Source organism: Thiocapsa sp. C2-2m (assembly GCF_041903745.1).
Taxonomy (GTDB): Bacteria; Pseudomonadota; Gammaproteobacteria; order Chromatiales; family Chromatiaceae; genus Thiocapsa; species Thiocapsa roseilacustris.
In genome coordinates this window covers 1-46888 of the sequence record NZ_JBBWVD010000041.1, presented here as the reverse complement: position 1 = coordinate 46888, position 46888 = coordinate 1, and the positions used below count along the sequence as shown (strand labels likewise).

At 64.5% G+C, this 46888-nt stretch carries 41 protein-coding genes and 1 pseudogene; 19 read left to right on the top strand and 23 right to left on the bottom strand.

The window, feature by feature from the left end; all coding sequences use genetic code 11:
* Positions 1 to 523: 523 nt before the first annotated feature.
* From rnk to AADX97_RS24335, 3 genes are all read right to left on the bottom strand, one after another.
* Positions 524 to 937: a nucleoside diphosphate kinase regulator gene (rnk, locus tag AADX97_RS24345; protein ID WP_374235220.1), complete on the bottom strand. Its 414-nt coding sequence runs from the start codon at positions 935 to 937 to the stop codon at positions 524 to 526.
* 12 nt (positions 938 to 949) lie between these two features.
* Complete coding sequence (locus AADX97_RS24340) at positions 950 to 2077, bottom strand: NAD(P)/FAD-dependent oxidoreductase (RefSeq protein ID WP_374235219.1); 1128 nt, start codon at positions 2075 to 2077, stop codon at positions 950 to 952.
* Positions 2078 to 2457: 380 nt separating this feature from the next.
* Positions 2458 to 3096, bottom strand: a complete 639-nt coding sequence (locus tag AADX97_RS24335; protein WP_374235218.1) for an arylesterase — start codon at positions 3094 to 3096, stop codon at positions 2458 to 2460.
* On the opposite strand from AADX97_RS24335, the gene AADX97_RS24330 reads away from it, so the two are divergent.
* Positions 3095 to 3784: an ABC transporter ATP-binding protein gene (locus AADX97_RS24330; protein ID WP_374235215.1), complete on the top strand. Its 690-nt coding sequence runs from the start codon at positions 3095 to 3097 to the stop codon at positions 3782 to 3784. The genes AADX97_RS24335 and AADX97_RS24330 overlap by 2 nt on opposite strands.
* The gene (locus tag AADX97_RS24325) at positions 3781 to 6270 is read left to right on the top strand and encodes an ABC transporter permease (protein ID WP_374235214.1); all 2490 of its coding nucleotides are present in this window, start codon (positions 3781 to 3783) and stop codon (positions 6268 to 6270) included. Before AADX97_RS24330 ends, AADX97_RS24325 begins: the two co-directional genes overlap by 4 nt.
* Before the next feature lie 263 nt (positions 6271 to 6533).
* Here AADX97_RS24325 and AADX97_RS24320 read toward each other — a convergent pair whose 3' ends face one another.
* The gene (locus AADX97_RS24320) at positions 6534 to 6731 is read right to left on the bottom strand and encodes a hypothetical protein (RefSeq protein WP_093031698.1); all 198 of its coding nucleotides are present in this window, start codon (positions 6729 to 6731) and stop codon (positions 6534 to 6536) included.
* 413 nt (positions 6732 to 7144) lie between these two features.
* Between AADX97_RS24320 and AADX97_RS24315 the strand changes: the two genes are divergently transcribed.
* From AADX97_RS24315 to soxZ, 5 genes are all read left to right on the top strand, one after another.
* Positions 7145 to 8188, top strand: coding sequence for an AAA family ATPase (locus AADX97_RS24315; RefSeq protein WP_374235213.1), 1044 nt, complete (start codon positions 7145 to 7147; stop codon positions 8186 to 8188).
* Entirely contained in the window at positions 8181 to 9497 is a 1317-nt protein-coding gene (locus AADX97_RS24310; RefSeq protein WP_374235212.1) for a VWA-like domain-containing protein, read from the top strand. Before AADX97_RS24315 ends, AADX97_RS24310 begins: the two co-directional genes overlap by 8 nt.
* Before the next feature lie 319 nt (positions 9498 to 9816).
* Entirely contained in the window at positions 9817 to 11367 is a 1551-nt protein-coding gene (locus AADX97_RS24305; RefSeq protein ID WP_374238749.1) for a M48 family metalloprotease, read from the top strand.
* Positions 11368 to 11773: 406 nt separating this feature from the next.
* Positions 11774 to 12247, top strand: a complete 474-nt coding sequence (gene soxY / locus AADX97_RS24300; protein ID WP_374235210.1) for a thiosulfate oxidation carrier protein SoxY — start codon at positions 11774 to 11776, stop codon at positions 12245 to 12247.
* A gap of 54 nt (positions 12248 to 12301) precedes the next feature.
* Positions 12302 to 12613, top strand: a complete 312-nt coding sequence (gene soxZ, locus AADX97_RS24295) for a thiosulfate oxidation carrier complex protein SoxZ (RefSeq protein ID WP_374235208.1) — start codon at positions 12302 to 12304, stop codon at positions 12611 to 12613.
* 34 nt (positions 12614 to 12647) lie between these two features.
* Here soxZ and AADX97_RS24290 read toward each other — a convergent pair whose 3' ends face one another.
* The gene (locus AADX97_RS24290) at positions 12648 to 13640 is read right to left on the bottom strand and encodes a lysophospholipid acyltransferase family protein (RefSeq protein WP_374235207.1); all 993 of its coding nucleotides are present in this window, start codon (positions 13638 to 13640) and stop codon (positions 12648 to 12650) included.
* 148 nt (positions 13641 to 13788) lie between these two features.
* On the opposite strand from AADX97_RS24290, the gene AADX97_RS24285 reads away from it, so the two are divergent.
* Positions 13789 to 14217 carry a rhodanese-like domain-containing protein gene (locus AADX97_RS24285; RefSeq protein ID WP_374235206.1) on the top strand — a complete coding sequence of 143 codons (429 nt, stop codon included), beginning with the start codon at positions 13789 to 13791 and terminating at the stop codon, positions 14215 to 14217.
* An 81-nt stretch (positions 14218 to 14298) separates the two neighbouring features.
* Here the strand turns inward: AADX97_RS24285 and AADX97_RS24280 are convergent, their stop codons facing one another.
* The 4 genes from AADX97_RS24280 to AADX97_RS24265 all read right to left on the bottom strand — a co-directional run bounded on the left by AADX97_RS24280 (position 14299) and on the right by AADX97_RS24265 (position 17325).
* Positions 14299 to 14874: an iron-sulfur cluster co-chaperone HscB C-terminal domain-containing protein gene (locus tag AADX97_RS24280; RefSeq protein WP_374235205.1), complete on the bottom strand. Its 576-nt coding sequence runs from the start codon at positions 14872 to 14874 to the stop codon at positions 14299 to 14301.
* Between the two features lie 162 nt (positions 14875 to 15036).
* On the bottom strand, positions 15037 to 15519 hold the full coding sequence (iscR, locus tag AADX97_RS24275) for a Fe-S cluster assembly transcriptional regulator IscR (RefSeq protein WP_374235204.1): 483 nt from the start codon (positions 15517 to 15519) through the stop codon (positions 15037 to 15039).
* 85 nt (positions 15520 to 15604) lie between these two features.
* The gene (cysE, locus tag AADX97_RS24270; RefSeq protein WP_374235202.1) at positions 15605 to 16372 is read right to left on the bottom strand and encodes a serine O-acetyltransferase; all 768 of its coding nucleotides are present in this window, start codon (positions 16370 to 16372) and stop codon (positions 15605 to 15607) included.
* A gap of 161 nt (positions 16373 to 16533) precedes the next feature.
* Positions 16534 to 17325, bottom strand: a complete 792-nt coding sequence (locus tag AADX97_RS24265; RefSeq protein WP_374235273.1) for an RNA methyltransferase — start codon at positions 17323 to 17325, stop codon at positions 16534 to 16536.
* 76 nt (positions 17326 to 17401) lie between these two features.
* On the opposite strand from AADX97_RS24265, the gene AADX97_RS24260 reads away from it, so the two are divergent.
* From AADX97_RS24260 to AADX97_RS24245, 4 genes are all read left to right on the top strand, one after another.
* Entirely contained in the window at positions 17402 to 18202 is an 801-nt protein-coding gene (locus AADX97_RS24260) for an inositol monophosphatase family protein (protein ID WP_374235201.1), read from the top strand.
* Positions 18203 to 18266: 64 nt separating this feature from the next.
* Positions 18267 to 18737: an aminoacyl-tRNA deacylase gene (locus AADX97_RS24255; protein ID WP_374235200.1), complete on the top strand. Its 471-nt coding sequence runs from the start codon at positions 18267 to 18269 to the stop codon at positions 18735 to 18737.
* A 72-nt stretch (positions 18738 to 18809) separates the two neighbouring features.
* Positions 18810 to 19301 (top strand): CDP-archaeol synthase, encoded by a 492-nt coding sequence (locus tag AADX97_RS24250; RefSeq protein ID WP_374235198.1) that lies wholly within the window; start codon positions 18810 to 18812, stop codon positions 19299 to 19301.
* Between the two features lie 4 nt (positions 19302 to 19305).
* On the top strand, positions 19306 to 19545 hold the full coding sequence (locus tag AADX97_RS24245; RefSeq protein ID WP_374235197.1) for a GGDEF domain-containing protein: 240 nt from the start codon (positions 19306 to 19308) through the stop codon (positions 19543 to 19545).
* A 132-nt stretch (positions 19546 to 19677) separates the two neighbouring features.
* Here AADX97_RS24245 and AADX97_RS24240 read toward each other — a convergent pair whose 3' ends face one another.
* A complete protein-coding gene (locus AADX97_RS24240; RefSeq protein WP_374235195.1) occupies positions 19678 to 20652 on the bottom strand; it encodes a metallophosphoesterase in 975 nt (324 codons plus the stop codon).
* 342 nt (positions 20653 to 20994) lie between these two features.
* On the opposite strand from AADX97_RS24240, the gene AADX97_RS24235 reads away from it, so the two are divergent.
* Entirely contained in the window at positions 20995 to 22422 is a 1428-nt protein-coding gene (locus AADX97_RS24235) for a GH1 family beta-glucosidase (protein WP_374235193.1), read from the top strand.
* Positions 22419 to 23312 carry a glycosyltransferase gene (locus tag AADX97_RS24230; protein ID WP_374235192.1) on the top strand — a complete coding sequence of 298 codons (894 nt, stop codon included), beginning with the start codon at positions 22419 to 22421 and terminating at the stop codon, positions 23310 to 23312. The genes AADX97_RS24235 and AADX97_RS24230 overlap by 4 nt, the downstream gene beginning before the upstream one ends.
* Before the next feature lie 7 nt (positions 23313 to 23319).
* On the opposite strand, the gene AADX97_RS24225 is transcribed toward AADX97_RS24230, so the two are convergent.
* The gene (locus AADX97_RS24225; protein ID WP_374235190.1) at positions 23320 to 23505 is read right to left on the bottom strand and encodes a hypothetical protein; all 186 of its coding nucleotides are present in this window, start codon (positions 23503 to 23505) and stop codon (positions 23320 to 23322) included.
* Between the two features lie 305 nt (positions 23506 to 23810).
* On the opposite strand from AADX97_RS24225, the pseudogene AADX97_RS24220 reads away from it, so the two are divergent.
* A pseudogene (locus tag AADX97_RS24220) lies at positions 23811 to 24011 on the top strand (fasciclin domain-containing protein); the annotation flags it as partial.
* 167 nt (positions 24012 to 24178) lie between these two features.
* Here the strand turns inward: AADX97_RS24220 and AADX97_RS24215 are convergent.
* From AADX97_RS24215 to AADX97_RS24170, 10 genes are all read right to left on the bottom strand, one after another.
* The gene (locus AADX97_RS24215) at positions 24179 to 28153 is read right to left on the bottom strand and encodes an EAL domain-containing protein (RefSeq protein WP_374235188.1); all 3975 of its coding nucleotides are present in this window, start codon (positions 28151 to 28153) and stop codon (positions 24179 to 24181) included.
* A 130-nt stretch (positions 28154 to 28283) separates the two neighbouring features.
* Positions 28284 to 28847, bottom strand: a complete 564-nt coding sequence (locus AADX97_RS24210) for an EAL domain-containing protein (RefSeq protein WP_374235272.1) — start codon at positions 28845 to 28847, stop codon at positions 28284 to 28286.
* A gap of 21 nt (positions 28848 to 28868) precedes the next feature.
* Positions 28869 to 29378 carry a hypothetical protein gene (locus AADX97_RS24205; RefSeq protein WP_374235186.1) on the bottom strand — a complete coding sequence of 170 codons (510 nt, stop codon included), beginning with the start codon at positions 29376 to 29378 and terminating at the stop codon, positions 28869 to 28871.
* Positions 29379 to 29383: 5 nt separating this feature from the next.
* Positions 29384 to 29932 (bottom strand): chemotaxis protein CheW, encoded by a 549-nt coding sequence (locus AADX97_RS24200; protein WP_374235184.1) that lies wholly within the window; start codon positions 29930 to 29932, stop codon positions 29384 to 29386.
* Complete coding sequence (locus tag AADX97_RS24195; protein ID WP_374235182.1) at positions 29922 to 31721, bottom strand: diguanylate cyclase; 1800 nt, start codon at positions 31719 to 31721, stop codon at positions 29922 to 29924. The genes AADX97_RS24200 and AADX97_RS24195 overlap by 11 nt, the downstream gene beginning before the upstream one ends.
* 10 nt (positions 31722 to 31731) lie before the next feature.
* The gene (locus tag AADX97_RS24190) at positions 31732 to 32082 is read right to left on the bottom strand and encodes a response regulator (RefSeq protein WP_374235180.1); all 351 of its coding nucleotides are present in this window, start codon (positions 32080 to 32082) and stop codon (positions 31732 to 31734) included.
* Positions 32083 to 32448: 366 nt separating this feature from the next.
* On the bottom strand, positions 32449 to 34773 hold the full coding sequence (locus AADX97_RS24185) for a response regulator (RefSeq protein ID WP_374235179.1): 2325 nt from the start codon (positions 34771 to 34773) through the stop codon (positions 32449 to 32451).
* A gap of 10 nt (positions 34774 to 34783) precedes the next feature.
* Positions 34784 to 36271: a CheR family methyltransferase gene (locus AADX97_RS24180; protein ID WP_374235178.1), complete on the bottom strand. Its 1488-nt coding sequence runs from the start codon at positions 36269 to 36271 to the stop codon at positions 34784 to 34786.
* Positions 36271 to 37362 (bottom strand): chemotaxis-specific protein-glutamate methyltransferase CheB, encoded by a 1092-nt coding sequence (gene cheB, locus AADX97_RS24175; protein WP_374235177.1) that lies wholly within the window; start codon positions 37360 to 37362, stop codon positions 36271 to 36273. Before cheB ends, AADX97_RS24180 begins: the two co-directional genes overlap by 1 nt.
* Positions 37359 to 39317 (bottom strand): cache domain-containing protein, encoded by a 1959-nt coding sequence (locus tag AADX97_RS24170; RefSeq protein WP_374235175.1) that lies wholly within the window; start codon positions 39315 to 39317, stop codon positions 37359 to 37361. Before AADX97_RS24170 ends, cheB begins: the two co-directional genes overlap by 4 nt.
* Positions 39318 to 39501: 184 nt before the next feature.
* Between AADX97_RS24170 and malQ the strand changes: the two genes are divergently transcribed.
* A complete protein-coding gene (malQ, locus tag AADX97_RS24165; protein WP_374235174.1) occupies positions 39502 to 41010 on the top strand; it encodes a 4-alpha-glucanotransferase in 1509 nt (502 codons plus the stop codon).
* A 309-nt stretch (positions 41011 to 41319) separates the two neighbouring features.
* Here the strand turns inward: malQ and AADX97_RS24160 are convergent, their stop codons facing one another.
* The gene (locus tag AADX97_RS24160) at positions 41320 to 41661 is read right to left on the bottom strand and encodes a TusE/DsrC/DsvC family sulfur relay protein (protein ID WP_374235172.1); all 342 of its coding nucleotides are present in this window, start codon (positions 41659 to 41661) and stop codon (positions 41320 to 41322) included.
* Between the two features lie 594 nt (positions 41662 to 42255).
* Complete coding sequence (locus AADX97_RS24155) at positions 42256 to 42729, bottom strand: Hsp20 family protein (protein ID WP_374235171.1); 474 nt, start codon at positions 42727 to 42729, stop codon at positions 42256 to 42258.
* Positions 42730 to 43284: 555 nt separating this feature from the next.
* Here AADX97_RS24155 and AADX97_RS24150 point away from each other — a divergent pair.
* The 3 genes from AADX97_RS24150 to AADX97_RS24140 are packed head-to-tail and all read left to right on the top strand — an operon-like array spanning position 43285 to position 46396.
* Positions 43285 to 45141: an NADH-ubiquinone oxidoreductase-F iron-sulfur binding region domain-containing protein gene (locus AADX97_RS24150; protein WP_374235169.1), complete on the top strand. Its 1857-nt coding sequence runs from the start codon at positions 43285 to 43287 to the stop codon at positions 45139 to 45141.
* Complete coding sequence (locus tag AADX97_RS24145; protein WP_374235167.1) at positions 45138 to 45857, top strand: 2Fe-2S iron-sulfur cluster-binding protein; 720 nt, start codon at positions 45138 to 45140, stop codon at positions 45855 to 45857. The genes AADX97_RS24150 and AADX97_RS24145 overlap by 4 nt, the downstream gene beginning before the upstream one ends.
* Positions 45857 to 46396: an NADP oxidoreductase gene (locus tag AADX97_RS24140; RefSeq protein WP_374235166.1), complete on the top strand. Its 540-nt coding sequence runs from the start codon at positions 45857 to 45859 to the stop codon at positions 46394 to 46396. Before AADX97_RS24145 ends, AADX97_RS24140 begins: the two co-directional genes overlap by 1 nt.
* Positions 46397 to 46888: the final 492 nt, after the last annotated feature.

The following is a 46888-nucleotide window of genomic DNA, read 5'->3' as shown; positions in this document are numbered from 1 at the left end:
GGATCTTCGCGAGGTCCGGCGGAAAACGCAGATCCGACTTGACCAGGCGAGCGATGAAGCCGAGCGCAAAGAACAGCACGGCCGGGATCAGCAGGTTCGAGAGCGCGGACATCAAGCCTCCCTGGGCCCGGTTGAGGGCTTGAGTGAGCGGGACAGGGCCTTAACCATAGCATCGACAAGGTTTTGATAAAAATCGATTGTTCTGATTCTATGGATCACTAAACGCCTATGGGTCTCGCCGGCAGTCGCTGTGAGTTGTCGGCGCGCTGATCGTTGGGGACTTGTGCAGTAATGAGGACGGTGCAACGAACGGGATTGGCGTCGGACAGCACGAAAAAGCCCGGACCCTCCTGGAGTTTCGTGCGGTTTAAGGCGATTTCTGCAAACCTCCATACCCGTAGGTTGTGCTGACGATAGGAAGCACAACTTGCGCCGACGGTTGGTTGTGCCTCGCACGGCTCGGCACAACCTACGCCCTTGGCACGAAGGTTTCCGGAATTCACCTAACCGCCTGTCATCGGCCTCACCGATGGTATTTGCCCGCGCGCTCGGGTTGGTATGTGACCTCGTCAAGGCGTACCCGCAGCGTTCCACCGCCCGGTTTGGGCCAATCGATCTCGTCGCCCTCCGACAGGCCCAGTAGGGCGCTGCCGACGGGCGCGAGGATCGAGATGGTTTGTCCGCTCTCGTCGACCTCGTTCGGGTAGACGAGCGTCAGACAGCGCTCTTCCGTGGATGGCCCGATTCTGAACTTCACCGTCGATCGCATGGTGACGACCTTGGGTGGAATCGCCTTCACGTCGACCACGTCGGCGCGCGCAAGCTCGGCATCCAGGTCGGACTTGCCGGGAAACTCGGCGTCGTCAAGCGACGCGAGAAGCCGTTCCAGGCGCTCGGCGTCCAGCGTCGACAGGATGATTTTGGGTCGCTCGCTCATGGCTTGACCTGCTTAACGGTAAGGACGCAGATACCACCACTCAAAACCGAGCTTCATCCAATGGAAGAGGCGCGACGAGGGCAGTACCCAATTGTTCTTTTCGGTGCGCGCGACCAGCATCCCCGTGTCGTTGGCGTCCACGATGCAGACCAGCTCGACCTTGAAGGTCTCGCTCGGGGCGCGACCCTGTAGCTCGCCGAGCATATTTTTGACGGCCGCTCGGGCCTGCAGATCCGCCATGTGGGCCTGTTTGGGCATCCAGTCCGGACCCGGAAAGCTGCCTGAATCGCCGGCGACATAGACCCGCTCGTATCCAGGGACACGGCAGTGCGCATCGGCCTGCAGCAGTCCGCCCGGCGAGCGCGGCAGAGCCGTATTGTCGAACCAGGTGTTGCCGGTCATGCCGGGCATGAAGAGGATGAGGTCGGCGTCGAATTCACCGCCTTCGGTGGTGATCTTCGATTCGGAGAACGATTTGAGCTTGTGGCCCAGATGGGTCTCGATGCCCCGGCGTTTCATCTCGGAGAGGATGCCGTCCACGGCCTTGGGACCGAGCCGGTTGCCCGGACGTTCGGCCGGCGTGAAGAACGTCAGCTTGAAGCGATCGCGACGCCCTTCCTTGCGCAATTGGCTGTCCATCCCGAAGATGAACTCGAAGATGGGCCCGCCGCGCATCGAGCTGGGCTCGTTGGGGTTGCCCGCGAAGCCCATGGCGATGCTGCCGCCATCCATCGCCTTGACGCGATCGCGGATCGCTTCGGCGGCGGCGATGCCCTCGCAGGGCGTGATGGCGTGCTCGATGCCGGGGAGCTTTTTGATAAAACGCCCGCCGCTACCGATGACCAGGCCGTCGTTCTCCACCGGTCCGGCCGTGGTTTCGAGCGTCCGTCCGTCCGCGCTCAGCCCCGTGGCCTCCCCGGCGAGATGGCGCACCCGCATCCGCTTAAAGAAGGGGCGCAGATCGATGCGCAGATCCTCGCCGCTGCGGATGCCGCAGGGTACCCAGATCAGGCCGGGATAGTAAATGAACTCGGGCTTTGCACTGACCAGCGTGATCTCGGCGTCGGGGGCCGTCTTGCGAATGGTCTGAACGGCCGTGAGGCCGGCGAAACCGGAACCGACGATGGTGATGCGATGCATGGATGACTCCGGTGGTCTTTGAAGATAGGACATTGCGATGTGTGAGATTCTATCCCGATCCGAGTGTGAGACTTGTACGAGTGGACACGGATAGGGTCAGTGTGTCACGTGCCAGAAATAAGTTGAGCACCAAATCGTTGTCGTTGTCGTTGTCGATCTCGATTACGACAACGACAACGACAACGAGAGTCGTGGCAAAGGCATTCTCTCGCCGAGTCGTCTCACTTAGTGTTTGAATCGAGCCTTGGCCGCAACGGTGCGATCTGTCTGCCGAGGTCGATGCGCGCCTTAACCCGCCGCTTGCGACCTGCTGCGAGGTCGTGTGGCGGATGATGCGATCGCTCATCCAAACTTCCGGCCAAGAGAGGCGGCGCCGTGACCTAACGGCTCGCCTCCAGCAGCGGCTCCAAGACCGGCCAGACGTTGTCCAGGATGCGCGGCTGCGCCTCGGCAGTCGGGTGCAGTCCGTCGGCCTGCATCAGATCCCAATTCTCGGCGACTCCGGCGAGCAGATCTTGCACCAAGGGGACGGATTCGGCCTCGGCGACCTCCCGGAACACCGCTTGAAAGCCGTCGGTGTAAGCCGCACCGTAATTTGGTGGGAGGCGAAGACCGGCCATCACGACTTGGCTGCCGACCGCGCGGCTAAGCTCCACCAGCGTCGTCAGGTTGTTGCGGATGACGTCGAATCCCAGCCCGCGCAGACCGTCGTTCGCGCCGAGCTCGATCACAACCACAGCGGGCGCCTGGTCGTCGAGCAGTACACCGAGCCGCGTCAGTCCGCCGGCCGTGGTATCGCCCGAGACACTCGCATTGACGACTCGGTAGTCCAGTCCACGCTCGCGCAGACGCTCCTCGAGGAGCGACACCCAGCCGCTCTCGCGATCCAAACCATAGCTCGCACTCAGGCTGTCGCCGAGCACCAAGATCACCGGCGGGACGACCGGCGTGTCGGTCGGGGTTCTCCCGAGCGTCAGGGCGGGCAACAACATACAGGTCAGCAGGAGTAGACGGATCATGTCAGGGCAAAGACCTCGGGCCGTGTCGAAAGCGGTCGCAGTGGGGAAGTATGTTACGGGGCCGGCCGGCGGCTTGACCATCCTGGAGCGTCTCGACCTGGAAATCCAGGCCGGCGAGGCGGTGGCCATCCTCGGTGCATCCGGCTCCGGCAAGTCCACACTCTTGGGGCTCTTGGCCGGTCTCGACAGTGCGACCTCGGGCGAGGTGTGGCTGTGCGGTGAGCGCATCGACGATCTCGACGAGGACGGGCGCGCGGCCCTGCGCAGCGGGCGTGTCGGCTTTGTCTTCCAGAATTTCCAGCTCCTGCCGACTCTGACCGCGCGCGAGAACGTGCTGCTTCCGCTCGAGCTGACCGGGACGCGCGACGCCGCGCGCCGTGCCGACGAGGCGCTGGATCGGGTCGGCCTGACCCCGCGCGCCCGGCACTATCCACGCCAGCTCTCGGGCGGTGAGCAGCAGCGTGTCGCGATCGCTCGGGCCTACGCCCCGCGCCCCGAGGTCCTGTTCGCCGATGAGCCGACCGGGAACCTGGACCAGGTCACCGGCGAGCACATCATCGACCTTCTTCTCGATCTGCGCAGCGATGCCGGTGCCGCGCTGGTGCTGGTTACCCATGATCCGCGTCTGGCCGAGCGCTGCGATCGGCGTCTGCACATGACCGCCGGCCACTTGGAGCAAGGCGCGTGAAGACCTGGCGAATCACCCTGCGCTTGCTTGGCCAGGATTGGCGCAGCGGCGAGCTCTATCTGCTCGCCTCGGCCCTGATCCTGACGGTCGCCGCCATCACGGCGGTGGGCTTCTTCACCGATCGCGTCGAAAGCACCATGGCCCGTCAGGGCGGTGAGTTGATCGCGGCGGATCTCGCCTTGGAGTCGTCCACCCCGCTGCCGGCCGAATATCGGGATCAGGCGGCTCGCATGGGCTTGGTTACCGCTCGGATCGTCGAGTTCAGCAGTGTGGTGGTGAGTGAGGGCGGGCCGCAGCTCGTCCAGGTGAAGGCCGTCGATACCGCCTATCCGCTGCGCGGACGATTGAGCGTTCGCGACGCGTTCGACGCGCCAGATCGCGAGGTCGCAACCGGACCGCCGTCCGGCGAGGTTTGGGTCGAGTCGCGTCTCCTGCCCTTGCTCGATGCGGCGCTCGGCGACGAGGTCGGTCTCGGCGAGGCGCGTCTGCGTATGGGCGCCATCCTGAGCAACGAGCCGGACCGCGGCGGCGCGGTCTTTGCCTTGGCCCCCCGGGTGATGCTGAGCGCGTCGGATCTCGCGGCGACTGGACTGATCACGGAGGCGAGCCGGGCCGAGCATCGCCTCTTGGTCGCCGGCGAGGCGGCGGCAGTCGAGCGGTTCAAAAGGGCCATCGAGCCGGGTCTGCCGGTCAATATCGACCTGATCGACGGCAGCACCGCCCGACCGGAGCTCGAGTCCGCGGTGGATCGCGCCTCGCGCTTCCTGCATCTCGCCACGCTCGTCACCTTGCTGGTCGCCGGTGCGGCCATCGCCCTGGCCAGTCGTCGTTTCGTCGAGCGCCAGACCGACGCCGTCGCGGTCATGCGCTGTCTGGGTGCGCCCAATCACCTGCTGATGCGGGTCTTCATGATGCGGCTGGTGCTCTTCGGTCTGATCGCCAGTCTGGTCGGCTGTCTGCTCGGCTGGCTGGGTCAGCTCGGGCTCATGAGTCTGCTGGCGGATTGGTTCGCGACGGATCTCCCGACACCCTCGCTCACACCCGTCGTCGTCGGCGTGGCGACGGGTCTGGTCGCGCTCTTGGGCTTTGCGCTCCCGCCCCTGTTGCAACTCGCGCAGGTTTCGCCCCTGCGTGCGCTGCGTCGCGATCTGGGTGCTCCGCGCGGCTCGGCCATCCTGACGGTGGTCGGTGCAGTATCAGCCTTGGGCCTCTTGATCATCTGGCAGGCGGATGATTTCCAGCTCGCCTGGAAGCTAATGGCCGGCGTGCTCGGGGCGGTCGCGAGCCTGGTCGTCACGGTCCTCGTCTTGGTGCGTCTCGCCGGCGGGCTCGCCGCTCGCGCCCGTGGCGTCTGGCGGCTCGGTCTGGCGGCCTTGGCGCGACGTCCCTCCGCAGCCGTCCTGCAGATCTCCGGCCTTGGGCTCGGTATCCTGGCCTTGCTGCTGCTCGCCGTGGTGCGCGTCGATCTGCTCGATGCCTGGCAGGAGACCTTGCCCGAAGGTGCGCCGAATCACTTTTTGATCAATATTCAGCCGCCAGATGTCGAGCCGCTCGGCCTGTTCCTGGGCGAGTCGGGTTTGGGGGAGTCGGCCATCTACCCGATGATTCGCGGCAGGTTGGTGCGGATCAACGACCGCGAGATCGTCCCCTCCGGCTTCGAGGATCCGCGGGCCGAGCAGCTTGCCTCGCGCGAGTTCAATCTGAGTCATGGCGCGGTTCTGCAGTCGGACAACCGCATTGTTGCCGGCGCCTGGTGGCCGGCCGCGGATGCGCCCCCGGAGTTCTCGGTGGAGGAGGACATCGCCGCGACGCTCGGCATCGCCTTGGGCGACGAGATCGCCTTCCTGGTCTCAGGTCGCGAGGTGAGTGCGCCAGTGACTAGCCTGCGCGAGGTCCAGTGGGACAGCTTCAACGTCAATTTCTTCGTCATCTCCTCCCCGGCGCTTTTGGGGACCGAGCCCGCGACCTACATCACCAGCTTCTACCTGCCCAGGGAGCTCGTGACGCTGACCCCGGAGCTGGTCAAGCGCTTCCCGAGCGTGACCTTGCTCGACGTCGACGCCTTGCTGACGCAGGTCCGTCAGGTCGTCGACCGCGGCGTCATGGCGGTGGAATACGTCTTTCTCTTTACGCTCGCAGCCGGGATCCTGGTCATGTACGCCGGCATCCAGGCCAGCCTGGAAGAGCGCCGGCTCGAGCATGGCATCCTGCGCACCCTAGGCACCGGGCGCCGGGCGCTGCTGACCAGTCTGGCCGTGGAGTTCACCGCCGCCGGCATCCTCGCGGGCGCGCTCGCATCCGTGTTCGCGCAGTTGACCGGCTGGCTGCTGGCCGAGCAGCTCTTTGGTCTGACCTTCAGCTTCAATCCGATACTCTGGCTGATCGGCGTCTTCGGCTCCGGGGCACTCATCGGAATCGCCGGGACCTTGGCGACCTATCCGCTGCTGATTCGCCCGCCGCTGCAGACGCTGCGGCAGGCGGGGTAGGTATGGACTCGGCGTCGAGGCTACTCGCGCCCGTGAGGATGTGTCCTTCCAGGGGCGCGAGCAGGCACTATGGCGAATCCCGGTAACCGGTATACCGACGGCGTAGGTTGTGTCGAGCTGTGCGAGGCACAACCAACGGACGGCGCTAGTTGTGCCTCCTATCGTCGGCGCAACCTACGGTCTGGAGTTTTGCGCGAGTCGCCTTAAAAGATAGGCACAAAAAAGGCGGGTCTCCCCGCCTTTCTTGTTCGTCCGAACCGGGATCAGGCCTTGACCCAATCTCCGAAGTTGTCGGTATTCTTCTCTTCGCCGTCACCGTATCCGGCCTCGTAGGCCTCCGTGAGGCGCTGCTCCTCGCGCTTCGGGTTCTGGAGGAAACCGCACTGCCAGCCTTGGATGTACTCGTCGTCGACACCGAGTTGTTCCATCTTGGTTACAGCGTCGTAATAGAACTGGTTCATGTCCGCTCTCCGGGCTCTTGTCGTTGACGAAGGGTCGGCTTGGGAGCGCCTCGCCTTCAGAAACCTTAATCTTATTGGCGACGTGGATTCGGGTGCGTCGACCCGGACCCTCGGGTCCTCTCTCGAGTCTCGTATGGAGCCTTGCCCGCACGGTCCGCATGGTCATGAGGGGGCGAGAAGGGCGATAAGAATACAGCGTTTTTCTTATGTGTGACAAGGCGATCGCGCGCCCGGCCGAGCACGGTTTGTACCCTGTCATCGTGTCGCCTTGTGAAGCCGAGCGCTAAAACCCACTCTATCCCCAACCCAATTGCGACAGCCACCTTTACCGGGCGGCCTTCGCCCTAGCCCGCGGGTGAGGATCCTTCGCACCAAACCCCTTCGTATCGGAACAAAGAGGAAGACGACCCGCTATGCGTCCAGCCCAGTTGCTCCGCGTCCTCGAACGCGAGTTCTCGAGTACCGCTGAAGGTCACCATACCCCCGTCATGCTCTGGGGCCCTCCGGGAGTCGGAAAGTCGCAGATGGTCGCGCAGATCGCCGAGCGGCACCGTGTGCCCATGATCGATATCCGCCTCTCGCAGATGGAGCCGAGCGATCTGCGCGGGATCCCGTTCCGCGCCGGGGAGCGGGTGGAGTGGGCGATCCCCGCTATCCTGCCGGATGCCGAGCGTCATGCGCCGGCCGGGATCCTCTTTCTCGACGAGATCACCTCGGCGCCCCCGGCGGTGTCTGCAGCGGCCTATCAACTGATCCTGGATCGGCGACTCGGCGAGTATCGCGTTCCCGACCGATGGGCGATCTTCGCGGCCGGCAATCGCCAAGGCGATCGTGGCGTGACCTACAGCATGCCCGCGCCGCTGGCCAATCGCTTCTCGCATTTCGAGGTCGAGACCCATCTCGACGACTGGGTCGCCTGGGCCTATGCCAAGGGCATCGACGAGCGCGTGATCGGCTTTCTGCGGTTCCGCCCCGAGCTGCTGTTCGATTTCGACCCGGCCCACAACCCGGTCGCCTTCCCCTCGCCGCGCTCCTGGGAGTTCGCGCACCGCTGTCTGAAGAAGTTCGAGGACATCCCCGAGCTGCTGCAGGGCACCCTGCAGGGTTGTGTCGGGCCGGCGGCGGGGATCGAGGTCGCCGCCTTCGTCGACAGCCTGGACCAAATGCCCGATCTGGATGCCATCCTGGCGGGCGAGGTCGTGCCCGTGCCGCGCGAGATCGATCTTCAATACGCCGTCGCCGCAGCCTTGGTCGGCCGAGCCATCCGTGCGCAGGCGGAGCCGGACAAAGACCGGGTGATCGGCAACATTCTCGCCTATGCGGGTCGATTTCCGCAGCGTGAGATGGGTGTCATGCTGGTATCGGATCTACACCGCGCGGTCGGCAACAGCCTCTTCGAGGTGCCGGCTTTCGCCGATTGGGCCGCGGTCGTCGCCGACGTGATGCTCTATGAATAGCGCCGTCGGCAGTTCGGGCAGTGCAGGCGCATCCGATGCGGAGCGGCGTGCGATCGAGACCAAGCTCGCGGCGGCCCGCACGCGCTTGATCCTGGACAAACCTTTTCTCGGTGCCTTGGTGCTGCGCCTGCCGATGCAGGCGTCGAACCCCGAATGGTGCCCGACGACGGCCACCGATGCGCGCGCCTTTTACTACAACCCCGATTATATCGCGAGCCTGAGCCTCGATCAGACCCAGTTCATGCTCGCGCACGAGGCCCTGCACTGCGCCTTGTCGCATTTCGCGCGGCGACAGCATCGTGTGAGGCACAAGTGGGATCTCGCCTGCGATTACGCCATCAACCCGCTCTTGGTCGGCGAGGGTCTGAAGCCCCCGCCGAACGCCTTGGTGATGCCGACCTACAAGGGCATGACCGCCGAGGAGATCTATCCGCTCATCGACGACAACGATGAGTCGGAGACCCTGGACACGCATGCCTACGATCGCGACAACCAGCAGGGCGGCAGCCGATCCGGCACGAGCGAGAAGGATCTCGATCGCCGGTCCGAGCAGCCGCAGTCGCAGCAGGGCGAGTCCGACGCAGGTCAGGGGGCGACACGCTCGGCGCAACCGAACGCAGCCGACGGCGGCCCCGAGGAAGCCCAGCCCGAACCCCAGCCCGAGCCCCTGACCCCGGACGAGCAGGAAACCCTCTCGGTGCAGTGGCAGCAGCGTCTCGCCGGGGCTGCTCAACAGGCGCAGCAGGCCGGCAAGCTCGGCGGCGAGTTGGCGCGGATGATCGATCATCTCCTGCAGCCGCGCCTGCCTTGGCGGATGCTGTTGGCCCGCTACATGACGGCCGTCTCGCGAGAGGACTATAGCTACGCGCGTCCCTCGCGTCGCGCCGGCGACTTCATCAGGCCGAGCCTGCGCAGTCATCAGACGGATCTCGTCGTGGCCGTCGATACCTCGGGCTCGATCAAGGCGGAGGAGCTGGAGGAATTTATCGGCGAGATCGACGCGCTCAAGGGCCAGGTGCGCGCTCGCGTGACCCTCTTGCCCTGCGATGCGGCCTTATGTGAAGGTGCTCCCTTTCGGTTCGAGCCATGGGAGAGCTTGCGGCTGCCCGAGGCGATCAAAGGTGGCGGGGGTACGAGCTTCCGACCGGTCTTTCAGTGGATCGACCGCGAGGGGATCCGACCGGATTTGGTGGTCTACTTCACCGATGCTCAAGGCGAGTTTCCTCCGGTTGAGCCGTCGTTTCCGGTGATCTGGCTGGTCAAGGGGCGGGGAAAGGTGCCCTGGGGGCAGCGGATTCAGCTCAACTAAAACTGAATCGCGTCCGGAGGGCTCGGGGTTGTTTCGATGGAGACCGGGCGATGGCGGGATCAATGGCTAGTGGAGCGGTGCAGAGATTCCGAGACCGTCCGAGATCATTTTCGTTGTCGTTGTCGTATCGATGGTCGATTACGACAACGACAACGACCGGTCTCGACCGATCTGCCGCGCAGCACTGGGCACTACGGGGTTTAGATGATTTGTGGTATTCGGAAGGCGTGCCCGAAATGCCCGTTGCGGATCGCGATAACGTCTTGGCCGTCGAAGCCGGAAAGGGGCGCGTAAGGCGCGCGCTTTCAGGAACTAGCAGGTGCGCATTGCGTCTCACCAAACCATGATGATCCGGATGTTTATCGATTGGTGTCGGCCGTTGGCGCTGGGCGTGCTTGCGTTCTCGGCGGTGGTGTCCACGTCGGTATCCACACCGGTGTCGGCCGATGCCTACAGTCTTCCCGATATGGGCAGCTCCTCGGACAGCATGATGACCCGGTCCGCCGAGGAGCGGCTGGGCCGGCTCTTCATGCGCAGCGTGCGCAAAGCCCTCCCCGTGATGGAGGATCCGCTCGCCACCAGCTATATCGAGTCCTTGGGTACTGCCTTGGTCGAGGCCGATCGGACAGCCGGGGGCGACTTCACCTTCTTCCTGATCGACGAGCCCGTCGTGAATGCCTTCGCAGGTCCGGGCGGCTACATCGGCATCTACGGTGGCCTGGTCTTGGCGGCGGAGACCGAGAGCGAGCTTGCCGCCGTCATGGCGCACGAGATCGCTCATGTTACCCAGCGCCATCTGATGCGCTCGTTCGAGGACCAGAGCAAGCTCAGTCTGCCGACCATGGCCTTGCTCATTGCTGCAGCCGTTCTCGGCGCCCAGGTCTCGCCGGATGCCGGGGCTGCGGCCATCGCAGGCGTGCAGGCCGCCGCGCTCCAGCGCCGGATCAACTTTACCCGCGACAACGAGAAGGAGGCGGATCGGATCGGGATCCAGACGCTGGCCGGCGCCGGACACGACCCCTTTGCGATGGCCGGCTTCTTCGAGCGACTCGCCAAGGCCACGCGGGTCTACGAGTCCAGCGCCCCGGAGTTTCTGCGCACGCATCCGGTGACGGCCGATCGCATCTCGGATTCACTTGGGCGTGCCGAGGGCTTCGGCGTGCGTCAGCGCCCGGATAGCCTGCGGTTTCAGCTGACCCGCGCCAAGCTGCGCGAGCGCTCCTATCGGCGTGCCGAGCAGTCCGTTGCCCATTTCGAGGGCACCTTGCGGGGTGGGCGTTTTCGCGAAGAGATTGCCGAACGTTACGGCTATGCCCTCGCGCTGCAGCGCGCGCGACGGTTCGCCGATGCGAAGCGCGAAAGCGACAAGCTGATCGCAGCCCATCCGAGCCAGGCCGAATTCGTCGTCCTGGACGCCGAGCTCGATCTCGCGCTCGGCAACAGCGCCGATGCCTTGACGCATCTGAAACAGGCGGTGAGTCTCTTCCCTGGGCAGTGGTCCTTACGGGTCGCCTACGCGGAGGCCCTCATGTCCGCGGGTCAGCCGGCGCGAGCGGTGGACGAGCTCAAGGCCGTCGCTCGGGTGCGGCCGGCCAACGCCATGCTGTACGAGGCGCTCGTGCAGGCGGCGACCAAGGCGGGCGATCGGACGACTGTGGACCGGTATCGCGCGGAGAAGCTCTACGTCGAAGGTGATCTCGAGCCCGCCATTCGGCATCTCGAGCTGGCCTTGCGCCGGCCCGACGTTCCTTATCACGAGGCGGCACAGATTCAAGTGCGCCTAGACGCGTGGCGTGAAGAGGAGCGCGACGAGAAGCGGCGGGGCGGAAACCCCCTGCGCGCGGCGACCTCGAACGCGAACGTGCGATAAAGTGCGTTCCAAGTCCGGTAGGACTGAGGTAACATTGTCCGGGTGTCGACGTCGGGAAAACACTCGAACGAGCGGGTTTCAAGCCGGTTGGATTGGGCGGCCGGGTCGAAGAATACGCCCGTCGGCCGACCCTATAATAAGATCGAAAAAATTGGAGGATTTCACCGTTCACACCCCACGCCGGTCGGATCGGGCCGCGAGGACTCGGGCGTCCGCGCAGTCCAAGCCGAAACTCGGACGAGCGCCGGCGCCCGGGTCGATCGAGACCGACAAGGATCCGAGGGCCTGCGTGCGTGTCGAACCGGCCTATCGGGGGCATCGTTGAGGTTTCGGCCGAACCCTGTCCCGACGCGCGCGATGCTCGATGAATCCCAGAACACCCACCCATGCTCCATAGGAGATGTCCATGATCGATGCAAAACGTCGAATCCTGCTGAAGGGTTCACTCGCCGCCGGTACCGTCGGAGTCGCTGTCGGCGCCGGTCTGCTGTCCCCCAGTTTGGTCCTTGCGAGCTGGAACGAGGCGGCCTTCCATGCGAAGGATCTGCCGGCAGCTCTGACGAGCCTGATGGGATCGGATGCCACCGAGACCAACGAGGCGATCAAGATCAAGGCCCCGGATATTGCCGAAAACGGCGCGGTCGTGCCGGTCACCGTCGAGACGGACATGGAAGGCGTCAAGTCGATCGCGATCGTTGCCGATCAGAACCAGACACCGCTCATTGCGTCGTTCGATCTGGGCGAGTCCGCGGTCCCCTTCGTCTCGACCCGCATCAAGATGGCGAAGACCTCCAACGTCCTTGCCGTGGTCCAGGCCGGCGATAAGCTCTACAGCAATGCCAAGGAAGTGAAGGTCACGATCGGCGGCTGTGGCGGCTGATCGCGTCGCTCTCCGCGGGACACGGCATAGACACCAAATTCGAGGTATACAGAGATGTCAGACATCAAGATCCGCGCCAAGCTCAAAGACGGCGAGACCGAAGTCAAGTGCTTGATGACTCACCCGATGGAAACCGGGCTGCGTAAGGACAGCAAGACCGGCGAGCTGGTTCCTGCACACTTCATCCAGGAAGTCGTCTGCAAATCCAAGGACCAGGTCGTGATGACCGCCAACTGGAGCGGCGGCGTGTCCAAGAACCCCTATTTGGCGTTCAAGTTCAAGGGCGGCGAGGTCGGTGATCCGATCGAGATCACCTGGACGGACAACATGGGCGAGACTCAGAACGCGGCCGACAAGATCGCCTGATCTCGGTGCCGTCCGACCGAGCACAGGGATGTGCTCACGTCACATCACGCATTCCCCGGCGTAACCGCGACACCTGCTCAAGTGCGAGCCGATCTGAAAGTGGCCCGTCGTAGATTCCCGGGACGCCGTTCGGGCGCCGTCTAAAGCGCTTATACGGCCACACGTATTGCTCCGGGCAGACCGAGACACACTGCTCGATCCCTCTGTTCAGCGCGGTCGCCGCCTCGCTGTCGTCCTCGCTGTCGATCCCGGTCGGAGCCGGGATGCAGTGCATCCTGAAGCCTTTCGCTCCCTTCAAACGTTCCGCGAACATGAAGATCACGGGTGCGCCCGTGCGGCGCGACAGTCGATTGACCAAGAGCATGGTAAAGGCCGGAATCCCGAAGAAGGGCGCGAAGACAGCACCTTTGTCGGCTTTGGGTTCCTGATCGGGTAGGATGCCGACGTAGTCGCCGCGCTCCAGCGCCTGGACCAAGACACGGATGCCCTTAGTCGTGATCGGGGCCAGCTCGGCGCCGCTGCGGGCGCGCGAGGCGAGGATCATGTCGTCGAGGTATTTCTGCGGTTTGTAGAAGATCGCCGTCGGGCCCTGTGCCGCCAGGTGCAACCCGGCTAGCTCCCAGGCGCCCAGGTGCGGGGAGAGTACGATCAAGCCCTTGCCGTCGCGCCGCTCCAGCAGCTCGCCCCCTCTGACCTCGCGGACCAGCGCGAGCACCTCATCCGCCGGGCGCAACCACAGATGAGCGATCTCGACATAGGTCTTGCCGAACTCCCGCAGATTCCGGTTGCGCAAGCGGATCAGCTCCTTCCCGTCGAGCTCGGGGAAGCAGAGTGCGATATTGACGAGGGCGTTGCGCCGTTGCTTGTTCGGCCATGACCCGATCAGCAGCCCGATGGTCGAGCCGAGGCGGTGCAGCACGCCGAGCGGCAATCGGGCCAGCAGATGCATGAGGTTGCGCACCAAGGCATCCTTCACGCCTGCGCTGTTCGGTCGTTCGACGGATTGCGCCTTGTGTCCCAAACCCATCTCCTTTCAATCTTCGCGGCCGGCCGATCTCGGTCGGGTGCGACACTGTGTCGCATCTCGGATTCAGATGACAGATCCGAGTCGCTTGATAAACTGCTGACCGCTACCGCGCTGGGCGCGGTTTAACCACCAAACGAGGTATTCCCGCGTGAACGATGATCATCCGAGACCACTGACGCCCCAAGAGGCCTTCGAGATGCTCGGAGAGCATCCCCAGGCGGTCCTGGTGGATATCCGCTCCTCGATGGAGTTTCTGTTCGTGGGCCATCCCAAGGGTGCCGTGCATGTCCCCTGGATCGACGAGCCGGATTGGGTGGTCAACCCCCACTTCGTGACCGAGATCCGCAAGCTGCTGCTCGGCGGCGCCGTCTGCGAGCCGGGCGGGTCATGCGCGCCGGTCATCCTGATCTGTCGCAGCGGCAAGCGCTCGCTCGAAGCCGGTAAAGCGCTGCTCCAGGACGGGCTCAAGGCCGTCTATCATGTCGACGAGGGCTTCGAGGGCGATCTCGACGAGCAGCACCACAGAAGCACCCAAGGCGGTTGGCGCTTTCGCGGCTTTCCGTGGGAGCAGTGCTGAGTGCTGAATGCGATAGGCGATGCGCATCGCTCGGCCCGATCTGTCCTGGGCCGGGCGATCGGCCGAGCGCTGCGGCATGGATCATGCCCGCATCGACAAGGCCGCGCGACGTTCCTCCGCGTCACGCCGACAGGTTCCGACGAGCTCAAGCCGGCGCAGGATCTCGCGTGCGGCGGCTAGATTCTGCGGCGACGGATCGGCGAGCACGCGCTGCAGATCCTTCTCCAAAGAAGCGCCCTGCTCGGCGAGCTGGGTCAGGATACCGGCCACCGCAGCAGCCGAATCGGGCCGACTGCTCGCCTCGTCGAGACTTTCACGCAGCTCGATCTCGGCCATCAGGAAGCCCCCGAGCGCGCCGTATTCGCCGGTGCTCGAGCCGTGGCCTTCGCTTCGGCAATCCAGTAGATCGAGAAGGTAGGCGGCGCGCGCCAAGGGATCGAGCAAGGTCCGGTACGCCAGCTCGATCTCGATCGGCGACTGCCCCGGCGCCGAGCCCTCCGGCGACCGCGAATCGCCGTAGGACGTCGCGACATCCCCGTCGAGCAGTGCGCGATAGCGCTCGGAGAGGCGGGATTGATCGACGATAAATCCGATCGGCAGATCGAAGAGATCGAAATAGTTCTTAGAGCCGTCCACAACGGCGTAGATCGTTGCCACCTGCGGCGCGCCTCGACCCGGAATCCGACAACCGAACTCGAATCCTAGTGCGTGCGGGTGACCGAAGGCAAGGGGAGAGCATCGTTTCGGCGAGGTCGCGACGCGCCTTCGTCTCCCGGGACGCCGGTCTCGCGCAACGAGACCGCGATGCAAAACCCCGATTCAGGCGTTCGCGACGATGCGCTGAACGCCGAGCTTGACATCGATGGCCGTGCAAGTGGCGCCGGGGCGGTTGCCGGTTTCGTCGCGGCGGTCAACGAGCTGCTGCAGGCTGATGTGGTTGAGATAATCGTAGATGCGGTCGCTCAAGTCATGCCAGAGATCGTGGGTCAGACAGGGGCCGTTGTTCTGGCAGTTGTGCGCGCCACCGCAGCGGGTCGTGTCGACATTCTCGTCCACCGCCGCGATCACCTCGGCGATATGAATGTCGGCGGCTTGGCGCGCCAAATTGTATCCGCCGCCGGGTCCGCGGACGCTGGTCACGAGCGCGCGTCGTCGCAGCTTCGCGAAGAGTTGTTCGAGGTAAGACAGTGAAATGCCTTGGCGTTGGGCGATGTCGGCCAACGCGATGGGGCCTTGGCCTTGATGCATGGCCAGGTCGAGCATTGCCGTGACCGCGTAGCGGCCCTTCGTGGTCAGTCTCACGTGCGCCTCGCTCTGTTAATCGATATCCCGCAATATGATACGGTACCCGACCACGGCGATCAATTAATCCATACCGAAATTACGATTAAATCGAGGTCCGGTCGGTTGCGGGCGGGATCTCGACCTCGTCGAGCGTCGGGTCGTGCTCGAAATGCTGCATGATGCCGCGGCTCTCGAGCGCTCGGGACATCTGCTCGACGCGCTGGTCCATGTGGTGGATGTGGTCGAGCATGCGGTTGATGGCGTTGGCGATTGGGTCCGGCGCATCGCGCGTGGCGCCGTAGGCATCGAAGCCGATGCGCTTGGCGGTATCGGCACGCCGGCGGGTGGTCGCGTCTTTCGCCGGCTCGATGATGCGGCCCGGGACGCCGACCACCGTCGCGCCTGCCGGAACCGATTTCACGACCACGGCATTGGAGCCGATACGCACGCCGTCGCCGATCAGGAGCGGACCCAGGACCTTGGCCCCGGCGCCGACGACCACGTCGCGCCCCAAGGTCGGATGGCGTTTGCCCTTTTGCCAGGTGGTGCCGCCCAAGGTCACCCCGTGATAGAGGGTGCAGTCGTCGCCGATCACCGCCGTTTCCCCGATCACCACGCCCATGCCGTGATCGATGAAGAAGCGGCGGCCGATCACGGCGCCCGGATGGATCTCGATCCCGGTAAAAAGTCGTGCCACATTGGAGAGCACGCGGGCGAGCCACTTGAGGTTGCGTTTCCAAAGCCGGTGGGTCAGCCGATGGATCAGCACGGCGTGCACGCCCGGATAGGTGGTGAAGACCTCGAAGCCGGTGCGCGCTGCCGGGTCGCGCTCGAAGACGCAGGCAATGTCTTCCTTCAATCGTTCGAACATAGATGCAAGCCTTTGAGACGTCTAGTGGAGCAGTGCAGAGATTCCGAGACCGTCCGAGATCATTTTCGTTGTCGTTGTCGCAGTCGTATCGATAGTCGATTACGACAACGACAACGACAACGACAACGAACGGTTTCGACATATCGGACGTGCTGCACTCGTCAGTCGGCCGGAGGTGTCGGCCGTTTGCCGCTCTTGCGTCCTTGCGCGGCGCTCAGGATGCCGCGCAGGATGTTGATCTCGACGCGATCCGGGCGCGCGCGATTGAAGAGGTGGCGCAGGCGCAGCAGCAGCTTCTTGGAGCTGTCCGGGTCGCCGAAGCCGATGTCGCGGAGGGTGTCGGCGAGGTGAGCGTGCAGACCCTCGAGCTCTTGCGCCGTGGCGAGATCACGCGGGCTCTCGGCCGACAGGGCGCTCGACGGCCCGTCCGTCTGCTCGGGTAGGCCCTCGCGCCAACAGCGGCGGATCTCGTAGGCGAAGACCTGTGCCGCTGCCGCCAGGTTGAGCGAGCTGAAGTCCGGGTTCGTCGGGATTTGGACCAGAAACTGGCAGCGCGCCAGCTCCGCATTGGTCAGGCCGGAGCTCTCGCGGCCGAGCAGCAGCGCGACCTCGCCCACGGCCGCCTCGGCGAGGAGTTGCCGGGCCGTTTCGGGCGGCTCCAGGGTCTCCCAATCGAGCGTGCGCCGGCGCGCACTCGTGCCGATCACGAGTCGGCAGCCGGCGATGGCCGCGGGTAGGTCCGCATGTATCCCAGCGCGTTGCAGCAGGTCGTCCGCACCGCAGGCACGGGCCAATGCCTCCGCATCCGGAAGCAGCTTGGGGGCGACCAGCTCCAGGCGCGAGAGGCCCATGGTCTTCATGGCCCTGGCGACGGCCCCGATGTTCCCGCCGAGGGTGGGTTCGACCAGGACGAAACGGATGCGCGCGAGCCTGTTGTCGGGGTTCTCTGTCATCATGATGCAAGTTCTTCAGAACATCAGTCGATTGTCAATCTTTGATCGGTGACGCGCATCGGTTATCTTGCACACTATGCAACACCCAAGCCTCAATATCGCCATTCGCGCCGCACGCAGTGCCGGCAAGCTCCTTCTGCGCTACATGGATCGCGTCGACTCGTTGAAGATCGAGTCCAAGAGCCGCAACGATTTCGTGAGCGACATCGATCGCGGTGCGGAGGCGCTGATCATCCAGGAGCTGCGGGCACGCTTCCCGGATCATGCGATCCTCGCCGAGGAAAGCGGCGCACAGGGTCGAGGCGATTTCCAGTGGATCATCGATCCGCTCGACGGCACGACCAACTATTTGCACGGCTTCCCGCAGTTCTCGGTCTCGATCGCGCTCAAACACAAGGGCCAGCTCGAGTGCGGCGTGGTCTATGATCCGCTGCGCGAGGAGATGTTCAGTGCCGCCCGCGGTCAGGGCGCGCAACTGAACGACCGCAAGATTCGCGTCGCCAATCGTCCCTCGCTCGAAGGTGCCCTGATCGGGACCGGCTTCCCTTTTCGCGACCAGCGCCACATCGACGTCTATCTGCGCATGTTCAAGGACATGACCCTGGCCACCGCGGGTCTGCGCCGGCCGGGCTCGGCCGCGCTCGATCTCGCCTATGTCGCGGCAGGGCGGACCGACGGATTCTGGGAGATCGGTCTTGCCGAATGGGATTGCGCGGCCGGCGCGCTCCTCATCGCGGAGGCCGGCGGCACCGTCACGGATCTCGCCGGCGGGAAGACCTTTCTCGAGACCGGCAATCTGATTGCCGGGAACCTCAAGGTGCATCGCGCGATGCTGGATCTCCTGACACCGCATCTCACCGAGCAGCTGAAGGCGTAAACCGACGAACCCCGTCTGGAGGGTCTAGACTTCTCTGTGGGTCAATCCAGCAGAGGAGGTCATCATGTCCATTCCGTGCACGCTCGAGTCTTACCTCAAGGAGCAATGCATCGACTTCACCTTGGTGCGTCATCCGCACACCGGTGCGAGCATGAATACGGCGCAGGCGGCGCATGTTCCTGGCGATCATCTGGCGAAGGGGGTCGTGGTCAACCAAGACGGGCGCTATCTCCTGGTTGTCGTCCCGGCTGACTATCATGTCCACCTTGGACGACTTCACGAGCACCTCGGCGAGCCGGTGGGGCTGGCGACCGAGGCCGAGTTGGCGGGGCTGTTCCCGGATTGCGAGCCCGGCGCCGTGCCTCCGATCGGTGCGGCCTACGAGCTGAGGACGCTCGTCGATCGCCATCTCATGGGCCTTCCGGAGGTCTACTTCGAATCCGGCGATCATGAGCACCTGATCAAGATCTCGGGGGCCGGCTTCGCTGACCTGATGCGTGCTGCAGAGGTCGTCGACGTCGGTCGACATCTTTGAGGAGTCAGGGGATGCCGCTCGGACGCGAGTGGCTCTAGTGCGGGGCGAGCGTTCGGGAATCATGCCGCGCCGATGACTCTAACCCTACAGATATTAGCGTTGGTCGTCTGGGCGAACGGCGTGCCGGTCTTGTTGCGTCTGCTCATCGGGCATCGCTGCGGGCACCCGCTCGATGGCGGACGCCTCTTTCGCGACGGACGCCCTTGGCTGGGCGCCTCCAAGACTTGGCGCGGTCTCGGCGCCGCGCTGCTGACGACGCCGCTGCTCGCCGTTCTCATCGGCCTACCCTGGCTTATCGGCCTGATCGCCGCTCTGGGCGCCATGTCGGGGGATCTCCTCGCGAGCTTCATCAAGCGGCGTCTGGGGCGGCGGCCGAGTGAATCCATCCTCTTGTTGGATCAGATCCCGGAGGCGCTCATCCCGGCGATCATGCTCATGCCTGTCTTGGATCTCTCGGCATCCCGGGTCGCGATCGTCGTGATCGGCTTCACGTTGATCGATCTGTTGCTGACGCCGGTTGCGGCGCGGCTGCGTCGCCGCCAGTTCCCGTCATCCGATTGCTGAGTTGATGCTGATCTTGCCCGGCACGACCCCGGAGGATGTTTGCCGTCGTTTGGATGAGCTGCGATCCGCCGTCACGAGCCTGCGGTTGCACTGCAACGGCATCGAATTACCCACGATCTCGATCGGATCGGCGGCGGCTGATCCGCATGCGTTGGAGGCGACCGATCTGATCCGCCGTGCCGATCTGGCCCTGTCCCGTGCGAAGGCTCAGGGGCGCAACTGCGTCCTGGACTTAGGCGGCTAAGGCGAAGTCCGGAAACCTTCATGCCAAGGGCGTAGGTTGTGCCGAGCCGTGCGAGGCACAACCAACCGTAGGAGCAAGTTGTGCTTCCTATCGTCAGCACAACCTACGGGTATGGAAGTTTGCAGAAATCGCCTAAAGGGGTGCGCGCCGCAACTCATGCAGGGTGACCTCGGGAAGGCAGTTGAGTCGGGCGTTGACCACCGAGGTGCCGGCACCGACCGAGGTGTAGCCGATCAGCGCGCCGTAGCGCCAGGGGCCTGCGGCCATGGCGCGTGGGCAACGGGCGTCCCAGACGACGGGGATGCCGCCGGGCAGACAGATCTGGCCGCCATGGGTGTGACCGCTCAGCATCAGGCTGAAGCCCGCATGGGCGGCTAGCCGATAGATCTCGGGGGTGTGCGAGAGGAGGATGGAGACGGCATCGTCCGGGATATCGGCGGTGGCGCGGTCGATGTTGTGGACTTGATAGTAGTGGGCATCGTCGACACCGGCGAGGTGGAGCAGCTGGCCGTCGCGCTCGATGACGACGGCCTCGTTCAGCAACAGTCGAATCCCGAGCTCTTCGAGTCCCGGTACCAAGCGCAGGGTGTCGTGATTGCCGAGCACCCCGTAGACCGGCCCCTTGAGCTGGAGTCGGATCGTCGCCATGCCCGCAAGTACGCGATCGATCGGCCCGAAGGTGCGGGCGCGATAGTCGCCGGTCAGCACGCAGAGGTCATAGTTCAGGCTGCGCACGCACTCACTAATGGCGTGGGTGTTGCGGTCCTCCATGTCCACGTGCAGATCGGTCAGATGCAGGATGCGAAAGCCCTCGAAGGCCGAGGGCAGGCCCGCGACGGCGACGCGGTGATGTTTCACTTGGATGCTGCAGGCGTTGCGCTGGGCGCGGGCGTAGAGTCCGCTGAGACGCAAACAGGTGCGAATCACGCCGTGAACCGAGTACCAATTCTCGGGGTAGAAGAAGTGGGCGCCGGGGCGGCGCAGCACGAAGACCTCGTGGTCGCCTTCCAGCCCCAAGCGTTGGCGCAGATGGGTGCGGCCGATGCGTGCGGCTAGGCCGGTGAGGTCGATCCCGTGGTGGTCGTTTGTCGTGTCTTCGGTGTTCATGCCCTGCTCGATGCCTTGGCGGTCGTGGAAAGACGAGGTTGCGATCTGTCCTGTCCGGATCTCGATTCAACCCGCCCGAGCTTATACGGAGCGCACGTCGTTTTTCGCAAAGCAGGGTGCGTCCCGCGCGCGTCGGGACAAGGCGCGCCGACGAGGCATAGCGACCCCTAAGGCGAGGAGGCGCAACGCCGGCCCGGCGTGCGCGGGGCCGGCGATGCGGCGAAAAACCCACGTCCGCTCGGTATATCATACGGCAGTGCTCGAAAATGTGACCTGCATCCTGCGCGTGGGCGCTGTCTTTTACCGTCCGGCAATGGGTTTGGGTGGAGAGGCTCCAGGACGATGCGAATCCAATTTCCCGAGGATCTGACCTGGGGTGCCGCCACAGCAGCCTTTCAGATCGAAGGCGCCCCCGATCTCGACGGCAAAGCGCCCTCGATCTGGGATCGCTTCACGGCGCGCCCGGGGCGTGTGCAGGACGGCAGCCACGCGGCTGTCGCCTGCGATCATTATCGCCGTTACGCCGACGATCTGGATCTAATGGCGACGCTTGGCCTGGGCGCCTATCGCTTCTCGATCTCTTGGCCGCGGGTGGTGAGCGGCCCGGACGGCCGGGTCAACCGGCGTGGCCTGGATTTCTACGATCGGCTGGTCGACGGGCTGCACGAGCGCGGCATTCGGCCCTTTGCGACCCTGTATCACTGGGATCTCCCCGGGTTCGAGCAGCGGCGCGGCGGCTGGGAGGTGCGCGCGTCGGCCTGGCGTTTCGCCGATTACGCCGAGGTCGTCGCGCGTCGCCTCGGGGATCGGGTCAAGCATTGGGTCACTATCAACGAGCCACTGACGGTCGTCGTCGCGGGTTACGTCTCCGGCGATCATGCGCCGGGCCGGCGTAATCCCTTGCTGGCGTTTCGTGTCGCCCATCATCTGCTGCTGGCCCACGGTGCGGCATTGCAGCGTCTGCGCGGTGTGGTGCCGGATGCTCAGGTCGGACCTGCGCTCAATCTTTTTCCGGTGATCCCACGGCGGCGCGGCGATGTCCGGATCGCCGAGCGGATCGATGCGCTGGCGAATCGGCTCTTCGCCGATCCTATTCTGGCCGGCAGGTATCCGAACCCGGTTCGGCGTCTCCTCTCGGCCTTCAATTGGACCTTGCGCCCGGGCGACCTGGACCTGATCGGCCAGCCGGTCGACTTCGTCGGCGTGAACCATTATTCGCGCATCATCATCGAGCGTAGCCGGCTGCCCTGGCTCGGCTTTCGACTGGCGCGCAGTCCGAATCCGAATGCGGCGCATACCGACATGGACTGGGAGATTTACCCGCGCAGTTTTCTCGACACGCTCACTTGGCTGCGCGAGCGTTACGACAATCCGCCGGTCTATATTACGGAGAACGGTGCGGCCTTCGCCGACCGGGTGGAGGCCGACGGCAGCGTGCAGGACGCGGCGCGGCGCGATTATCTGGAGGCCTATCTCTTCATGCTGCGCAAGGCGCTGGATGCCGGCAGCGATATTCGCGGCTATTTCGTGTGGAGTCTGCTGGACAATTTCGAATGGGCCTTGGGCCTGTCCAAGCGCTTCGGGCTCGTCCACGTCGACTACGACACACTGAAACGTACACCCAAGTCGAGTGCCTACTGGTATGCATCGGTCTGCCGTACGGGCGGGTTCGATCTCCCCGAGCCCAGGTACCGATCCTTGCTCGCCACGGCGCTCGACGACTCGCTCGATCTGATCGAAGAGCATGACCTCGCGAGGGCAACATCATGAAGGTAAGCGTTATTATTCCTGCGTTGAACGAGTCCGGTCTGCTGCCCAAGCTGCTCGATCGGCTCGACCGACAGACCTTTCGCGACTTCGAGATCATCGTCGCCGACGCCGGCTCGACCGACGGCACGCGCGAGATCTGTCGCTCGCGCGGCGTCACCGTCGTCGACGGGGGGATGCCGGCGGTCGGACGCAACCGGGGCGCGGCCGTCGCAAAGGGTGCGCGTCTGTTCTTTTTCGACGCCGATGTCCTTCCGCCGGATGACTTTCTGGAGAAGGCCCTCGCGGAGATGGACGCCGAAGGCATGCGGCTTGCCACCTGTTGGTTCGAGCCGGACTCGGAGAATCCGCTCGACGAGCTGCTCTTCGAGCTCGCCAACACCTTTGTCAAGCTCAGCCTCAAGACGGATCCACATGCCGGCGGATTTGCGATCTTCGTCGATCGTGAGCTGTTCGACCGCGTCGGGGGATTCGACGAGTCGCTGCGTCTCGCCGAGGACCATGACTTCGTCAAGCGCGCGGCCAGCCATGCGCCCTTGCACATGCTCGAGTCCACCCGGATCCGCATGAGCGTGCGGCGCCTGGAGAAGGACGGGCGGTTCAGCTACAGCGCCAAGTGTATTCAAGTCGAGCTGTACCGCCTTTTCAAGGGCGAGGTCACCGAGGATATTGTCGAATACGGATTCGAATACGAGGAGAAGGACAAGGCCGATGGAATGGACGAAACGCTGAAACGTTTACGCGAGCGGATGGAGCAGTGGCGCGCCGAGCACGCTGCAATGATCCGCCGGATCTCCAAGGAGGTGACCCCGGAGGTCCAGGATGCTATGACCGAGATCAGACGGAATTTCGACTCCCTGAAGGAGTCCGTCCGGGCCTATCTCTCGCGCTGAGGCGCGATCAACGCTTGTCGCGGGACGGCTCCTCGGCAGCGCTCTGCGCTGCCGACTCGCCTTCGTGCTCGGCCTCCGGCTTCTCGGCGCCGTGGGTCGGCTGCTTCAACGCCTTCATCTGGGAGTAGGCGAACCAGAAGAGGCCACCCGCGATCAACAAGACTTCGATTCCCTTAACGGCTCCGGCTGACATGCATGCGTCTCCTGTCGGTTTAAGTCTGGTGTACAAACGATGGGCAAGACCGGCTTCGGTCTTCTCAACCATATTTGCGGATACCGAATAAAATCAATGGCAGTGGGCGAGATAAAGGATCCGAGGCGCTTCTGGAACGGTTTCAATCCCAGGTAGTCAAGCCCGCAAGGGTGAAATGACCATGTTCTGAAAAGAGTATTTATTGTCTCTGTTCATGTCGACCTAATGCTTGAGCGCTTGGTTAGGTAAATGCGGTAGCAGCGCGGCCCTGACGTCGCGTTCGCTACCGAAGCAATCCTTCAACTCGTTCACAGATCTCGGCACACATCGCCCCCGGTCGCCTGAGCGCGACTCAGATGATGCAGGGTCTAACCGCCACCAATATGGCCGGAGAGCCGGTGCCGGTGGGCGTTCAAGGCAATCTGAAGGTAGGTGATGCGACAGTATCGCAGTCGATCGTCGCCAAGAACGGCATCGTCCATGTCATCGATCGCGTCATGCTTTAATCGGATCGGGCGGATCACCCGCCCTTGTGACATCAAAGGGCGTGCCGCGGCGGTCTGGACCCTGCGGTGCGCCCTTTTCGATGGTTCGTCCGCCATTCCACAGCGCGGCTCGATCACCAAAGCCGCCGCTTCGCGCTATACGGCGTGCGCTTTGGCCCCTTGGCGGCTCAGTCGATCGGCTCGGCCCCCGGCTCGATGATCAATCCTCGAAGCACCCCCTCGATGCGGTCGGCTGGTTTCGGTCGGCAGAACAGGTAGCCTTGCGCCTCCCCGCAGCCGTGCTCGATCAGGAAGTTTCTCTGAGCCGTTGTCTCGACCCCTTCCGCGATGACCTGAAGTCCGAGATTCGCACCCAGCCCGATGATCGCCCTGACGATGGTTTCCGCCTGGGACTCTCCGGCATGTCCGCTGCCGATCTCGGCGAGGAACGAGCGGTCGATCTTCAGCGTCTGCACCGGGAGTCGGTTGAGGTAGCTCAAGGACGCGTAACCGGTCCCGAAATCATCGATCGCGAGTGTGAAGCCGGTGTCGTGCAGATCCGACAAGACCTCGACCGCCAGGTCGATCGAGCGCATGGCCGCGCTCTCCGTGACCTCGATCTCCAAGAGCCCGGGATCGATTCCGACCTCGGCTGCGATTTCCGAGATCCGCCCGGCAAGCCCGGCCTGATAAAGCTCGGCAGCGCTGAGGTTGAACGCCACCGGCACCGAAGGAACCCCGGCCCTGCGCCAAGCGGCGATCTGCTCACAGACGAGTCGCACGACCATGGGTCCGATGAGCAGGATCAATCCGCTGGACTCGGCGATCGGGATGAAGCGATCCGGCGGGATCAACCCGAGCTCCGGGTGATTCCACCGCAACAATGCCTCCAAACCCCGAATGCGGCCGCTGATGATGTCGACACGCGGCTGGTAATGAAGCAGCAGCTCATGACGCTCGATCGCGCGGCGCAGGGCCTGCTCGAGCCGAAACTGCTCCTGCAGAGCATCATTCAAGGCCGAGGTAAAGAATCGATGCAGCCCGCGGCCTTCCCTTTTTGCGCCGTGCAGCGCGGTGTCCGCATGACTGATTAGCTCCTCGGCCGTACTCGCATCCTCCGGATAGAGCGCGATGCCGATGCTGCAGCTCACCACGACGCCATGCTCGCCGAGGGCGATCGGTTTGGCCAGCGCGTCGCAGATCCGATCGGCAAGCACAGAGGCATCCTCGACCCGCCGCAGCCCGGTGGCCATGGCGATGAAGTTGTCGCCGCTGAATCGGGCCAGGGTATCCTCGTCCCGCAGGAGCGGCAGCCAGCGTTCGGCCACCGAGCGCAACAGCTCATCGCCCGCCGGGTGACCGAGCGAGTCGTTCACGGACCTCAGATCGTCTAGGTCGATCGAGAAGAGCGCGAGAATTCTGTCGGACTGACGGGCGGCGATCAGTGCCTGCTCGACGTGCTCACGCATCAATGTCCGATTGGGCAGGCCGGTGAGCGGATCGTACCGGGCCAGGTAACTCACCTGCTGCGCGAGTGCCTTGCGGTCGGTGATATCTTCGGCCAGCTTGACGTAATGGGTGACCAAGCCCTGCTCGTTGCGTAACGGCGTGATGTGGGCATACTCCCAATAGGGGTCGCCCGACTTTTTGCGATTCTGAAATTCCCCGGTCCAGACCTCGCCGTGTTGCAGCTCGCTCCAAATCTCCGAATTCTCGTCCGCGGTGCGGGTCGCGAATCGCAGGATATCGACCGGTTGACCCAGAACCTCCTGCGGCCGATACCCGGTGCTCGCGCAGAAGCGTGCATTGACGTACTCGATGGTCCCCGCGATGTCGGTAATCAGCACGATGCTCGGGCTTTGCTCGACCACCAGCGCGAGCCTTTCGATCTCGGCCTCCCGAGCCTTGTGCTCGGTGCCATCCAAGAGGCCGCCGTAGAGTCGACGCAGGGTCGGGTCGGCGTCGTCGGCGACGCATTCGGTCGTGGCGCGGAGCCAGCGTACCGCCCCGTCCTTGCGGCGCAGACGCAGCTCGCAATCGGCCCTGGTCCCCGGGACGAGTCCTGCGACCTTGTGGTTGAAGACCCCGATATCCTCCTCGATGACTAAACGGCGCCAGCATCCCATCTCCAACACCTCGGCCAAGGTGTAGCCTGACAGTGCCTCGATCGAGTCAGTCATCCAGTCGATTCGGAAACCATCGCCGGGATGCTCCACACAGGAGTAGGCGACGTCGCTCATGATGGCGGTGACGCGCCGATAAAGCTTCTCGCTGGCCGCCAGACCGACCTCGAACGCGGTCCTGAGCAAGGCCCCGGCGACCACCTCGCCGATCACTTGCAGCATCCGGATCTCGTCGTTGCTCCAGGAACGCGTTCGAGTGACCGCATCGAGCCCGAGCGCGCCCCAGACGCGGCCGCGTCTGGTCATGGGGATGGTCAAGAACGAGCGCACGCCCTGGCGCTCGAGCTCGGCACGCTCGGCTGCGGCCTCCGCCGGGAGCGCCGAGACATCCGGGATCAGAACAGGATCGCGTCCCGTCAGGCGCTCGCCCCACCAGCGATACTCGAGCAGCGAAAGCGCCTGGCATTCGTCGATGAAGGGCGGTATGCCGGCGGCGCACCATTCATGCGTCATGTCGAGGCGCTCATCGTTGTTCGAGAGTCGAAGCAGATAGCTGCGCTCGCACCCGAATGCGCCGCCGATGCGCTCGAGCGACCAGTCAATGGCATGCTCGAGCGTCTCGCCCGTGGCATCGATCAGTCGTGACGAGATCTGCGCGACCAGCGCCTGCAGATCCAACTGGCGTTTCAGTCCCTGATCTGCCTGCTCGCGCTCGGTGACATCGGTCACGATCCCGTGAAAATAGAGAAGTTGCCCGTCCGGGCCAAAGACGCTGCGTGTCTCCTCCTCGACCCAATGCTCGGAGCCATCCGCCCAACAGACCCGATAGGTCTGCCGGAAGACGTCGCGCTGCTCTTGAACAAAGGTCTGGAAGGCAGCGACCAAGGGGTCGCGGTCTTGCGCATGAACGAGGTCCAGGTAGGTCAAACGACGCGCGAGGAGTTGCTCGAGCGAATAGCCCCAGCGGCGAACGTTCGGCGAGGCATAGATGACCGGCCAACCTGGCTCCGGCGCCCAATGAAACGCGATCGTGGAGCTGGCATCGATGACCTCGGAGGCCATGCCGAGTGCCGTTTCGAGCGCCACCTTGTCGGTCACGTCCAGATTCGAGCCGCGGTGTCCGAGCGCACGTCCGCCGTCGCCGCTGACCGGGGTGCACAGATGCTCAATGCAGCGCAGCTCGCCCGTGCGGGTGTAGATCCGAAACCGCAGCGGTTTGAATCGCTGGGTCGAGTGCGCGCCGTGGAGATGTGTGAGATATCCCTCGCGGTCCTCCGGATGGATGATCCGCAAGAAGAGATCCGCGTCCTTCAGGAAGGCCGCCGCCGGATAGCCGGTGATGCGCGCGCAGGCCGGGGAGACATAGCGGAAGCGTCCGTCCTCGCCCATCCAATAGGCCCAGTCCGGCGCGAAGTCGGCGACGATGTGATAGCGCTCTTCCTGAATGCGCAGGCGCCGGTTGGCGGCGACCAGATCCTCGCGCTGCGCGACCTGCTCGGTTTGATCCACCAGGTTGCAGACGATCTCCGCTTCGTTGCCGTCCATTTCGGTGAGACGGATCAGACGCAGATCGGCGATCAGGATGCTGTCACCCTGACCCCGCAGACGAATCTCTCTGCAATCCGCGCGGCCGGTCTTGCGGGCATCGAGCATTGCATTTTCGAGCAGTCTCGTCTGTTCCTCGACAGCGAGATGGGTGAAGAGTCGACGATCGAACGGCAGCAGCCGCTGCGCCGCCGCGTTGCCTTCCTTCACGCGACCTTGGGCATTGATCAGCAAGACCGGGAAGGGTAGCTCGCGATAAAGCCGGGTGAAGCGGGCGAGCGCGCGCTCGGTGATCTGACGGCTCTCGTGCAGTGCCTGTTGCTGGATGTGCAGCTCGGCATGGTAGATATGGAGCTCCTCGAGGAGCCTCTCGAAATCCAGATTGCCCTGCTCGAATGCCTCGATGGTCTCGTCGAAGGTATGGTCGCGCAGGATCCGGCGTGCGCGCTCGCGCAGATCCGTCATCTCGGCGGCGTCCAATCTATGTGTCGTCATCGCGTCGTCACGCCTCGCCGAGCGCCCCCTCGGCCCTTGGAACAGGATGCTGTGGCTCTTCGCCCGTCCGCGGAGGGGCGACTGCCGCTATCGGCCCGCCGGCCTCGCTCCTCAACTCTTCAAGGTCGAGTCAAGACAAGAGCCGAACGACCGTCTCTGGCGGCACCGGCGGGCTGAAGAGATAGCCTTGTGCTTGGCGGCAGCTGACCCCGAGCAGAAACCGTCGCTGTGCCTCCGTTTCGACCCCCTCGGCCAGGACATCGAACCCCAGGCTGTCGCCGAGCGTGGTGATGGCGGTGCCGATGGCCGCGCTGGCGGGGTCGTCCGGAAGTCCGCTGATGAAGCCCCGGTCAATCTTGAGTGTATCGAACGGCAGGCCCTTGAGATAGGCCAGCGATGAATAGCCGGTCCCGAAGCGCTCGATCGCTCGGTTCAACTCGGAGGTCAAGGTCACGCGCTCGCGCGCGTGATCCGTCAGACCGCACGCAGAGTGGCGGTAGCTGTTGCCGCCGGCCTCGCGGGCCTGGTAAAGGGCGGCATCGCCGTTCTGCATGAGCTCCGAGACGTCGGCACCGTCCTCGGGATAGACGCCGATTCCGATGCTCGCGCTCATGAAGAGCTCCGTGGCCTCGACCGTCAAGGCTTTGTTCAGACTCCGGCCGATACGCTCCGCCATCAGCGCGGCACGGGCGATCGCCCTGTCGCTGTTGGTCGATCATCCGTGCTGGCGTCGTGTTGCATGAACCGAGGGTGCCTTGCATCCCTCTTCCGGAAGCCGCCGGGGGTCGAGCAGGATGGCGAGGTCGTCCGCGTTGGTCGTCGAGACTGTAACGAGCCCGAGCACGCAGGGCAGCTTGGACAGCGCCTCCAAGAGTGCGGGTAGTGGATGGATTGCGTCGACCGGTGCGCGCAGCAGCCAGACCGGCTCCTCGATGCGCACGCCGGGACTCTGCGCCCCGACCGACGCGCCGTCCTGCAAGGTGTGTCTAAACCGGAGCAGACGCTCGCGCGATCCAGGCGTGTGGGCAGAGGCAGTAGAGGATCCGCGCGCGAGGCCGAGCAGATCGGCCAATGACGGCGCTCGCGCGTCCGGGGTCCCGGTGGGATCGGCGACGCCCTGGATGAGCGCGGAGTCAACGGCGAACCTGAGCGTGCCGAGGTTGAAGATCACCAGATCGATCCCGCCGCCGTCGCCCTCGTTTTGCGCCTCGTGTCTGCGCTCCATCCGCGTCACCGTTGATCCGGCAACAGGGTCTGAAATACCCGATCCAGATCGAGTAGGATCACGATCTGACCCCGATGCTCGAACACCCCGGTTGCGAGCCCGCGCAGGGGCTCGGGCAAGCTGTCCGGCGGGGCTTGGATGGAGCCCTCGGTCACGTCCAAGACGTCGACCACCCGATCGACCCGCAACCCGCTGCGCACCTGCGTGCCTTGGCCGAGCAGGATGGCCGAGCGGCGGGCGGACGGGACATGCGTCATGCCCAACAGATCGCCGAGGCGCACCACCGATGCGATGTCGCCGCGGACATTGATGACGCCTTCCAAGGCCGGCGGGCAACCCGGAACGAAGTGGATGGTCGTGAGCGGGAGGATCTCCGCCAGCACGCGCGCCGGGAAGGCAAGCAACGCCTCGTCGACCACGAAGATCACGAGCTTGACCTTGGCGGTTTCGACCTCGACGATCCGAGCGCCGGCTTCGCGCCGCCGGTCTAGGATCATGTCCAGCGTGTTGCGGTCGGATCGGTCGGTCGTCGATTCGGTTCGCTCAGGATCCATCGGATGTCTCCGGCGATCCGGGTGCGGGTTCGGTCAGCGCGTCTTGCACCGTCGCGATCTCGACCCGATTGCGTCCGCCCTTCTTGGCTCGGTAGAGCGCCCGGTCGGCCGCCTCGGTCATGGCGTCCGGGGTGTCGAAGGTCGGAAAGTCCGAGACGCCGACGCTGAAGGTGCAGCGGAACTCCTGTCCGTCCGAGAAGAAGGTGACATTGGAAAAGCTGGTGCGCAGGGCGTCGAGGATGCGCTTGGCCTGCTCGATGCCTGCGCCGTTCAGAACCACCGCGAACTCCTCCCCGCCGTAGCGTCCGACCATGTCGTCCTCGCGCAGGCGCAGGCGCAGCGTCCGGCTCAGCGCCATGAGGACCTGATCGCCGGTCGGATGGCCGTAGGTATCGTTGACCGATTTGAAATGATCGACGTCGATCATGGCGAAGCACAGGGGCGTCCCGGCGCGGCGTGCGTTCGCCACCGCGACCTCGAGAAACTGCATGATGGCGTTGTGGTTGAAAAGCCCGGTCAGACCGTCGCGGACCATCAGCGAGTGCAGGATGCGCATCCGCTCGGCCCGCAGACCGACCTCGGCGATCAGCCGGTCCGGCTCGATCGGTTTGGTCAGAAAGCCGTCGGCGCCGACGGCGAGCGCCTTGTGCTGGCGCTCCACGTCCGTCTCGGAGGAGACATAGATGATCGGCAGGCTCACATGCCCGGGGATCTGGCGCAGGATCCGAGACAGCTCCGGCCCCGAGCAATCCGGCATGTACATGTCCATCAGCACCAGGTCGGCGTCGAAGGTCTCGAGCAGACTCAGCACCTGCACGGGTTCGCTCACCGCTTTGGCGACCATGCCGGCCTCCTCCAGCACCGTGGCGTGGAACTGGGCCAGCTCGCGGTCGTCGTCCACCACCAGGACGTTGATAGGCTCGGGCGGATGCGGGTTGGTGAGCCGATCGAGGAACTCCAAGAGCTCGACCGTCTTGATCGGCTTGGTGCAGTAGGCGCTGCCGCCGGCACGCACCGCTTGGAGGCGCCCGCCGAAGTCGTCGCGACAGGAGATGAAGATGCAGGGAATCGCCTTGTCCTCCCCGGCCGCGAGCTCGGCCAGCATCTTCGGCCCGGCGTTCTCGTCCTCCGGGAAGACGATGTCTAGGATCATCGCCGACGGGCGTTCGGTGTCGACCGCCGCGCGCAGGTCGGCGAGGTTCGTGAAGGCCCGCACGCGATAGCCGAAACAGCCGAGCTGACTGGCCAGTTGTGCGGCAAGATCCGGGTCGTCGTCGCAGAGATAGACCGTCCGCTGACTGCGATCCGCAGGTTGCTCGGGACGTGTGTCGGGTGCTTGTCCGGATGTCGGCTCGGGCTGCGGCTCCGGCCCGGGAAGCTCGAATCCGGGAGCCACGTCTGGGTCCACCTGCACATCGGCGGCGAGCGCCAAGGCATCCACCTGGTCCAGGATTCGGTCGAGCTCGGCCCGCAGCGCGGCCTCGACCAGCCCGTCCGAGTCCATCGCATGACGCACGGTCTGCTCGGCGCGCTTGGCGGCATCGCTGATCTTTCGGAAGCCGAAGGTGGCGCCCGATCCCTTCAGGGTGTGGAAGAGGACGTAGAGTGCGTCGAGCTGCGCGTGATCGAGCTCGCCCGCGCGCAGCTCGGCGACGGCACGGCGCGCATCGGCAAGACGCCCGGGCAGTTGCGACAGAAAGGATGCGCGCAGACGTGCCTTGCGGATCTGGAATGATTCGGCCTTGTTCGGCGCGGCGGGCGAGGGGGCGTTTCCCCGTTCGGCGACCATGGTTTCCTCGTTAAATACCGGCGACGGCTGCCGGCAATGTGGCCTCGAGCGACGCATCCTTTGTCAGGCAGGCGGCAAGGTCGGGTACCTGCGCGCGCAGCGGCGCCGGGTCGTCCCCGGTCAGGAGGACGAAGGGGATCGAGATGCCCCGATCGCGCATCTCCCGAAACAGGTCCAAGCCGCTCAACAGCGGCATATGCATGTCCGAGATGACGAGGTCGAATCCCTCGCCTTCCTCGCCGAAGGCGTCGAGTGCCTCCACGCCGCTCTCGACGAGCTTACAGTCGTGCCCTTCCGCATCCAGAATGGCCTCGGCCATCGCTCCTGCGAAGGGGTCATCGTCGACGATCAAGATACGCATGACAAGTCGTCCTGAGTCACGTTCCAAAAATAAGCTGAGCACGAATCTAAACCGCGCCCGGTGCGGTATGCGTCGTTCGTTGGATTGGCTTGGCCGCGCCAGCTCCGATAACTGTCGGACCTGGCACGGTTTAAAGTACGAGAAAATATTCAATTTTAAACCGCGTCTCCACAAAGGTCGGAAAAGTCCTTGAGCCCGACACAAGATGAAAATAACGCATTTCACTCTGGACGCGGTTTAATCGTTGTCGTTGTCGTTGTCGTTGTCGTTGTCGATCACGACAACGAAATCACAACCGTGGCAAAGGAATTCTGCCGTCGAGGTGCTTGACTTATCTTTGAACCGTTCGTTATGCGCAGTGCGGAATCAGCCGAGCAGGTTCCGTAAGGTGTCGACGAGATTCGATTGGTCGAAATCGCCTTTGACGATGTAGGCGTCGGCGCCGACCTGGATGCCCCGCTGTTTGTCCTCGCGGGTCTGACGTGAGGTGACGATGATGATCGGCGTGGAACGGTATTTGTCGTTCTTGCGCAGCTTGGCGGTGAGCGAGAAGCCGTCCAGACCGGGCATTTCGACATCGGTGAGGACCGCGTCGAAGCGTCCGCCCACGGCCTTCTGCCAGCCGTCGAGACCGTCTTCGGCCAGGGTGACGCGGTAGCCGGACGCCTCCAGGACCTCCTTCTCGATCTCGCGCGTGTTCAGCGAGTCGTCCACCACCAGGACGTGCTGGCCCGGTTGTCCGTCGTGGCGGCGCGTCGAGTCCTGCACCGCCGCCTTGATCGCCTCGCCGCGGATGCGTCGTGCCGCGTCCAGCAGCGCAGGGGCCTGGAGCAGGCTGACCAGCGCGTTGGTGCCGGTGACGACCACGCCACCGACCAGCCCGCCGAGTGCACCGCGGCCGCGCATGTGCTCGGGCAGCGGCTTGAGGACCATGTCGCGCTCGTCGATGAGCTGATCCACCACCAGCCCCAGCTTCGCCTGTCGCACCCCGATGATGACGACCAGGAGCGCCTCCTCGTCGAGTCCGTGCCGCCGTCGCGCGGACGACTCGGCCGGCGCGGGCAGACCCAGGAGGTCGGCCAGGGGAATCAAGGGGACCAGCTCGTTGCGGAGCACGACCGCCGGGCGTCCGGCGACCTGAATCGTCTCGGACCGGGTGGTGCGGATCAGCTCGGAGACGTGCGGCGCGGTCAACCCGAAGCAGTGGCCGGCCGCTTCGAGCAGCAGGATGCGCATCACCGCCAGCGAGAGCGGGAGCTTGAGCGTCAGGGTGGTCCCGGCGCCCGGTCGGCTGTTGATCGAGACCGAGCCCTGCAGGTCGTCGGTGATGGCGCGCTTGACCACGTCCATCCCGACACCGCGGCCTGAGACCTCGGTGATGATGGCGCTGGTGCTGAAGCCGGGTTGAAAGATCAGGTCGGCGACCTGCTCGTCGGCGATCTCCTGGCTGGCGCCGGTCTCGATCAGGCCCTTTTGGATGGCCTTCTCGAGGATCCGCGCACGGTCGAGTCCGCGACCGTCGTCGCTGATGGCGATCAGCACGGCGCCGCCTTCCTGACGTGCCGAGAGACGGATCTCCCCGAGCGCCGGCTTGCCCGCCGCGAGACGCTCCTCGGTCGATTCGATGCCGTGGTCGATGGCGTTGCGCACCAGATGAACCAGCGCATCGCTGAGGTGGTCGATGATCTGGCGGTCGAGCTCGATCTCGCTGCCGCTCACCTCGCACCGGATCTCCTTGCCGAGCTCGCGCCCGAGCTCGCGCGCCACCCGTGCGATCGGATTCAGGACCGTGCCCAGCGGCAGCATCCGCATGCCGAGTGCGCGATCATTGAGCTCGCCGATGAGCCGCTCTTGATCGAGCGTCAGGTCGCGCAGATCGAGTGTGAACCTGTGCAGTGAGCGAGCGAGCTTCGCCGATTCGGACCCGGTTTCGGCGAGGGTGCGGGCGGCGGGCGCGTTGGCCGCGGCATCGAGCAGGCGCGCCTCGCCCAGGACGTGACGGAGCCGCGCCTGGTTGGAAACCATCTCGCCCATCAGCTTGACCAGGGCGTCGAGCTTGTCCATACGCACACGCACGCTCTCGGCTGCGCGGATGCTTGTCGTGGTCTCGGTGCCTGTCGGTTGCGGCCGAGTTGGCGTTGGGTCCGCAGCGGATGGCGGCGCGGATGATGTCGGCATCGATGTTCCGGTCGGGATTTCGCCCTGGATCGCGGCCGGGATCGAGCCAGGGATCGAGCGAGCATCGGCTGCGGACGAATGGTCGGGAACGGGCGGCGGGCTCGGCTCCGACCAATCACCCGCGGCGGCCCGGGTCAGCCGCTCGCACAGGGCTTGATCCGGTGGCCCGGAGGCCGCGTCCGCGCCGGATGCCGCGACCTCTTCGATCTTCGCGCCGATCGCATCGACGGCGCGCATCAGGAGCGCGGCGAGCGCCGGATCGGGCTGGATCTTGCGTTCGCGCAAGACGCCGAGCACGTCTTCGAGATGGTGTGCGGTCTCGGCGATGCTCGTGAGCTTGAGCATGCGCGAGGATCCCTTAATCGTGTGTGCGGATCGAAAGAGGGCGTCGATCCCGTCGCGGTCGCCGTCGTTCGCGGTTCCGAGCGTGACGAGTCCGGTCTCGAGCCGGGCGACATGCTCGCGCGCCTCATCGACGAAACGGCCGATGAATTTGGTGATGTCGAGTGCCATGACGAGGCTTTCAGGCCGCGGCATCGACGAGACGGGCCAGACGCGTCTCGCAGAGGGAGCGCAGATCCTTCACCGACAGGAGCGAGGGCAGTGGGCCCGTGCTTCGCATTGCGAGTGTCTCGTTCTGCAGCTGGCGCAGCAGGATCCGGTATTCACGGACTGCCGGGCCGGTCTCGCCTTGCTGGCGATAGGTTTCGGCGAGCTGGTAGTGGGCCTGCCAGCAGCTCGGTTTGTCGTAGATCACTCGACGCAAGGCGCTGATCGCAGACGCTGTGTCTCCGCGCAGACGTGCGCAGCGTCCGAGCAGCAGGAGTGCGTCCGAAAACCAGGGGTCTTGCGCTATGGCGCGCTGCGCGGCCGCTTCTGCACCGGCCATGTCGCCGCGCTCGAGCAGCAGATGGGCCTGGAGCGCGAGATGCTCGGCGGTGGCGTCCTCGCGATCGCAGAGCGGGGCAAGATGGCGAAGCGCCTCCTCGAAACGTTCGGATCGAGCCGAGGTCAGGGCCTGCTCGTAGCGCTGCGGGTCGATCGGGTTCCCGACCGGCACGATCGCTCCGGGTGTATCCGGGCGAGGGTCGATCGCGCCCTGATCGCCTCGGCTGGTCGAGGCGGATCCTGCTGCGTCGGCTCGGGGCGGGCGGGCGCTCGGGCGCGTCCGCGCCTGCGTGCCCGCGTGCCCCGGCGAGGGCTCGACCGGGGCCTTCTCGAACAGGAAGACGCCGTCCAGGGCGAGCAGGCGCATCAGGCCGAAGTTGTTGGCGAGCGTCTCCGAGGCGCCGACGATCAGATGACCCTGCGGTTTGAGCAGGTCACGCAAACGCGCCATGACGGCCTTGCGGGTCGCCGGGTCGAAATAGATGGAGACGTTGCGGAAGAAGATGACGTCTTGTCCCTGCATTGCCGTCGGGTAGTCAGGTGCGAGCAGGTTCCAGGAGATGAAATCGACCTGTCGCCGGATCGCGGCATTGATGCGGCGGTGCGTCCCGTCGAGCGGCGAGAACCAGCGATCCCGAAGCTCGGCAGGCAGGGCCCGAAAGGCGAACGGGCCGTAGACCGCCGTGCGGGCGCGCTCGAGTGCGGCGTCGTCGACGTCCCCGGCGGTGATGCGGAACAGACGCTCGGCGAGATCGCCGTAACGCTCGCGCAAGGCGATGGCGATCGAATAGGGTTCCTCGCCGGTGGAGCATCCCAAGGAGAGTATCCGGATCGGATTGCCCTTCTCGGCTTGCGCCAAGCGCGCGGGCACGAGCCGCTCCACAAGCAGGTTCAGATGCGCGGGCTCACGGTAGAAGTAGGTCTCGTTGACCGTCAGCAGACTGGTTAGACGCCCGAGCTCGGCCGGATTGGCGGCGACGGATTTCAGATAGTCGTCGATCGATCCAGCGGCGGTTTTCGTCATCCTGCCGGCCAGGATGGACTGGAGCCGGCCATCCGCGTCCGAGCCGAAGTGCAGTCCGAGGCGATCCTTGACGAACGACTTGAAGGACCGGATCGGCATCAGGCGATCCCGGCGCCGAGTGCAGCGCGACGACCCGCCAGCATGCAGAGCTTGCCTGCAATGAGATCGAGCGGCAGCGTCATCTGCACGCCGCCAGCGAGGATCGCCTCGCGATTCATCCCGAAGATGACCGAGGTGGCCTCGTCCTGGGCGATGGTCGTTGCGCCGGCCTGCGCGAGTGCGAGCATCCCTTGTGCGCCATCGCGTCCCATCCCGGTGAGGATCACCCCGACGGCATCGCGCCCGACCTGCGCCGCGACGCTCGCCAGCAACCGATCGCAGCTCGGGCGATACATGTCGGTTTCCATGCGTTGCTCCAAGCGGATCCGTCGTCCGGCACCGAGTGTCATGTGGGTGCTGGAATCGGCGAGATAGATCTGCCCCGGCAGGAGCGCCTCGCCTTCGACGGGGGTCTTGACCGGCAGCGCACAGAGTTGGGCCAACCAGTCGGCCATCGCACCGGCGAAGCCGTCGGAGATGTGCTGGGCGATCAGCACCGGGGCCGCAAAGTCTGTCGGAAGGTCCGGGAGGATGCGCGCGAGCGCTTGAGGTCCGCCGGTCGAGGAGGCGATGGCCACAACAGGCGAGCGGGGTCGGCTCGGTTGCGTCTGTATCGGCTCGTCAAACCAAGCGGCCAGCGGCGGGTCGGCGGGTTCGTGTTTGAGTGCGAGCGCGCCGTTGCGGCGGATATGGCGGATCACCGGAATCCGGGCCAGGATGCGTAGGCGCACCGCCAGCTCCGGTCCCTCGTCGAAGGTCGGCTTGCGCGCAGCCTCGAGTGCACCGCGTGCGACCGCGGCCATCGCGTTGGGGGCGTCGGCGAGGTCGGAAAGAACCAGGATGGGCACGGCGTGGCGGGACATGATCTCCTCGATCGCCTGCATCCCGTCCATCTCGGGCATCTGAAGATCCATGGTGACGACGTCCGGCTTGAGCGCCAGGGTCTTCTCGACCGCCTCCCGACCATCCGCGGCCTCGCCGCAGACGACAAGTCCCGGAGCCGCCTCGATGAGCGCACTGATCAGGCTCCTTGCGGAGCGGCTGTCGTCGACCACCAAGACCCGCACAGGTTGTCTCGATTGCTCGGTCATGAGGGCGGGCTCGATCCACCACCTGGTGTGGCGGATGGCGCACGCGCTCCGTCGAGTACGAACTGATCCAGGCTTCCCTGCAGGGCACCCGAGAGCTCGTTCATATCGCGCGCGATATCGGCGATCCGGCGTACGGCGCCTGCGGTCTCCGAGCTGGCGGTGACGATCTCGCGCAAGGCGACCACAACCTGACCGCTGGCGGTGCGCTGTTGTTGCGTGGAGAGACTAATCTGCTGGGCGGAGGTCGAGGTCTCGCTCGCCGCCTCGACGATGGCCTGGAGGATATCCGCCGTGCTGGCGGAGTCCGCGATCCCCTCCTGGATCCCGGTGGAGCCTTTCTCCGAGCTGATGACGAGACGGTTGATGGACTCCTGGATCTCGGCGACCTTGCCGGTGATCTCTCCGGTGGATTCGGTCACCGAGTCGGCCAGCCGGCGGATCTCGGCGGCGACGACGCCGAAGCGTTTTCCCGCCTCGCCCGCAGAGGATGCCTCCAAGGCGGCGTTGAAGGCGATCAGCTTGGTCTGATCCGCCACCGTATCGATGATCTGCATGATCTTGGAGATCTCCTTGGAGCGGGTGCCGAGCTCGAGGATCTCGTTCAGCGCGCTCTGATTGTCCGTGCCGATCCGTCGCATCTTCTCCACCAGGCGCTGCATGGCATCCGAGCCGCGCAGGCTGTCGTCGTAGGTCCGACCGGCGATGGTGACGACGGACTCGGAGTATTCCGCGATCTGGGTGGAGGAGGCGGAGAGCTCTTCCATCGTCGAGGTGATCTCGGCCACCGAGGCCGACATCTGACTGGAGGTCGCGGCCTGTCCGTCAACCGCCTGCGCGATCTCGCGTGATGCCGCGTGGACCGAGAAGGCGGTCGTCTCCACGCCCGTCACCAATGCGTTGAGGTGCTCGCGCATGCGCTCGAGCGCATGGGCGAGGTCGGCCAGCTCATCCTTGCCGTCGATTGAGGCGCCGCCGCTCAGATCGCCGTTGGTCACACGATCGATCTCTTTGGCCAGGCGGCGGATCCGCTTGGTGATGGCATGGGCGGTGATCAGCGAGATGCCGATGCTGAACAATGCGACCAGCGCGCCGATGATCATGGCCTGCATGCGCGTCTTCTCGAGGACTGCGACGTACGGAGTGCGATCGATCGCCACCTCGACGACGCCGAACGGCTTGCCCGAGTAATCCGCAATCATCTCCGCATAGGCCGCGACGGGAGTCGTGCCGATCTCGAGCTCGGCGACCTGCGGTTCGCCTGCAAAGGCGGCCCTCAGTGCATTCGGACCGAGGAAGGGTTGCTCTTCATGGGTACTTGCGAAGTTCTCCACGTCGCCGTCGCGCAGGATATAGAGCGCGGCCTCCACACCGTAGCTTGCTTTGAAGTCGTCGAAGAAGGTTTGACCGAACGACATTCCGAACTCGACCGAGCCGAGGTGGCGTCCCTCTCGGAGTACCGGCACGACGCCGCGGGCACCGAGGCCCGCAACGCCCAGCTCCAGCCCGCGGTGCGGCGTGCGATCGCGGTTGGTATCCACGACCGACTGGCGGAAGCTCGACAGGTCGTCGCCGAACTTCTCCAACATGTGCAGACGCAGAAAAGACATGGCCGGAGCGGTGTGGAACTGGAACTGAACCGCGCCGAAGTCGCGCGCGAGGGCCTCGAACGGCGGGTGAAGCTGCTCGGCGAGCCAGTCGCGATCACCCGCGAAGAAACGCGCTTGGACCTCCGGCATCTCGGCGACCAGGATGCTCAGTGCCTCCGCCATGCGGACCTCGTCGCGAATCTGAGTCTGCACCATCGCTGCGAACTGACGCAGCTCGGACTTCTCCGCCGCGCGGCTCACGGTCTTGAGATTGTGCAGGCTCATGAGCGTGAGCGTGGTGACGGCCAGGATGATCGCGGCGCCGATCACGAGGAGGATGTTGGCCCACAGGCGAATTTGCTTGAACATCTGGACGGGTCTCTGATGTGGATCGCAAGCGCCCGATCTCGGCCCGCCGCGGGAACTACGCGGAGAGTTTAGCTGAATTCAAGTGAGCGACGGTGAGAACCCGCGGGCAATCCCGCGCGGTTTTCTGGCTGCGCTTTGGGTAGACTCGCGGGTTTATCCCTCGCCCAGACTCTGGAGTCACGGCATGCACCGCACCAGCGGCATTTTGCTTCACCCGACATCGCTGCCCGGCCCCTACGGGATCGGCGATCTCGGGTACTCGGCCCGACGTTTCGTGGATTTTCTCGCGGCAGCGGGGCAGGGGCTGTGGCAGATGTTGCCGCTGGGGCCGACCGGTTACGGGGAGTCGCCTTATCAGTGCACCTCCGCCTTTGCCGGTAATCCGTTGTTGATCAGTCCGGAGCTCTTGGCGGAAGGGGGTTGGCTCGGGCCGAAGGATCTCGATGCCCCTGATTTTTCGAGCAACCAGGTCGATTTCCATACCGTCATAACGTGGAAGCGGGCGCTGATTGCCCGCGCGGCACATGCTTTTCAGGGGCATGCAAGCGAAACCGATCGCGCGGACTATCGCCTGTTCCGTCAGGCGCATGCCGACTGGTTGGACGACTTTGCCCTCTATCACGCGCTGAAGGTCCACCAGGGTCACCGTCCCTGGCCCGAGTGGCGCGCCGACCTGGCACGGCGCGAGCCGGATGCCTTGGCGCGCTGGAGCAAGGCCCACGCGCGCGAGCTCGACGCCCAACGCCTGATTCAATACTTCTTTTTCAAGCAATGGTCCGGGCTGCGCGCCTACGCCAATAGCCGCGGTGTGCGTCTCATCGGCGACATGCCGATCTTCGTCGCCCATGATTCGAGCGAGGTCTGGACGCATCGGGAGTGGTTTCAGCTCGACGACGCGGGTCATCCGAAGGTCATCGCCGGTGTGCCGCCGGATTATTTCAGCGCGACCGGACAGCGTTGGGGCAATCCGCTCTACGATTGGCCGAAGGTGGCGGCGGACGGCTACAGCTTCTGGGTGCAACGTCTACGACGGGTCTTGGAGCTGGTCGACCTGGTGCGGATCGATCACTTCCGGGGATTCGCCGGCTACTGGGAGATCCCGGCGGAGGAGGAGACCGCCATCAACGGCCGCTGGATGCCGGGTCCCGGGATGGCGCTCTTCGACGCCTTGCGCGCGGCGCTCGGCGAGGGACTGCCGCTGATCGCCGAGGATCTCGGCGTCATTACCGAGGACGTGGAGGCCCTGCGCGACGGGCTCGATCTGCCCGGCATGGCGATCCTGCAGTTCGGGTTCGAGGACACCGAGGGCGGATTCGGACGTTCATCCTTCCTGCCCCACAATCATCGTTCCAGCCTTGCGGTCTACACCGGCACCCACGACAACAATACCCTGCTCGGATGGTGGGCGCTGCGTGACCCGGCAACCCAACAGAATGCGATGCTCTATCTCAACAGCGACGGCAGCGAGATCCATTGGGACTTCATTCGCAGCGCGCTCGGATCCGTTGCCGCGCTCGCGCTCTTCCCGATGCAGGATATCCTGGGTTTGGGCGCAGAGGCGTGCATGAACCGCCCCGGGACTACCGAGGGCAATTGGCTCTGGCGTTACCGCGACGACATGTTGACGGACGACGCAGCCGAGCGGCTGCGTGTTCTGAGCCGGATCTACGGGCGGCTACCCTATCCAACCTGAAGGTTTAAGCCGTAAGCGGCGTGTTGTGCCTCGCGGGGCTCGGCACAACCGACGCGGCCCGTAGCCCCGTAGGTTGCGCTGACGACAGGAAGCGCAACGGCCGGTGCGTTGGGCCTTGCGGGGCTCGGCACAACCTACGCGGCCCGTAGCCCCGTAGGTTGCGCTGACGACAGGAAGCGCAACGGCCGGCGCTGCTCGCGGTTTAGATTTTCATATTCCTTAGAATTTAAACCGCGTCAGCTCCGACATCCGTGATTGCGGCCGTAGCCGATTCAATTCATAAAACACCCATGCCGCTGCGGACGCGGTTTAGCAGGAATGGCAGTAATACCGCGGCAACCCCGCGAGACGACAGGCCTGCTTGCAGCCCCCGTTCGGAAAGAGCCCGTCCAGGTGCTTACGCGAGCAGGGGATATGGGGTGACACGTGCGCGCCGACGGTCTTGATGACGACCTTCGGGGAGGGCGGCATCTCGTGGGTTGCGTAATACTCACGAAGGAAAGTGATGACCGCCCAATGACACTCGGTCAGGCTCAGGCCTTCCTCTTCCGCCAAGGCCGTGGCGACCGAGGGCTCCCAATCATCGAAATAGGCCAGATGGCCCTGCTTGTTGATCTCGAGCTGCCGTCCGGCGATCTGCATGGCTGACATCGTGTACTCCTCCACCGCGCGGGTGGGTTGGGACTGCTTTGGCGGTTTTGTGCCTGTCCGATGGCCTTTGGTCCGTGTTCGGGGTCGCGCCGAACCTGTATCTGATCCGGCTAGACAATTGTCAATGCAATTTTTGCTAATGATGGACCGAAATCCGGAAGATGCAACCGGATCCAGATCAACGGGAGGTCGGATTTTGATCGGATGACCGTCACCCGGTCAGCTTCGGGCCAGGACGACCAAGTCATCGCCGCGTTGGACACCCTCGCGCGAGATCTCGAGCTCCACGCGCGCGCCGACGCGCAAAAGACCGAAAGGGGTCGCGCATCAGCGGATGCTCGGCCGCGTCGATGGGTACGAGCGTGGTATCGCGGTGTTGATCGAGGGGGTTATTTGAACCGCAAAGGCGCGAACGGCGCGAAGGCTTCGCATCAACAGCGTGATCCTTGGCCGGGCGGGAATCCGGCGCGCGAAGGCGATGCGGATCCAAAACCCGTCGGAGCACACATAAGAACAAGCCGGGCGATCGCCCGGCTTGCCTCAAGATCGACCACAGGCGTCACGCGTTCGAGCCGCGTGACGCGCCGCCTTGGATCAGGCGGCGGCTTGGGTCTTGTGGGTCTCGCCCTCGAGATACCGGCCTGTTTCGCCGCGGATCTCGATCTTACGGGGCTTCATCGCCTCCGGGATCTCGCGACGCAGGTCGACATGCAGGAGGCCGTTTTCGAGCCGCGCATCCAGGACCCGCACATAGTCGGCGAGCTGGAACTTGCGCTCGAAGTTGCGGTTGGCGATCCCGCGATAGAGGAACTTGGTCTGACCTTTGTCCTCGTCATCCGAGCGTGCGCCCGAAACGGTCAGGATGTTCTCCTTGACCTCGAGGGTGAGATCCTTTTCGGTAAAACCGGCGACCGCCATGGTAATGCGGTAGTCGTTCTCGCCGCTCGCCTCGATATTATACGGGGGGTAACCGCCGGGCTCTGAACGGTAAGCCGTCTCCAACGCGGAAGACATCCGATCGAAGCCGATCATTGAGCGGAAGAGTGGTGAAAAGTCGATGTTGGTCATTGATATATCCTCGGTTGAGCAATATGCCGATTGCGCGTTCGTGTGAACCGCGGTGTCTGTAGACCTCTTGCGAGCGCCTACATTATGTAAAGTAAAATCCGGCGCCTCGGATGTCAAGAGGCGTCGCGAAAAATATTATGTCAACTAAACCGCGTCCAGGGTGAAATGCGTCATCTTCATGTTGTGTCGGGCTCAAGGATTTTTCCGAACTTTGTAGTGACGCGGTTTAGAACTTAATATTATTTAGTATGTTAAACCGCGCCAGCTCCTGAAGCGCGATCGACAAGGGGCGACTTAGGTTAGCCCCCACAGATCTTACAGGCACGCGCAGTCGGGATGCTTCTTGCCGGAGATCGCCTGAATGTTCGAAAGCGCTATCGGGAACCGCCATGCCTCCGGGCCCGGAGGCATCGGGGCGGGGCGCACGGCTCCAATCCGCCCGCTACCCGGAGGGGGCTGCCGCGCCGCATGACCGTCGGCACCCCTCATCATGTTCTATACTGCCGTGAGGCAATACGATTTCCGGCCCGATGCATAAGCCCGCGGGAGGTGTCGATGAATGCGTCCACAGCCGTCATGGTCGAGGGGTTCGTGGCGGATTCGCTTGCAACCCATGGCCGAGATCCGCGGCACCTGCTTCAGCATCTGATCCGCGTGCAGCAGCGTTTTTCCGATGTGCCGGACGCGGCAGTGGAAGCCTTGTCCGCCGCACTGGATGTCACCCGCACCCAGGTGCGCGCAGCGATTGCCTTCTACGCCTTCCTGCACGAACGCCCGCACGGCGCCTTCGAGATCCGTTTCAGCGACAACATCACCGACCGGATGCTGGGCAGCCGGCGTCTGATCCGTCTGTTCATCGAGCGTCTCGGGTTGACGGGGCTGCCGGCTTGGGGACTTGACCTGATCCGCGCGGACGGGCGTGTGAGCGTCGGTCTCGCCTCCTGCACCGGGATGTGCGACCAAGGTCCCGCACTCCTGGTCAACGGCCAAGCCGTGACCAACCTAGATGCGCAGCGGGTTGATCGGATCGCCGATCTGGTGGAGGAGGGCATCCCGCTCGAGCGTTGGCCGGGTGAGTTCTTCCGGGTCGAGAACAACATCCGTCGGCGCGGACTTCTTCTCGGCAACCCGGCGACCGACGGCGCTGCTTTGCGTCGGTTCGTCGATGAGGGTGCGGACGCCGCGCTCGCCGAGGTGGAGCGCTCGGGACTGCGTGGACGCGGCGGGGCGGGCTTCACGACGGCACTCAAATGGAGGTTCTGTCGCGAGGCTCCCGGGACCGATCGCTATGTCGTCTGCAACGCGGACGAGGGCGAGCCCGGGACCTTCAAGGATCGCGTCCTGCTGACCGACTACGCGGACCTGGTGATCGAGGGGATGACAGTCTGCGCCGGGGTCATCGGCGCCCGTCGGGGCTTTCTCTATCTGCGCGGGGAGTATCGTTACCTCTTGCCGCATCTCGAATCGGTGCTGCAGCGCCGTCGCGCCGAAGGGTTGCTGGGTATGCGCATCCTGGGCGCCGACGGATTCGACTTCGACATCGAGATCCATTTGGGTGCGGGCGCCTACATCTGCGGCGAGGAGTCTGCGCTGATCGAGTCGCTTGAAGGCAAGCGCGGGGTCACGCGCAAGCGCCCGCCCTACCCGGTGACCAGCGGCTTCGACGATCAGCCGACCGTGGTCAACAATGTCGAGACCTTCCTCGCCGCCGCGCGGGTGGTCCAATGGGGCGGCTATTGGCTCCGCGGCGAAGGCACCGATCAGTCCGCCGGCAGCAAGATCCTCTCGGTCAGCGGAGACTGCGCTCGCCCCGGCATCTACGAGTATCCGTTCGGCACGCCGGTCCATCGTGTGCTCTCCGACTGCGGGGCGGAGAACACCCAAGCGGTCCAGATCTCGGGCGCGGCGGGTGCGACCCTCTCGCCGGCGGACTTCGATCGCATCATCGCCTTCGAGGACTTGCCGACCGCCGGCTCCTTCATGATCTTCGATCACAGCCGCGACCTGCTCGACATGGTCCGCAACTTCGCCGCCTTCTTTGCGCATGAGAGCTGCGGCTTCTGCACTCCCTGTAGGGTCGGCGGGGCGCTCCTGCGCAACCTGATCGAGAAGGTCGCCGCGGGTCAGGGCTCGGAGTACGACCTGAGCGAGATGCGCCATATCGGTGCGGTGATGCGCCAAGCGAGCTATTGCGGGCTCGGGCACACGGCACCGAACCATGTGCTCAACACGCTCGATAAATTCCCGCAGATCTATCGTCGGCGCCTGGCGCGCGAGGCTCACACCCCGTCCTTCGACCTGGACTCGGCCCTCTCGGAAGCTCGGGCACTCACGGGTCGAGACGACGTCGGAGCCCATATCCGAGCCCCTATCCGAGCCGAAATCCAAGATGGTTCGGAGGTGTCCGCATGAGTAAGACCTTCAAGCTCGACGGTCGCGACATTACCTTCGAGACCGGCCAGACCATCATGGATGCGGCGCTCGCCGCCGGTGTCTATATCCCGCACCTGTGCCACAACCCGGAGCTCGCACCGCACGGCAGTTGCCGTGTCTGCCTGGTCGACATCGGCGGGCGGCAGGTCTCGGCCTGCACCGCCGCGGCGAGCGAAGGGCTGGAGGTCGACAGCAGCTCCGAGACGATTCAGGCGACGCGCCGCGCCATCCTTCAGATGCTCTTCGTGGAAGGCAATCACGTCTGCCCCGCCTGCGAGAAGAGCGGGGCCTGTCAGCTCCAAGCGGTCGCCTACTACACCGGGATGCTCGCACCGCACTTCACCCACTTCTTCCCGCGCCGGCCGGTCGATGCCTCGCATCCGGATGTCATCATCGACTTCAACCGCTGCATCCTCTGCGAGCTCTGCGTGCGTGCCAGCCGCGACCACGACGGCAAGCGGGTCTTCGCGATCAGCGGGCGAGGTCTCGAGAGCCATCTGGTGATCGACTCGCCGAGCGGTCTGCTGGGCGACTCGAGCTTTGCCGCGGGCGACAAGGCGGCCCATGTCTGTCCGACCGGCGCCATCCTGCCGAAAGGCCGCGGCTACGAGACCCCGATCGGCGAGCGTCTGTACGACCGCGAGCCCATCAGCATCGTCGGCGACGTGCGTGCACACGAGGAGGAGGTGGTCTGATGGCCGAGAAGCCCCGTGTCGCGACCGCCTCGCTCTGCGGCTGCTTCGGTTGCCATATGTCCCTTTTGGACATCGACGAGCGCATCCTCCAGCTGGTCGATCTGGTGACCTTCGACCGCACCCCCTTGACCGACATCAAGACGCTCGGCGACTGCGACCTGGGTCTGATCGAGGGCGGGGTCGCCAACGCCGAGAACGTCGAGGTGCTGCGCGAGTTTCGGCGTTGCTGCAAGACCCTGGTCGCCGTCGGCGCCTGCGCGGTCAACGGCGGGATCCCGGCGATGCGCAACCAGTTCAGTCTCGCCGAGTGCCTGCGCGAGTCCTACTGCGACGGGATCGGGGTGCACAACGCCGGCATCCCGAACGACCCAGAGATCCCGCTGCTTCTCAATCAAGTGCATCCGATCCACGAGGTGGTTGCGATCGACTACTTCTTACCCGGCTGCCCGCCTTCGGCCGATGCCATCTGGACCTTTTTGACCGAGTTTTTGGAGGGGAGGCCGATCGCGTTTCCTTACACGCAGATTCATTTTGATTAGAGGGTTCAGGGTTCGGGGTTCGGGGATTAGGGTTCAGGGTTCAGGGTGCAGGGTTCAGGGTTCAGGGTTCAGGGATTAGGGTTCAGGGTTCAGGGTTCAGGGTTCAGGGTTCAGGGTTCAGGGTTCAGGGTGCAGGGATTAGGGTTCAGGGTGCGGGGTGCAGGGTGCGGGGTGCAGGGTGCGGGGTGCAGGGTGCAGGGATTAGGGTTCAGGGTGCGGGGTGCGGGGTGCAGGGTGCAGGGTGCGGGGTGCAGGGTGCGGGGTGCAGGGTGCAGGGTTCTGGGTGCAGGGATTAGGGTGCAGGGTGCAGGGTGTAGGTCACCTCAGTCACTTATCAGAAATGAGTTGAGCACCGAATCCAATCGTTGTCGTTGTCGTTGTCGTAATCGACAACGACAAGCTTGGTAAAGGTGTTCTTTCGTCGAGTTGTTTTACTTATTTTTTAACGGTTCATCAGCGCCGAACCCCGAACCCCGAACCCCGAACCCTCTA

Coding starts and splice junctions, on each gene's coding strand:
- AADX97_RS24330 (WP_374235215.1), top strand. CDS start 3,095: ATGTCAGGGCAAAGACCTCGGGCCGTGTCGAAAGCGGTCGCAGTGGGG.
- AADX97_RS24290 (WP_374235207.1), bottom strand. CDS start 13,640: ATGGGTTTGGGACACAAGGCGCAATCCGTCGAACGACCGAACAGCGCA.
- AADX97_RS24150 (WP_374235169.1), top strand. CDS start 43,285: ATGAATGCGTCCACAGCCGTCATGGTCGAGGGGTTCGTGGCGGATTCG.
- AADX97_RS24190 (WP_374235180.1), bottom strand. CDS start 32,082: ATGCGTATCTTGATCGTCGACGATGACCCCTTCGCAGGAGCGATGGCC.
- soxZ (WP_374235208.1), top strand. CDS start 12,302: ATGTCAGACATCAAGATCCGCGCCAAGCTCAAAGACGGCGAGACCGAA.
- AADX97_RS24310 (WP_374235212.1), top strand. CDS start 8,181: ATGAATAGCGCCGTCGGCAGTTCGGGCAGTGCAGGCGCATCCGATGCG.
- AADX97_RS24245 (WP_374235197.1), top strand. CDS start 19,306: ATGCTGATCTTGCCCGGCACGACCCCGGAGGATGTTTGCCGTCGTTTG.
- malQ (WP_374235174.1), top strand. CDS start 39,502: ATGCACCGCACCAGCGGCATTTTGCTTCACCCGACATCGCTGCCCGGC.
- AADX97_RS24230 (WP_374235192.1), top strand. CDS start 22,419: ATGAAGGTAAGCGTTATTATTCCTGCGTTGAACGAGTCCGGTCTGCTG.
- cheB (WP_374235177.1), bottom strand. CDS start 37,362: ATGACCGAGCAATCGAGACAACCTGTGCGGGTCTTGGTGGTCGACGAC.
- AADX97_RS24240 (WP_374235195.1), bottom strand. CDS start 20,652: ATGAACACCGAAGACACGACAAACGACCACCACGGGATCGACCTCACC.
- AADX97_RS24145 (WP_374235167.1), top strand. CDS start 45,138: ATGAGTAAGACCTTCAAGCTCGACGGTCGCGACATTACCTTCGAGACC.
- AADX97_RS24255 (WP_374235200.1), top strand. CDS start 18,267: ATGTCCATTCCGTGCACGCTCGAGTCTTACCTCAAGGAGCAATGCATC.
- AADX97_RS24265 (WP_374235273.1), bottom strand. CDS start 17,325: ATGACAGAGAACCCCGACAACAGGCTCGCGCGCATCCGTTTCGTCCTG.
- AADX97_RS24315 (WP_374235213.1), top strand. CDS start 7,145: ATGCGTCCAGCCCAGTTGCTCCGCGTCCTCGAACGCGAGTTCTCGAGT.
- AADX97_RS24335 (WP_374235218.1), bottom strand. CDS start 3,096: ATGATCCGTCTACTCCTGCTGACCTGTATGTTGTTGCCCGCCCTGACG.
- AADX97_RS24200 (WP_374235184.1), bottom strand. CDS start 29,932: ATGGATCCTGAGCGAACCGAATCGACGACCGACCGATCCGACCGCAAC.
- AADX97_RS24260 (WP_374235201.1), top strand. CDS start 17,402: ATGCAACACCCAAGCCTCAATATCGCCATTCGCGCCGCACGCAGTGCC.
- AADX97_RS24180 (WP_374235178.1), bottom strand. CDS start 36,271: ATGCCGATCCGGTCCTTCAAGTCGTTCGTCAAGGATCGCCTCGGACTG.
- AADX97_RS24140 (WP_374235166.1), top strand. CDS start 45,857: ATGGCCGAGAAGCCCCGTGTCGCGACCGCCTCGCTCTGCGGCTGCTTC.
- AADX97_RS24215 (WP_374235188.1), bottom strand. CDS start 28,153: ATGACGACACATAGATTGGACGCCGCCGAGATGACGGATCTGCGCGAG.
- AADX97_RS24340 (WP_374235219.1), bottom strand. CDS start 2,077: ATGCATCGCATCACCATCGTCGGTTCCGGTTTCGCCGGCCTCACGGCC.
- AADX97_RS24205 (WP_374235186.1), bottom strand. CDS start 29,378: ATGGAGCGCAGACACGAGGCGCAAAACGAGGGCGACGGCGGCGGGATC.
- AADX97_RS24185 (WP_374235179.1), bottom strand. CDS start 34,773: ATGGCACTCGACATCACCAAATTCATCGGCCGTTTCGTCGATGAGGCG.
- AADX97_RS24160 (WP_374235172.1), bottom strand. CDS start 41,661: ATGTCAGCCATGCAGATCGCCGGACGGCAGCTCGAGATCAACAAGCAG.
- cysE (WP_374235202.1), bottom strand. CDS start 16,372: ATGTTCGAACGATTGAAGGAAGACATTGCCTGCGTCTTCGAGCGCGAC.
- AADX97_RS24250 (WP_374235198.1), top strand. CDS start 18,810: ATGACTCTAACCCTACAGATATTAGCGTTGGTCGTCTGGGCGAACGGC.
- soxY (WP_374235210.1), top strand. CDS start 11,774: ATGATCGATGCAAAACGTCGAATCCTGCTGAAGGGTTCACTCGCCGCC.
- rnk (WP_374235220.1), bottom strand. CDS start 937: ATGAGCGAGCGACCCAAAATCATCCTGTCGACGCTGGACGCCGAGCGC.
- AADX97_RS24155 (WP_374235171.1), bottom strand. CDS start 42,729: ATGACCAACATCGACTTTTCACCACTCTTCCGCTCAATGATCGGCTTC.
- AADX97_RS24195 (WP_374235182.1), bottom strand. CDS start 31,721: ATGGTCGCCGAACGGGGAAACGCCCCCTCGCCCGCCGCGCCGAACAAG.
- AADX97_RS24170 (WP_374235175.1), bottom strand. CDS start 39,317: ATGTTCAAGCAAATTCGCCTGTGGGCCAACATCCTCCTCGTGATCGGC.
- AADX97_RS24320 (WP_093031698.1), bottom strand. CDS start 6,731: ATGAACCAGTTCTATTACGACGCTGTAACCAAGATGGAACAACTCGGT.
- AADX97_RS24235 (WP_374235193.1), top strand. CDS start 20,995: ATGCGAATCCAATTTCCCGAGGATCTGACCTGGGGTGCCGCCACAGCA.
- AADX97_RS24225 (WP_374235190.1), bottom strand. CDS start 23,505: ATGTCAGCCGGAGCCGTTAAGGGAATCGAAGTCTTGTTGATCGCGGGT.